This is a genomic window from Turneriella parva DSM 21527 (assembly GCF_000266885.1).
Lineage (GTDB): Bacteria > Spirochaetota > Leptospiria > Turneriellales > Turneriellaceae > Turneriella > Turneriella parva.
In genome coordinates this window covers 2284528-2340666 of sequence record NC_018020.1, presented here as the reverse complement: position 1 = coordinate 2340666, position 56139 = coordinate 2284528, and the positions used below count along the sequence as shown (strand labels likewise).

The window sequence follows — 56139 nt, the reverse complement described above, 5'->3', positions numbered from 1 at the left end:
TGGAATACTGAAGCAATGCCCTGCTGCTTCAGGTAATCGATGAGTTCGGTACGCTCTTCGAGGCTGCGACAAACCAAATAGAACATGTGTGCATTGTGCGGCACATTGGGCATCACCTGCAGTCCCTTCCCGTTGAGGGGTGAGAGCATCTGGTAATATGTATTCCACGCCTGCATGCGCAGCTGTTGAATTTGATCAATGCCTTCGAGCTGCGCAAGCAAAAACGCTGCAGTGAGCTCTGAAGGTAAGAAAGAAGAACCGATGTCTACCCAGCCATACTTATCGACCTCGCCACGAAAGAATGCGCTGCGGTTGGTGCCCTTCTCCCAGTGAATTTCGGCTTTATTGACGAATTCTTCATGGTTGATAACCAATGCACCACCTTCACCGGCGATTATGTTCTTTGTATCATGAAATGACAGAGCGCCCACATGCCCGATGCCTCCAAGATTTTTCTCCCCAAGTTTTGAATCCACCGCCTGCGCGGCGTCTTCGACGACCCAAAGCGAATGTTTTTGCGCGAGCTGCATCAGAGCCTGCATATCGCAGGCCTGCCCGCCATAGTGCACCGGCACGATCACGCGCGTGCGCGGGGTAATGAGGGCTTCGAGTGCCGCAACATCGAGATTCGGGTGGTCAGGCTGGCTGTCGGCAAAAACGAGTTTGGCGCCGCGCAGCGCAAAAGCATTCGCGGTTGAAACGAACGTATACGAGGGCAGAATAACTTCATCGCCGGGCTGCACCTTCACGAGCAACGCAGCGATCTCGAGAGCATCGGTGCACGACGTGGTGAGCAGTGTTTTGCGAAATTGGTATTTGCTCTCGAGCAAAGCCTGGCATTTTTTTGTAAAATCGCCGTTTCCTGAAAATTTGCCCGAAACGAGCACCTCGTCAAGCCGTGCCTTTTCGTTGCCTGTGAGGTAGGGTTTATTAAAGGGTATTTTCATTTCGATTTCTTACGCGATGATTTCTGGTGAATGAGCCGGCGGTATTTGTTGACAGTTCGCCGCTTCACTTCAAAACCCTGGTCTTGAAGTATCTCAGCAATAACCCGGTCGGATTTTTTACGTTCTGAGTCTTGCGCGAGCAATGTCAGAATTGCCGTCTTCAGGTCTTCGGCGCTGCGCTCGCTGCCGTCAGACGACTTGATTTTGCGCATCAGAAAAAGCCTCAGCGGAAAAATACCCCACGAGCAGTGAAAATACTTACGGTTCAGGATGCGGCTGATGGTTGAAACATGGCGATTGGTTTCTTGCGCGAGATCTTTGAGACTCATCGTGCGTATGTAAGCAGAGCCCCTGGTAAAAAACTCGTACTGCTTTACCGCTATAATGCGCGCGACCTGCATAAGCGTGTCAGATCGAAAGGCAAGAGTTTCGACGAGCGATTTTGCGGTGTGGTAAGTGGCCTGCCACTCTGCCTGCCTCGTCGCGGCCGCAGAATCTGCCACCCCGGGAGTTTTTTTGCCGCGCATCTGCTCATAGAGCTTGTGGTTCACGCGAAATCGTGGTAAATACTGATCGGAGACTTTGACGTAAACCTGTTTCTCTTTGACTTCAAAGAATATTTCGGGTAAGGCCCACTCGGCGGCGCTGCCGTCGCTGCGGTTCACCGGGTGGGGGTCGAGCGCGGTCAGCAGCTTAATCTTGGCATCGAGAGTTTCGAGGTCAATTTCGAGAATTTCGCACAGCGAGTTTTTTTCTGCCTGCGAGAACCGCGAAAGGCCTTCACGCGCCTGCCCCAGCATATCGATCAGGTCGAAGAGCAGTTCATCTTTACCATAACGCGCTTCGGCCTGCCAGCGCAGGCTCTGCCAGAGATTTTCGGCCCCGACGCCGCAGGGTTCGAGCTGTTTGAGGTATTCAATGCACGCCCTGAGGTCGCGCGAACTGAAGTTATAGTCGGCAATAATCGTCCGGTGGGGAAAAGTGGTAAAGCCATCATTGTCGATCGTCGAGACGATAATACGCGCCAGATCATAAATTTTGTCGGGCAGGCCCATGTCGACCAGCTGCAGCAGCAGGTTTTCTTGCAAGCCGATGTGCGCACTGGCGATAAAGTCGCGCCCCTCACCTGTTGAAATCGGGGGCGCTTCACCCGACGAAATTTCTTCAACAAACGGATTCTCGGCAATAACGCGCAGAATTTCTTCTCGCAACTCATGCTGCGGCAATGACAGCAGCTGTACCGCATGCGTCAGCGTACCGTGTAATTTTTGCCTGACAGTCGTTTTGAGCGCTGTGTGCTGTCTGAGTTGGGCCTTCGGCATGTTCTAAACGCTGCGGCGGCGTGCGCTTTGCTTCACCATAGAATCAAATCTTAAAGTCGTCGCCCAGATATATCTCACGGGCCTTTTTGTCTTTGATCAATATGTCTGCAGTCCCTTCGATCAAAACCTGCCCCTGAAAGATAATGTACGCACGATCGGTAAGCTTGAGCGTTTCGCGCACGTTGTGGTCTGTGATGAGAATACCGAGCCCGCGATCTTGCAATTGCCAGACGACGCGCTGTATTTCTTTAACGGCGATAGGGTCGACGCCTGCGAACGGCTCATCGAGCAGCAGAAACTTAGGGTCTGAAGCGAGCGCGCGCGCAATTTCAGCACGCCTTCTCTCCCCGCCCGATAGGGTTATGCCATTTTGTTGCTGCACATGCTCAATTTCGAGCTCTTTCAGCAGCTTGTCGGTACGCTGGCGTATTTCTTCTTTATCAAAGCCCCTGAGTTCGAGAATCGCCTCTATATTCTTGCGCACCGACAGTGTGCGAAAAATGGACGCCTCTTGTGCAAGGTACCCAATGCCCCGGCGCGCACGCATATACATGGGCATGTTCGTGAGGTCTTCGCCGCCAAGAAAGACCTCGCCGCCCGACTGGCGCACGAGCCCAATTGTCATATAGAATGACGTTGTTTTACCCGCTCCATTCGGGCCGAGAATGCCAACGACCTCGCCCTGTTTAACATTGTAAGAAACACCGCGCACCACGGTGCGTTTGCCGTACTGTTTCACGAGATTGCGCGCCTCGAGCGTCAGCGCGTCAGGCGCAATAACTGGCGCTGGCTTATTAAAGATATTTTTTTCTGGCGCCGCGCGGGGCATTGTTTACTCCGCAACGGTCGGTTGCGGCGGCAACCGAATTAAGATAGCGCAGGGGCTGCGAGTAAAGAATTCAGAGCCGATTTTGCGTCTATTTCGAGAGCAGCCGTGACAACAAACCCGAAGCGTAGTGAAAACCCACGAGCGGCAGTGCAAGCAGCGGACTCAGCTGAGGGTCAGGCGCTTTGCCCTCGGCGATGCGCGCCAGCTGTAACGAATAGTAACCCAGCTCAACCATGCCCAGGCGGTCAATCGCTGCGATGCCCGTCTTCACGGGACCGATATCGCTCTTTGCCTGCGGGTCGCTGAGAAGCCTCTTGGCGAGATGCGGCTCCATCGCGAGTGGGCGGGCAATACCAACCACATCGACCGAACCCGATTCGATCGCGGCGTTCATCGCCGCTGCGCTGCGAAAACCGCCGGTCAACATGATGGGAGTTTTTACCGCGAGGCGTATTTTTGCCGCGAACGGCAAAAAATACGCCTCGCGGGATGCGGTCGAATTTTGTAAGCCGGTCGACGACAAAGAGGGCATCGTGCCCGTCGCCGACCCACGTGCCTCGTGCACGCCGGTCATGGCGGCACTCTCATAGGTACCACCTGAAATTTCAATGAGATCAACGCCCTCCGCTTCGAGCGCTTTAGCGACCTTTACTGCGTCGTCTTCGTCAAAACCACCGCGCTGAAAATCTGCGGAGTTAATTTTGATACCGATCGGAAACTCTCGCCCGACGGCGGCGCGCATTGCCCGAAATATTTCGAGCACGAACCGCATGCGGTTCTCGATGTTGCCACCCCAGCGGTCGCTGCGCTGGTTCGCAAGCGGCGACAAAAACTGGCTGACGAGATAACCATGCGCGCCGTGAATCTGCACGCCGTCGAAATGCGCATCTTTGCACAGCCTGGCAGTGTTGCCGAATTTTCTGATAATTTCAAGAATCTCCGCTTCTTCGAGAGCATGCGGCGTGCGAAACGCGAGGCTGCCGATTTTGAGCTTCACGGCAGACGGTGCGACAGTAACTTTCGAAATCGCTGCCGGCGCCTGGCGGCCCGGGTGGTTGATCTGCGCCCAGATTTGAGAGCCATAGCGCTTCGCGCGGCTTGTCCATTCGCGAAAGTGGTCAATATCTGCATCGTCTTCAAGCACGACGTTGCCCGGTTCGCCGAGCTCACGGCTGTCGACCATCACGTTGCCCGTAATGATGAGGCCGAGCCCACCCTGCCCCCAGACATCGTAAAGGAGCCAGAGCTTTTCATGCGGCTTACCATCGAGCGCAATATTTTCGCTCATGGCAGATTTCGCGAGGCGGTTGGCAATCACCGCACCGCAGGGTAACTGTAACTTGTTTTCGATCGCCATCAATAGCAACTCGCGTCGATGTTCTGTACGTAATCCATGTAGAATTTTGCCGAGGCTTTGTCGCCCGCGAAGCCCGAAGGTTCGAGCGCGCCCGCGTTCTGCTGGTACCTCTTCAGGTATTGCGAAGCGAGCGGTCGGTACGACCAATGCCAGCGCTCTTCTTGATAGCCGTGCGCAAACTTGCCAGCGTGCCGTGAATTGGGGTCACCGTTGTAAGGTTGGCAGAAACCGAATTTGGGTCCGTTCGCAACGAGCCAGTTATAGAATTCAAGACCTCTGCCGCTCTTGAACGAACTGTTGTGCAGCGCGGGCGCGGTCATTTTCGCTTCATGAAAATCGATGTCGGTGCCCCAATGGTGGCGCGAGGTGCCCGGCATCGACGAAAAATTTAGAATGGTAAGCGCGCGCTCTTCATCGCTTTTCACTGCAGTCGCAAGATTCTTGCCACCCACGAGACGCTTGCCGGTGAATTTTTCTTCCCAGATTGCCTTTTGCGTTGTGAAGTTTCGGGTCGCCGAAACGACGGTCAGGTTAAAGCCACTTTTTTTTGCTGCTTCGGCGAGTTTCGCGAGCGCAGCCAGCGTTTCTGCGTGCAGATATTGCTTGCGACCTGGGCTTAACGCCGCGGGCACGGGTACAAACTCGCGCCTCTTTTCGGGCGAGAACTTTCCGTTGATCACCCGCAGATCAGCCTGAGCAAAAAGAGATGTGAGGATATATAAAGAACCTAAAACCAGAGACTGCCGTACGAATCTTGCGCGCATATTGAAACTGCCTGCCAGGCGCGTTTGGGGTCGGTATCCTGCTTAGGCTTTCGCAGCCAGCGCTTCTTCTTCGGTTTCAAACATGTCGAAGAGAGTGGTCAGTTCAATCACGTCGAAAATACGCTTCACCGCCGGGCGCACGCAGCAAATTTTCAGTGAACCTTTGAGGTCTTTGAGCTTTCTCAAGAGCGCGATCATGACACGAAAGCCCGAAGATGACATATATTCGACATCTGCCATGTTCAGCACGAGGTGCTTGATACTCTTGGCTTCGATTGTCTTCAGCAGGTATTCTTCAACCTCGCCAGAAACCGCAACATCGAGCCTGCCATGCAGGTAGGCAATAGCTGTCGCGACGGCTACGTCTTTTATCTGCACAGTATCCATGACCGCCAAGATCGAAAGGAAAGTCGGTCTTTCAAGAGATTTTTGTGGCGGCCAGCGGGCCCAAAAGATGTAGAATTGGCCTGCATATTTTTGCTATCCCCCCGCTATAGAATTATATTTACCGGGTAATGTCTGTTGGCGCGCGGCGTGACGAAGATACCGATGTTCTAACCAGGGCAAAAAAGCCGCGGTTATACAAGGTTATTCTGCTCAATGATAACTACACAACGATGGAATTCGTCGTGTATGTATTGCAGAAGTATTTTCAGAAGAACGAGCACGAGGCCAAACGCATCATGCTCGACGTGCATAATAACGGCAGCGGGGTCGCGGGCACTTACCCGCGCGAAGTTGCCGAAACAAAGGTAAAGCAGGTCATGGCGCACGCAGAGCAAGAGGGTTTTCCTCTGGCGTGCAAGTCAGAACCTGAATAGTTGCTGAAAGGAGAATCGCGTGGCTAATGTCGTTGAAAGAATACACCAGCGGGCTTTTGATCTGGCGCGCGATTTTAAGAACTCGATCATCACGTTCGAACACGTCTTGCTGGCAATCACCGATACCGATGAAGGTCTCGAGATCTTACGCGACCTGAGGTGCAATGTCGAAGAGCTGCGCCGCGACCTGACACAACACATTCAGACATTCGACCAAGATCTCGACGCAGAAACTGAAATTGCCGAATCGGCGGCCCTGACAAATTTTCGTGAGATGCTGCTCGTGCGCATGATTCTGAACAGCAGCCGCGAACTTTCGATCGCCGACATTTTCGACGGCATTTTCAGGCAACGCGATTCTCATGCCGCCTATTTTCTCGAAAAGCAAGGCATCAACCGCGCCCGGGTGCTGCGCTACATCACGCACGGTCTGACTCCGGCACCCGCCGAACCTGCGGGCGAAACGGTCAGCGGCGAAGGCGGCGACGAAGGGCAGGCGCAGGCAGCCGAAAGCCCCGACAAAGTTCTCAAAGCTTTTACCGTCAACATGACCGAAGAGGCGCGTGCGGGCAAATATGACAATCTGATTGGCCGCGCCGAAGAGCTCAGCCGCACGATGGAAATTTTATGCCGCCGCAACAAGAATAACGCGCTGCACGTCGGCGAACCGGGCGTAGGCAAGACGGCGATTATGCGCGGCCTGGCGCAGAAGCTCGTCGCCGGCGAAGTACCACCGCGCCTTAAGGGTTATGAGATCTATTCGATCGATGTCAGCTCGCTTGTGGCCGGCACACGCTACCGCGGCGACTTTGAAGAGCGCATGCAGGCAATCATTGCAGCACTGGCGGCTAAGAAGAAGGTAATTTTGTACATCGACGAAATTCACCAGATCGTCGGTGCGGGGGCCACGCGCGGTGACAGTATGGATGCTGCAAACATGCTGAAGCCAGTGCTGACGCGCGGCGATATGCGCTGCGTGGGGGCAACAACCTACGAAGAGTACCGCCGTTATTTCGAGAAAGACCGCGCGCTCTCGCGCCGCTTTCAAAAAGTGGATATAGCAGAGCCGTCGCGTGACGACGCGTACCAGATTCTTCTCGGGCTGAGAAAACTTTACGAAGACTATCACGAGGTCGCGTACAGCGACGAAATTTTGCGCAAAGCCGTCGACCTCTCGGCAGAGCATATCAACGAGCGCTACCTGCCCGATAAAGCCATCGACGTCGTCGACGAAGCGGGCGCTTCGCTGCACATTCACAAGCCAAAGCAGCGCGAGGTACTCGAAGCCGATCTGCGTGCGATTGTATCGCGTCTCGCCAATGTGAACCTTGAATCTTACAATACAAGCGAAGGTGCCGGCCTAAAGTCAATCGCAGAGAACCTTAAGGCGCGAATTTACGGGCAAGACGCCGCGGTCGAAAAAATCGCCCGGGCAATCAAGCGCCACCGCGCGGGCCTTGGCAACAAACAGAAGCCAATCGGCAGCTTCTTGTTTACCGGCCCTACCGGCACTGGCAAGACAGAACTCACGCGCGCAATCGCTGGAGAGCTCGGCGTCGAGCTTATTCGCTTTGACATGAGCGAATATATGGAAAAACACAGCATCTCGCGCCTCTTGGGTTCACCCCCCGGTTATGTCGGTTTTGACCAGGGTGCACAACTCACAGATGCCATTCGTAAACACCCGCGTTCGGTGCTGCTGCTCGACGAGATCGAAAAGGCCCACCCCGACATCTTCAGCACACTATTGCAGGTCATGGATTATGCCACCGTCACCGATGCGACCGGCAAAAAGGCCGATTTCAGGCACGTGCTTCTGGTCATGACTTCGAATGCGGGCTCTGGTGAACTGAGTAGTGCCCGCATTGGCTTTGAAGATAAGGCCAAAGGTGCTGCACATGTCAAGTCGGCGCTGAAAACATTCTTTTCGCCAGAATTTCTGAACCGGCTCGACGATGTCGTCGTGTTCGACCGCCTTTCAGACGGCGTGCTCGATAAGATCGTCGATAAAAACCTTGCGGAGCTCAACCGCCAGCTCGAAGAAAAACAGATCAGCGTGGCGCTGACTGCCAGCGCGCGCAGACATTTAGCTGCCAAAGGTTACGACCCGGTCATGGGTGCGCGCCCTATGGCGAGGCTGTTTCAAGATACGCTGCGCGACATTATTACAGACGCGATTATCGATGAGCGCGTGGCTGCCGGCGACACAGTGACGATCACCCTCGAGGGCGAGACGCTGCAAGTGGCGTCGATTACGGGTCAGACCAAAAGCAAAACCGCGAACAAGATAAAACCGCTGCCTGCGAAAAAGGCCGCGCCGGGCAAGATGAAGTAAGCGCGGCACGATGTCGAGACTCATTATTTTTAAGCTTGTAGCGGCGGTCATTACGCTCACGTTGCTGCTTTTCCAAATTGTAATCTGGAAAAAGCTCTCGCCTTATGTGAGCCGCCTGCGCTTTCGCAAATACATCCGCATTGCGTACTTTGCGATGGTCGCTGCGGGCCAAAGTATCATGTGGTTTGCGGTGCTGAGCCCCGGTCGCGGCATCGATTACACATTGCCGCAGTGGTACCTGCCGATACATAGTATTTTACTCGGCATCAATTATGCGCATTTCGCCTGGCTGTTACCCTTGGTTTTTTTGTGGGTACTCGGTATGCTATGGCAGCGACTGCGCCGCCCGCCGACCGATAATACCATCACAGGTCAAGGAGTATCGCGGGCAGACTTTATACAAAAAGCTGCCACAGTCTTAGGCGTCGGCGTCAACCTGCTGCCTGCTGCGACAAGTGCAGCGGCGATCAGCGGCATGTTTCTGGGGTCGCGCGAAATCTGGGTTAAAGAGGTGCCGATCAGAATTGAAGGTCTGCACGACGACCTCAAGGGCATCAGAATTCTGCAGATATCAGATATTCATATCGGGCAGCTGATCGGTGAGAAATATCTCAACTTCGCGCTCGGCCTGATGCAGGCTGCGAGGCCCGATTATGTCGTCGTCACCGGCGATATCATCGACAACAATAACGCGTTTCTGCCAACCGCCTCGACTTTTTTTGCGCTGATCGATGCCATGCTGCCCGAGCGCCGCGGCTACGTGGCGGGTGGCCGCGTTTTCGGTGCAATGGGCAACCACGATTACATCGACGATGGCGTGAAAGCTGCAGCCGCGTTTAATTCAGCCGGCCTTGGAATGCTGCAGAACGACGTGCAGATTATTGGTCGGGGTAAAGGTAAACTACAATTGGCGGGTCTCGACTACCCACCGCTCGGCGGGGGCCGCAGTGAGATTATGCAGCGGTACTTCAGGCATACGCAGGGCCAGCTGCGCGCCGGGCTGCCCACGATTCTGCTGAACCATAACCCGGCAGATTTTGAATTTCTCAAAACACAAAAGGTCGACCTCGTGCTGTCAGGCCACACACACGGCGGTCAGATTAATTTCTCCCAGAAACAAAACTCTTACCTCAATGGCGCGCATTGGATATACAAGTATTATGTCGATCATTACAGCGAGTATGGTTCGCAGCTTTACGTCAACCGCGGCCTGGGCCACTGGTTTCCTCTGCGGGTTTCGTGCCCACCTGAAATTTCTGTATTCGTGTTAAGCTAGCAGCCTACGGGGCCAGACGGTTAATTTTTCAGCAACGTGCTAGAGCGATGAAATTACCGAATATAGAATGATCGCGAGAATTGCGGCTCCAAGAACGCCGAGCCCGATAACCATGAGCTGCTTTTTTTCGGCAGGCAATGAAGACGAAAGCGGGGCTTTTGACTGCACTGCTGACGCGGCCGGCTTTTTGACCGGTTCTGGGGTTCGCACCAGCACGCTCTGCTCTTCGATAATACGGCCGTAGACGCCGTCTTTCAGCCGACCGACGAGCTCTACGCCCACGCCTGGGTAGGTCACGCTGGTGATGACAAATGGCGCCGATTTCACAAAGCCACTCTCGGTGCGAAGGCCTGCCCCGTCGATGAACGCATTCGCCCGGTCGTCTTGCGGCAGCACACGAATCAGAATCGTGTCGCCTGGCCGTAATTCTTTCACGTCTTTGCCGGTAATGGGGTCAAGGTCGAGCTTAACCGGCAGGTAGGTACCATTCTCACCCTCAGTGCTTTTTGCCTCTGACCCGGCATTGTCATCGCCGTCGTTCAGTGAAGCCTTCTCGGCATGCGACTCAAGAAAAAACTCTTCGTCTTTGATCACGCGCCGGTAAAAGCCGGCGAGCACGAAATTGAGCGTCTCTTGTTTGCCGCTGTGCATTGCCTTGAGCAAGTCGCCAAAGAATTGTTTGTCGAGCGCGAGCTGTTTCAGCTTCGCCTGAAATTCATTCGTGATCGACTGCGAATATTTGTTTTCGTATTTTAGCTTATTGATCAGAGCTTCGTATTTTTTCCATGAATCAGTCGGATTCAGGGCATTAAACAAATCTGACCCGACCGTGATCACGACGGCCGCCACATCGATATAACCGCCCTTCTGGTTTATGATAAAGAAGAATTGGCCGTAGTAACGCATGTTGGGCGCACGAAAGCGACCCTTGAGCGCAACCATAGCTTCTGACATTAATTCGGCCATACCCCCGTGTACGGTGCGTACCGCTTACGTCAAGCTTTTCAGGCGCGTTTTCGTGGTAGATCCTCAAAAAAAAACACCTCAAAATCGGCCTTGGGTTGTCGTGATATACTTCAGCGCTTCGTCTTATGCGCAGAGTCTGCATGCTGAATAGTCATTTACAGCATGTGTGATCGTCTCGTTTCAGCGCATGATTCAAGATCGCGATTATGTCTTCACTTCAGAGTCAGTCTCTGAAGGCCACCCTGACAAGGTGTGCGACCAGATTTCAGATGCCGTGCTCGATGCATACCTGGCACTCGATAACACCACCCGTGTAGCCTGCGAAACGCTCACCACTACCGACCACGTAACCGTAGCCGGTGAAATTTCAACTTCACCCAAGGGCCACATTACCAAAGAAAAAATTGAGCTTATCGCGCGCGATGTCATGAAAGACATTGGCTATGTTCACGACGATATCGGCTTCGACTACCGCACTGCCAAAGTCCATATTCTGCTGCACGAGCAGTCACAAGACATCGCGCAGGGCGTCACCGGCGATGGCCTGCATAAAGAAGAAGGCGCAGGCGATCAGGGCATGATGTTTGGCTTTGCTATCAACGAGACTGATGCCTTGATGCCGATGCCGATCTATTACTCGCACAAGATTCTCGAAGAGCTGACACGCCTGCGCAAGACCAATGCGTTGCCATTTCTTCGCCCCGATGCGAAATCTCAGGTGACGGTTAAGTACGAAAAAGGGAAACCAGCGGGCATTCAGACCGTGGTTGTTTCAACGCAGCACACACCCGACGTCGAACACGCAAAACTCACCGAGCAGGTCATCGAGATGTGTGTCAAAAAAGTTTTGCCTGCCGAACTTTTGAAAGGCACAAACTATTTCATCAACCCTACCGGGCGCTTTGTCGTCGGGGGCCCACACGGCGACTGCGGTCTCACCGGCCGCAAGATCATCGTCGACACCTACGGTGGTTACGGGAGGCACGGCGGTGGCGCCTTCAGCGGCAAAGATCCGTCGAAGGTCGACCGCAGCGCGGCGTATATGATGCGCTACGTTGCCAAGAACGTTGTGGCTTCAGGTATTGCCAGCCAATGTGAAATTCAGGTAGCCTACGCCATCGGGGTTGCCAAACCCGTTTCACTGCTTGTGAACACTTTCGGCACCGGCAAAGTTGCCGATGAGAAGATTGAACAAATCATTCAGGCAAACTTTGATCTGACACCGCGTGGCATTCGCGAGACACTGAACCTGCGCAAGATACAATACCGCCCAACGGCTGCGTATGGCCACTTCGGCCGCACAGGCCAGAACTCATTCACATGGGAGAACACCGACAAGGCGGGCGTTTTTAAATAAAACGTCCTGGGTCAGCCCTTCGACCGGCCTGCACGGGGTCTGTTGAGGGGCCGGCACTCAGCTTGTCGAAGTGTTGACGACCTGACTCAAATTCGCTCATTGCCACAAGTCACGACATCAGGAAAGGTTTAAGAAATGCCCAATATCGCATCTGCCAAGAAGAGAACTCGCCAGAACGAGAAACGCCGTCTGAAAAATCAGGCTGAAAAATCGGCGATTCGTACTCAAGAGAAAAAGCTGCGCGCTCTCGTCGCAGAAAAGAAACTTGAAGAGGCACAGAAGGCACAGGTGCAACTGAGCTCACTCGTAGACAAGGCAGCGAAAAGAAATCTCGTTCACAAGAACGCGGCATCGCGCAAAAAAGCCCGCACTGCACAACTGGTAAAAAAAGCCAGCGCACCAGCGGCAACGTAAGATTTATGACGGCCAGAGGCCGTCTTTTAAAAAAGGGCGATTAGCTCAGTTGGTTAGAGCACCTGCCTTACAAGCAGGGGGTCGTAAGTTCGAATCTTACATCGCCCACAGTTCCATTCTCTTGAATTTCGGGCAATTAGCACCGAAGACGGAGCAGCGGCGTTTCGCAGAAACGCCTTTGCACAGTTGGTTAGAGCACCGGCCTTACGGTTCGACGAGCTCACCGCAAGCAAGCAGGGCTGCCCGAGGGGCAGGCGCAGCAAAGCTGCGCGGTCGTAAGTTCGAATCTTACATCGCCCACAGTTCCATTCTCTTGAATTTCGGGCAATTAGCACCGAAGACGGAGCAGCGGCGTTTCGCAGAAACGCCTTTGCACAGTTGGTTAGAGCACCGGCCTTACGGTTCGACGAGCTCACCGCAAGCAAGCAGGGCTGCCCGAGGGGCAGGCGCAGCAAAGCTGCGCGGTCGAAAGTTCGACGACCAAGCGGTTGCACAGCAACCGCGCAGGTCTCGGTCTTCCGTAATCTTACATCGCCCACAGTTCCATTCTCTTGAATTTCGGGCGATTAGCACCGAAGACGGAGCAGCGGCGTTTCGCAGAAACGCCTTTGCACAGTTGGTTAGAGCACCGGCCTTACGGTTCGACGAGCTCACCGCAAGCAAGCAGGGCTGCCCGAAGGGCAGGCGCAGCAAGGCTGCGCGGTCGTAAGTTCGTTCGCCGGCGCTTGCCCCGCAAGCGACGGGCGCCGTCTTCGGCAATCTTGTCGGGGCCACGGATGGGCCGACACAGCCGAGCGCACGATGCGCGTCAGGCTGTGCCGCCCACAGGTAAAAATGGCTTAAATTGCGCCCCGCGCAATTTAAGCCATTTTTTTATTCCGATTGCATTTTCCCCTGCGTTTGTAAACCTGCGTCGCGATGAAGGTGATTTTTTTATTTGTGCCGTTGGCTTTTTCGGGCCTTCTTGCCGCCGAGCCAGATTCCAGCGCAGTTGAAAGGCTGCGGCGGCAATATGGCTGCTCTTCGCTGCGGGCGGCGACGCTCGTCGCTGAGCGTTCACCAGGCAGACCTGCACTCTATGCTTGCTACCGTGGCCGCGAGTTGGCCCACCAAAAACTCTCGTACATCGAAATCTCAGATGAGTCGGCGCGTGAATTCATGACGCTCGAAAGTTTCGCCGCGCGGTTTGCCCCGTTCAATGACGGGGCTGCAGCGACAGCACTCGCAATGGCATTCACGAACGCCGAACCAGCGCTCGGCGCAGTCGATGGCGCCCTTTTCAGCCGCGTTGCCCCACCCGGCAATACGCCGGCCGTTGCCCCGAGTGGCGCGGGCCATCGCGTGCGGCTTTATGAATACGCACCCCAGCAGGGGCACTGCGAAGTGCCGGGTTATTATGAAATCGTCGTGCAGACATGGCCCGACGGATTAAAACGACAGATAAGAAAGGTGAAGGTTTATGAGCGCAGCGACAAACAACAGATTTGTGTGGATTAACAACGTGCAGCGAATTATTTCCCTGCGGAATATATCCCGCATCATTTTGCTGCTATGCTTGAGCCTCGCGAATCTCTCAGCACAACCGGCACCCGGTAAGCCTCAGCCTTCGTGTGGCATGCCGATCTTTAACAGCGCGCGCGAACGCGCTTTCTATTACAAACGCACCGGCTGGAAACCCGGACAAACCATCAAGGTCTACTTCGTCAATGGCACCGAGCTCGAACGCGGCGTCACAGAACACTATGCCCGCGAATGGGAAAGGTATGGTAACTTTAAATTCGAGTTTCATCAAGAGAAAAAGACAGTTAAAGAGCACACAATTCTCATTAAATACGAAGCGCAAAAGCCGGGTGTTGCCGGTTGGTCAACGGTCGGCTGGGGCACTGAGAGTACCGATTCGCACAGCATGAGCTTTGCGGTCGGTACGCGTTCAGAAGGCACTATTCTGCACGAGTTCGGCCATGCGCTGGGGCTGAGCCACGAACAGATGAGCCCCGGCGGCGCGATCGACTGGATTCCCGCAGAGGCGTACAAATACTTTCGCGAGCAGTTCAAATGGGATACAGCGAAAGTCGATGCTGAAATTCTGGGCAAGACTTCAGATGCGAACATGAATTGGACTGAGTTCGACCACGAGTCAACAATGGGCTATTACCTGCCCGGCAAATTATTCAAGAGCGGTAAGCCGCTGGGTGTAAGCTTTCATCTTTCAGAGCTGGACAAAAAAGGCATCGCGCAGATGTACCCGGGAAGGCAGGCCCCCGCCGACAGACTGCCGACTGACCTCTACTTCGCCGACTCGGGTCGTTTCATCGATATATCGGCGCAAGAGGCGACTGTCAAAGTATTTCTCGACGACCAGCTCGTGAAAGAAGTAGTCGCACCGAAAAATGGCTATGCTGGCAAAATTGATATCGACCCTTATCTGCGCAACAAGCGCACAAAGCTGAGCATTTCAATACAACCTTCAGGTCAAAAGTTTCAGGGGTTTGTGACGGTACAAGAAACCGGCAAGTATCTTTTCAGCCTCGGCTGCACGCATGAATACCCCTGTGCGCGGGGTAATCAGACCGTGACGCGCTCGGTCTATCTGACACACTTTCGCGACCGCAACCGCGGCCAAGACAGCTTTGGCAGCGTCGTCACCAACACTCCGCCGGTACCTGCACCGACTGACGACTATAACGACCTTAAGGGTAATATTACGATCAACGACCAGTTGAATGCGAAACTCTTAAACGCAATTCTCGGGCGCAAAGTTGGCGAAGCACGCACGTGGCTGGCAAAAGGCGCGAACCCGAATGCCGCCTACCAGGGGTGGACAGCCCTGATGCTCGCGGCTTACCTCGGCGAAAACGATATTACGAAGATGCTGATTGTTCGGGGTGCCGCACTCGATACCAGGATAGCCGACTACTGGACAGCGTACTTGATCGCGCTGAAGCTCAATCGCCTCGACACGGCCGAACTTCTGCAAAAAGCGGGCGCAACAACTCGCGGGGCGACCATGAACATGCGCAGTCTGCCTTCGCTCTAGCCTTTCATGCCGCTGTAAAGCCCGCGGTCGCCAGCGCTGCAGCCACGGTCGCGCAGAGAATCAGGGAGAGAATGAGACCGAAACGATTTCGATGTCTCACCAGCAGAATGCCGACTTTAGACATAGAGGCGGCGGCTATCGCCACGAGCACGGCAGTGCGCGCGCTTGCTATATCCACAGTGCCGCGCGAAAGATCGAGCGCGATGGCAAGACTCACCCCTTGCAACTCGAATAGACCCGACAAAAACGCAACGAGCCAGAGGCCTGTATTCTGCAGCGTGCGGTGGGCGAGGTTAACGAGGGCGACGAGAGAAAAGACGAGCAAGCCGAGCTTCAGCACGCTCATGACACTCAGCGGCTTACCGGGTTCAGATTCAGGCGAAACGTCTGACCGTCGGGTAAAAAGCAGCGCGGCTATAGCGAGGTTCAGCCCGATCAACACCGCCAGCGGCACCGCGATCGCGGTGAGAAGATTTATCGACCCCATCGCCAGAACGGCTGCAAGTTCAGTGAGTGAAGCGGCATTGGCGAAAAGCGCCGAGGCCATGACGGCGCGTTCTGAATTCTTGTTCGCCTGCATGACATCTCTGAGACCCAGAAACACCGCAGTGCTCGAAACGATGCCGCCCAGAAAACCCGAAAGCGCGAGGCCTGCGCGTGCGCCAAAGATGCGCCGCGTCGCATAGCCGACGAACTGTAGAATTCCGATCAGCGACAGCAACGTCACGAGCTGTCGGGGGTTCATGACTCCAAAGGGGTCGACGGCATGGTTGGGCAAAAAAGGCACAACGCCGAACATGGCAATCAGCAGAATCGCTGCCGCCTGCAACTCGCTGCGCTGCAGCTTTTCGCGCGCAAACTTATGCAGAGTGTCGCGCGAAATTAGCAGCGCCAGCGTCGAAAGCCCCGTTGCCAGCCCGATCGCGGTATCGCGATAAAAGATGTAGCCCGTGCAATAGACGACAATCGCGGCGACCTCGGTCGTGAGCCCTGTGTCTCTGGCAGCCCCACTGCCGCCAGACGAGCGCCAATAGCTAAGGGCAATCAGCACGAAGAGCGCCGCAGCCACCGCACCCGTCAGCCAGTCGATCGCCAAGAATGCGCAGACAGTGCCCGCTAGAGCGAGCAGCGCAAAGGTTCTGACGCCGAGCGGGTCATGCGAGTTGCGGTGGTGGTGCTCACGTTCGATGCCAATCGCCAGACCGGTCATGAGAGAGAGCGCGAATGGGTGCACCTGATCAAGCATTGGGCAGCCTGGCTGCGACCGGCGCAATGTAAACCGAGTTCAAATGCGCGAAGCGCTTGCCGCTTTTTGTGTGCGGCGAACTTCGGTCAATGATCACGATTCTCGGTACGGGCCTTCTAGGTTCGGCTTTTGCGCGCGCATCGCTCAGGCGCGGTGAACAATTGGGCGTCTGGAACCGCACACTCGACCGCGCTGCACAGCTCGGCAAAGAAGGCGCAAAGGTGTTTATCGACGCAGGCGACGCAGTGCGCGGCGCCGAGCGTATTCACATGGTGCTCTCTGATGACGTAGCTGTCGAATCTGTGATCAAGACGATTCTGCCCGCTCTCGGCAAAGGCGCGCTGCTCGTCGACCACACGACAACATCCGTTGCAGGCGCGGTTGCCCGAACAGAGAAGCTCGCAGCGATCGGCGTCTTTTACCAGCATGCGCCGGTCTTCATGTCACCGCAAAATGCCCTCGATGCGGCCGGCGTCATGCTGCTGTCGGGCGACAAGAATCGTTTCGCAGCGCTTTCGCCGGTGCTCACACCGATGACGGGCAAACTGGCATGGCTTGGCCCCGAGCCTGGCCGCGCAGCAGCCATGAAACTTGCAGGCAATCTGATGCTGATGGCGGTGACGGCGGGTCTTGCCGATGTGGCGCGATTCTTGAAAAGTGAGGATTTCTCACCTGCTGATTTTTTGCAACTGCTTGAGCACTTCGACCCTGGTGCCAGCGTGAAGCCGCGCGCTGGTCGCATGTTCAGCGGCAGTTTCGAGAATCCGTCATGGGAGCTGAAGATGGCGCGCAAAGATGCAAGGCTCATTGCCGATGCGAGCACCTCTGCCACCGAAGCCCTGCGCTTCTTGCCCGCCATCGCCGCAGAAATGGACCGTTATATTGAAAAGGGATTCGGCGACAAAGACTGGACAGTCATGGGCCATGACCTGGCCGATCTATAACTTCTCGCCGCGTTGCAGCCAGTCGTCGAGGCGGGCCGTCTTGAACGTGTAGTCGTAGAATTCACCTGTACCAGACCATTCGCGCACACCGATGCGAGCGCCGATGCGCGCTTCGTCGAAAACTTTGGGGCCGACCAAAAATTCCTGATGATTGATCGCGATGAAGGCGGCATCGCCCTCGATGCTTTGCCGCTTCGCAGTGACAATGCCGTAAATGAGCAAGAACTCCGCGCCGCGCCTGATTTTGTTACTGCGACGCAGCGTGCGCAAGAACCAGAATACACCGATAAAGAACAAAATGCTCAGCACTGCCGCGACGGTATTTCTCTGCGGTGGCGATTTCCAGAAAATGCTCAGCATGACAGCCGATGACAGTGCAAATGCCAGAGCGATGATGCCAAATATGATGAATTTGGCTGTACGATCATTTCGCAGTGCCTCTCTCTCTGTCTCGTTGGCGGCAACGCTGTAATATTCGGGGCTCTTCATATAGATGGGTGTTGGCAGAAACTCAGCGCAGCATGCGCGGCAACGTACCCCTGCGAGACGCACGCCTGAATCAGAAACCCTCCCGTGGGGGCATGCCAGTCGAGCATTTCGCCCGCCACGAAAACTCCGGGCATCTTTTTCAGCATGAAGTTTTCGTCGACTTCGATGAGCGCAATGCCTCCCCTTGAAGAGATTGCTTCAGTGAGCGGCCGCGCCTCTTTCAACAACAACGGAAATTTTTTGATTGCGGCGGCGATGGACTCAGTCGAAGCCAATACCCCAGCGGGCGCGTGGTGAAACAGCAATGCGCTGCGCACGGCATCGAGTTTTAAAACCTTCACCGCGCGCCTGAGAGGTGCGAGATTTTCTGCAGCCGAGCCGAGGCGCGCTGCGATCGCGGCCGCCGTCAGGTCGCTCTTCAGGTCGAGAAACCCAATGCCAGTCTCGCCCACCGCGTAGACCGGTGTGCCCTCGATACCGTAGTCGGTGATCATGAGGTCACCTTTTCGGCTGCCTTTTCTCGTCTGCAGCTCGATATTCTTGAGCGGCTGCCTGCCAACCTCGCTGAGAAACTCAGGTTTCCAATCGACTGAAAATCCACAATTTGCGGATGCAAAGGGTACTTGTTGAATACCCGCCGCGGCAAGCATCTTCTGCCAATCAGCCGATGCTCCCTGCGGCAACCAACTCGCACCCCCGAGAGCAAAGACGACTGCAGAAACCCTTAACTCTTCACCCGAAGCCAGCTGCACAACGTATGTGGAATCTATTTCACGGCGCAGAGCGACAACTTCGCATTCGGTCTTGAACTGTACCTGCCGCCGCTGGAGCAAGGCCAGCCAGCGCTTCACCAGATTGGTGGCTTTCAGCTCTTCAACGAAATAGCGATCGCTCGTACCCTTAAAGGTCTTCAACCCGAGGTTCGCGAGAAATTCTAACCAATCGCGCACTGAGAATTTCCCGAAGAGCTTATGCCAGTCAATTTCTGGTCCCTCGAAAGAGCGCAGAAAATCGGGCAACGGCAAGGCGCTCGAAATGTTGAGCCCCGAGCCCCCGGCAATCAGTAGTTTTCGCCCCATGGCTTTTTGCTTTTCGCACAGCACAACCGCCGCCCCGCCTTCGGCCAGCACGGTTGCTGCCATGAGGCCTGCCGGGCCCGAACCGACCACAAGCGCGGTCGGCTGCGCCGTCACCGGTTCTCCTCTGTATGGTTGAATAGCAGCCAGATGATCAAGACCGGCAGCGCCGCCAAAAAAAGCGGGGGCAGCAGTTCGAGACGGCTGAGAATCGCCCCCCGCCAAGAGATGTACGCATGCGTCGCCCACAGGGCAGACTGCGACCAAACCAGCGCGAGCACTGCGACGAGGCCAGGCCGCACGTTAAAACCGGTCAAAAGCCCAAACCCCACAACCGACCCACCGGCTGCGAGCAGATGGGCAGTTGTTCGCGCGATGGTGAGACCTTCGCCCATAAGATTGTTCTGCGCATAGGCGGCCCACACAGGTGAGCCGAGGCCGAGCACGAGGTAGAAGATCCAGGCGTTACCTTGAGGGGCGCTTTTGGGAAAACCTGGCATCGCCACCGGCGACGATTAACGGTGTATAATCAAAGCGGCAAGCAAATGGCAGGGTGGCAGGCGTGAACTCGCGCGTGCACCTTTACGTGAGTCACCATCTGCTTTACGGGCACTGTCGAAGACCAAAGTCAGCGCATGGCAAAACTCGTCTTGATTCGCCACGGCCAGTCGCTGTGGAACCTGCACAACCTCTTCACCGGATGGGTCGACGTGCCACTCTCAGCACAGGGCGTTCAAGAGGCGATTGCCGCAGGCAAGCGACTCTCACACGAAAAATTCGATATCATTTATACATCCACCCTGATACGCGCCATCACGACTGCGATGATTGTCATGTCTGAAAACCTGGAGGGCAAAGTGCCGATTCTGCAAAAAGAAAACGCAGAAAAACCCGGCGACTGGTTCAAGATCTATTCACCCGCTTCTGAGGCGAACAGCATTCCCGTCTATTCAGCGTGGCAGCTCAACGAGCGCATGTACGGTGAACTGCAGGGAATGAATAAAGAAGAAACAGCGAAGAAGTTTGGCGATGCGCAGGTGAAAATCTGGAGGCGCAGCTACGACGTTCCGCCACCGCAGGGTGAGTCGCTGAAAGACACTGCTGCGCGCTCGATACCCTGGTTTGAAAAAAACATCGAGCCGAAGCTGAAAGAAGGCAAGAATATTCTCGTCGCCGCGCATGGCAATAGTTTGCGCTCAATCATCATGCACCTTGAAAAGCTGACCGAAGCTCAGGTGCTCGAACTCGAACTCAAAACCGGTGAGCCGGTGGTGTTCAACGCCGAGCGCGGCACGATCGTGCGGAGCGCCGGCTAACCCCAGCATGCGCAGCGAACTCGCGCTGCTCGTTCTACAATACCTCTACGACCGCGCCGGCCGGCAAATCGACATCGGCGAACTCGAGGTACAGCTCGGCAAAGATATACATGTGCTGCGCCCGGCGATTGAAGATCTAAAAACCAACGGCTTCATCAACGAAGACGAGTACCGACTCGAAATTCTGCCGACGGGCAAACATTTCGCGCAAAGCCGATGGGTTTGAAATTTCTTGGTCTCGACCCGGGTTACGCGCGTATGGGCTACGGTCTCATCGAGGTCGAAGGTAATCGCGCCGGCTTCTGCGACGCAGGTGTTGTCGAAACAAGCCCGAAACAGGCAGAAGGCCATCGGCTCGCCCTCTTGCAGGATTTCATGCGTACTCTCTTCGCGAAACACGAGATTGAGCATGCAGGCCTCGAACAGGTTTTTTTGCGCCGTGATCTGACAACAGGCATTCGCCTTTCTGAAGCCCGCGGCGTGATTGTGATGAACCTCTACCTGGCGAAGATACCCTACTCTGAAATTTCTCCCACGTCGATGAAAAAATCGATCACTGGTTCGGGCACCGCGCAGAAAAAGACGCTGCAGCTGATGACTGCGAAGCTGCTGAACCTGCCCGCGCAGATGAAAATAGACGACGCGGCCGATGGGCTGGGGCTCGCATTCTGTGCCTGGCTCAGATGGCAGGCATTGCAGCTGAAACTCAAAACCCAGCGGCCTTAAGCCACTTGCTGCAACGATGCAGTTGACCCGCCACCGCCACCTCAGCATTCAGCTATATGGATCAGGCGCAGCTTGAAAATCTTGAAAAGAAACTGGGTTCGCTCGAAACCGAAGTCTTCAAACTTCGTTCTGAGCTTGAGCGGGCAAAGCGTGGCGCTGGCGCTCCGGTGCAGGCAATCGCGCAGCCCGCCGCAAAGGCTGTAGCAACGGCTGAGCAAACCAGGCCAGCAGCAGCGCCCCTCAGTACCCCAAAGGCGACACCAAGCGCTGCTGCACCAGCAGAGGGCGACAGCTTCTCATGGGAATGGCTGATCGGCGGTAATATCATCGGTAAAATCGGCATCGTCACCCTCATTGTTTCGACCGCGCTATTTATGGTCTATGCGCTCGACCAGGGCTGGCTCAGCGAATGGGTGCGGTTGCTGATGCTGCAGGCGGCGTTCGGTGCACTCGGTTTCTTGAGTTACCGGCTCTATAAGAAAGAATACCGCTACATACCCGAGATACTGGCGATTACTGCGCTCGCTGCCAACACGATAGCGATCTATTCTGCGCATTTCATATACCACTTTCTCAGCCGCAGCGAAACCATGGCGATGATGTTTTTTCTCATGGCGCTCTCGCTTGCCTTCGCCAGACGCATACGGTCGACGGCGCTCGCCGTAATACTCTTTGCCGGCTTCTTCGCGTTGCCCGTCATTCATTCAACCGGCGTCAATGAGCCTGTTGCTTACTGCACCTATCTTTTCGCGGTCAATGCGCTCTTCTTCTTGCTGCAACAGTTTCGCCAGTCGCCCCAGGCGATGTGGGTCATTCTTGCCGGCAATGCCCTGAGTATTTTTGGCTGGGTCGGCACCTACAATCAATACGCGCTGACCGCGGTCGTCTTTTGCGCACTGACTCTGGCGATGCTGCTCTATACTGCACACACCGCCGAATGGGCAGAGAAAATCAGAGATTTTTTTCACCCGGCTTCGGTTATCAGCCTAAACGTCGTCTATGCGGCGATGATCTCGTCGGTGCTTTCGGCCAATAAAGATTTTACCCGCGAAATTTATGCGATTGCTGTGTTGTGCCAGGCGGCGCTGAATCTCGTCGTGCTGCAGTTTGCCGCCGCCAGGCGCTACCATCTGTCGGCCGCGAGCCTCATTGTGCTGCTGCTCCTGGCCACCGGCATTGCGACGTTGATCGACGGCCCCGCGCAAAGGCTGAGCATCGCGGTATTACTCACAGCTGCGCTCTACTTCAGCGGCCGCGCCAATGATTCGCTGCTTTACTTCGGCGCAATCATCGCCAACGGCATTAACCTGATATCTCTTTTTTCATCTCTCTCTCACTCAAGAGACGCATGGTTCTTGCTGAACTTTCAGGCGGTCGGGTTCTTTTTCTACGCCGCAGCGAGTATTTGGCTTCGCGCAAAATCTATCTGGCCGCTGCAATTCAACTTCGGCCCGGTTCTGACCGGCGTTGCCCTGCTGACCTCTTTCGTCGGCATCATCTCAGAATTGCAGCGTATCGTAACAGGCAAAGACGCGCGACTGCTCATGGTCACGCTTGTTTTTGCTGCGTATGCCCTCGTGCTGCTTTTTACAGGTTTCAAGTACAGAAAGGTCTGGTTTCGCCAGGCGGGCCTTTTCTTCATGGGTTTGGCGATTGCAAAATTCTATCTGGTCGATATCTGGCAATGGGATAAATCGATTCGCATTCTTGCCGGTATCATCATGGGAGGGGGACTCGTGCTGGTTAGTTTCTACTATGAAAAATTCCGCAGCAAGTTCAAAGAACTTGGACTCGTGCTGCTCATCGGTGGCGCCGTGCTTTCTGGCGGCAGTGTCGAGGCGGCTGAAAAATTCAAGCCCAACCGCTTCAAATTCGTGAAAGACCTGCAGCTTGCCTCAGACAGCGTGGGCGAAAACCGCTACGGCCGGGTTCTCGTCGATGCGGAGCTCTACCGCACTGCGGGTGAAAACGATCTGAGGCTGGTCTACGACGGCAAATTGATCCCTTACGCGCGGCAGACATACAAGACGGGCGAAGACCGAAAGGTCGAGAAAGAAATTCCCGTGTCGTCGCTGCTGACCTCGGTCGACGGCGAGAACAACTCCATTTTCGTTTTCGAAAACAAAGACCGGGTTCGGGCCAACAACCTGAAGCTCAGCTTCAAAGAAGCAGATTTCAGCCGCGAAGTGCAGATCTACCACCGCCCCGGCAAGTTCGACACGAAGAACCTCGTGAAAACGCAGACGATCACCAAGAAAGCCGGCAAACCGGAGCAGCATACGATCGATTTCGAACAGCTTTCTGGTGAAATTCAGGTGCACATACGCAACGACGACGATGAACCTTTGACGCTGGCGCAGTTTATCACAGTGTCAGACAAAGAATACCTGGCGTTTCGAATTCCTGAAAAGTTTTCAAGCGAAAAAAAGACGCTGCAGCTTTATTACGGCGCCGAATATGCGCAAAAGCCACGTTACGACATCAATGATGCAGTTGCTGGCGGTACCGAATATGCAGAATTTAGTCTGGCAACTGGTAAACCCAACCCGGCCTTTAAACTGACGTTGTTCGACCCCCCTTATTCGATCTGGCTTTTCAGGGTGGTTTTCTGGCTGCTGTTGTTATTGATCGCCTGGCAAATGTACGCCGTCTACCGCCGAGAGAAGCTGCAGGCCGGGAGTCACTAGCGGCCTGCTGAGAAGAAACCTGCTTAATCTTCTACCGCTTCTTCTTCGCCTGAAGCAGCTGGCCTTTCGAGGCGTTGGGTCAGCGCTTCTGGGCGCATCGCCGAAAGAAAAATAAACTCGCTGTCGGTCAAGACCATCGAGCGCAGCTTGCGGCCCATGGTGCAGTCGATAAGGTTGTTATTTTCGCGCCCTTGATCACGCAATCTCTTGGCAACTGCAGTCTCGGGGGTGATGATCGCGACGATCTTATCGATCGCAACGCTGTTCGAAAAGCCGACGTGCAATAACTTCACGGTTCGACTCCGCTCAGAAGGCAGAGACTCGCCATCGCTCGTCGCACCGCAGGTATTTTCTTAAACTTGTTCATTTAGATTACTCCAAATTGCGTACTTGTTCGCGCAGGCGTTCGATTTCAGTCTTCATGATGACGGTGAGCGAATTGATCTCGGCGTCTTGTGCCTTGGCCCCGATGGTGTTTGCCTCGCGCTGCAGCTCTTGCAAGAAGAACTCAAGCTCCCGCCCGGCGCTTTCTTGTTTCTTAAAAATTTCAAGCATGCGCGTAATGTGCATACCGATGCGGCTGATCTCTTCGCTCACGTCGTGGTGCACAGAACGTAAAATATCCTCTTTACGCTCGTTCCAGATCAGATTGGCAACATGCACCTTATCGCGAACCGATCGTGAATGTTCGGCCGAACCTCGCCCCCGCCCGGTATTCGGTGTAAGCCCGGCGTCACCCGGCGGAGTTCCGAAAAAATCGGTGTAGATGCGGTGCCTGACGGCGATCAGCTTCTTGCGATGCGACTGCGAATGCAGAACGGCGATTCGCCGCTGCACGCGTGCGAGGTAACGCAGGTGCGTCAGACAAGCGCGGGTCGTGCGCCGACCCTCGGCGATGCGCGCGCGCTGCATTTTTATCAGCGCGCGTAGCAGATGAAAGTCAAATTTTGTCTGGTAGCTTCGCCAGTTCTTGACACGCCGCTCGATAAAACCCGGCAGATGCAGATATTCCCGTGCATCGAGCGTGACTTTTTTCTTACCGAGCTTCGAGGCAAGAAATTTCTCGTATTGGGCCAGAATGTCTGTATTGAAAGTATAGTCCGCCGGCAGAGGTGCCGCGCTCATCAGCGAAACTTCAACTCGCCCCCGGCCGATGCGGGCGCGAATAATATCTTCAGCGTGTGCTCTGAACCACGCGAGCTCTTCGGGAAACTTTAACTCGATATCGAGAAACCGGCTGTTGAGGCTTCGTGCCGCGCAAACAATTTGTACACCTTCGGCGCTAAAATGGCTCTCGCCATAACCTGTCATGCTCTGCATGATAGTTTAGCCTTCGGTGCCTGGGCGCAGCGGCTGGCGAAAATGTCGAACCACACCGCGCAAAACACTTCAGGCTTTGATATCCACGCCTTTTTCCGAATCGATAACCTGACCAGATTCGTTTGAGGCGTGAGCTGCGCGTTTTTCCTGCGGCGCGAGACCGTTTTGCCCCCTGATCGTCAGGTACAGCAGAGCTTTGAGGTCCTCCGATGAGATGACGGTGGGCTGCGCGGCTTCACGATTGTTGATTTCTTGTATGCCTTGCATAGACTCCCTCTCATTCTGAATGTCGTCACGCAGACCTCAAGCCTTAAGTTTTTTTTCTCACTTTTTTTTTGCGGCTGCCGAAATATGTCTCATGAGGATCTATAGACTCACAGCTGTTGCCGCCCTGTTTTCGGCCCTTGGCGCCCTTTCTGCGGGGCCTGAAATCTACGATCCGCTTGAGGCCTTTAAACGGGCCAACAGCCTCAGCGAGCGCCCCACGACCGAGACAGTCGTCGCAGGCCGGGTCACAGAAAAGGCACGGTTTGCTTACCAGAACGGCCTGCTCGTGCGTACCGACTATTTGACTGCAAAAAATGAGCCTGCCGGCCACACAGTCTTCGAATATGAAAACTCGGTGCTGAAAACCGAACGGCTGTACGATGCAGCGGGCAATCTGACAGAAGAAATTCAATACAAATACCGCTCGGGTAGACTCGAAAAATCCCTCGTTCACGATATTCGCGGCAATGCCAAAATCGAATGGCAATACACCTATGACAAATCGGGGGCGCTCGTTGCCGGCAAACGCCTGCTTGCGGGTAAACTGACCGAATCTTTCAAACTGACGATGACACCCGGCTCATCGACGCAGAATATCTATAATGCCAAGGGCGAACTCACGTCAAAAGTCGAATCGGTCTACGAAAACGGTTTGCTGCAAAGCCGCATGAAAACCGGTCTTGTGGGCGCACGCTTTGCACAATACCGCTATAACGCCAAAAAGCAACTCATTGAAATCATTTACCATGACACGGTGCGCGGTGAGAAAGTGTTGGTCAAAAAGCACCAGTTTGACTATTCGCTGAATACCGAGCCTGCCAAGACAGCCCTCAAGAATTAAGAATATCCGTTTCCGGGTCAGGCCGAATGCAACAGCCGGGCCTTGAGTCCCTCTTTGAGCAAAATTTCGTTATCCATAATCTCAAACTCGATTTTCAGATAATAGAACTGCCTTAAGCCTGCAAGACGGGGCATGTGCTTGCGCAGGCGCACATAGTCTTTTTCGGTCGTCACGACCAGATCGTATGGGCGCACCCTGGTCAGAACCATTTCGATATCCCGGTCAGAGAAGTCATGGTGATCGCGAAAACTGATCTGCTCGACATTTTCAGCACCGGCACGGCGCAGCATCTCTTCAAAAGCACGGCTGTTCGCGATCGCCGAAAGTGCCCAAACGGTTTCGTGTTTTAATATGTCAGTCGCCACGGTCTTAGGCATAACCTGTGGAGTATAGTCGTGCGGTATCTGCACGAGCCCCTTCACCGCGTGCCGGCTGGTAAAAATATGCGAGAGGCCAGAAAGCCCAAGCACCTTTTCTTTGAGATCGTCGAGATCAGAACTGCTAACGAGATCTGTTTTGGTCAGCACAATCGCATGCGCACGTGCCAGGTTGGCGACGGGTTCGCGCAAGATGCCCTGTGGCAAGAGCCGGCCGCTGCCGAACGGATTCGTCGCGTCTATCAACACGACATCGGCATCGCGGCCAATGCGGTAATGCTGAAAACCATCGTCGAGCAGAAAGAAATTGGTGCCGAATTCTTTAACCAGCCGCTGCGCATTCTTGAGCCGGTTGCGGCCCACGGCCACCTTGACACCCGGCAGATTGACCGCCATCAGGTAGGGTTCATCGCCCGATTCGTCGCTCGTCAGATGCAGCCGGTAGCCGTCAGAGAGCAGATTCGTCTGGTGCGCCAGCTTGCCGCCATAACCGCGACTCAGCACCGCCTGGTTCGGAAACTCAGCGCGCAATAACTTGCTGAAATAAATTGTTGCAGGCGTTTTTCCGGTGCCACCCGTCGTGATGTTGCCGACCGAAAGAACCCTCGCGCCCTGAATGCGCATGCTCTTGGTGAGGCGCTTATTTAAGCGATCGCCGAATGAATAAAGCTTTTCGAGGGGATTCATGAATGTTCTGATACTTCTCGTGTATTCTGCGAGACGGCGTCGAGCGGTTTGCTTGCCTAAGGCCCACTGTTTTTTTCTGATAGTGCTCGCAACTTGCCTCTTTGCCGCCGATGCACCCCATTCGTTCTGGTATGGTCAGACGGCCGATGACGTCACCGTCTTTAGGCTGGTGACCGATTTTCAACTCAAAACCATACAACCCGACAGAAATTATCTGCACCAGGTTAGCGCCCGCATAACGGCGGTACATCCGACGAATGAAAAAGACGGCAATGCCAAAGAAGCCTTTCTCACCGATTGGCAGCTTGTGCAAAAAACCGAGCAGCTCGCGGGCAAACCGGCGACTGCGTTCGGCGCGCAATCGACCGAATACCGCTGGAACGTCGAACGCCCGGGCAAAGATGTTCTATACCTTAAGCCGCGCCGCGAACTATTTCTGCCCGACCGCAACCGGGTCTTTTCATTCTATGCCCGTGGGGCGCAGCACGCGCACCAGATCTTCGCTTTGTTTCGCGGCCCCAATGGCCTGCAGCAAGAAATCTTCATCTGCTCGCTCGACTTCACCGGCTGGAAAAGATTCGAAGTCGTGATACCACCCTATTTGCGCGCCAGAAACCCGCTCAAACAAAACCGCTTCGAGCTCTACTTTAAGGGATTAAAAATACAAAGCCATTTCAGAGACCAACCGGGAATGTCGGTCTTCAATCTCGCGCAAATGGTGATTATGGCAGACACCTCTGACAAAAAAATACCGGGCGCAGACATGCCCATGGATTTCTGACTAGCAGGTTACTCTTTCAGCAACCTGCTAATCAAGATTTATATCTGTCAGTAGTTTCTGCGCGTCGGTTTCGAGCTCAATCTGCTCGATTTCGATATAGTCGGGCTTAAAGACATGCACCAGCGACTGCAACACCAGGTTTGAATCGAGGTACCAGACAATGCGCTTGGGTTCGAATGCGCAGTTGACTATTTTGATCTTGCCGAGTACATCGACTTCGGGCGGTATTTGCATCAGAATAAAATTGAGGTCAAAGCCGAAAAAGCGCTTCTTCTTGTTGACCATGAAGAATGGCGAATCGCCGCGTGTCAAATGGTACAGAATCGTGTCTTGTAACTCGCTCGAAAAGCGGGTGCTGATCTTGATTATATCTGGCCTGCGTGTGCCAAAGAAGCGCGCTTTGGCAAGCCGCATCTTCACCGTGTGCGCAGTCACCTCTTCTTTCTGCAGCTGAAAATCGAAATAGATCTCGCCGGTCTTGAGCCCGACGATGCGCTCATTACCTTCGTGAATTATGCCGCGCAGATGCAGAGCCCGGTGCGCACATAAGAAGCGCAGGCTTTTCAGCCTGTCATGCTGCGACACGACATGCTCAGCAAGCAGCTGGTTCAAAACACGCTGGCGGGTGACGGCTTTGTACATCAGCTGTTGAAATACCGGTCACCGGCGTCGCCGAGGCCCGGCAAAATATACCCTTTATTGTTGAGCTTGTTGTCAATTGCCGCGGCGTAGATCTGCACATCGCTGTGCGCCTTCTCTACATGCCGCAAACCCTCTGGGGCGGCGAGCACGCTGATCGCACGAATCATTGCCGGCTTGTGTTCTTTGAGCTTACCCAGCGTAAAATCGAGTGAGCCGCCGGTTGCCAACATCGGGTCGAGCACCCAAACCTCGGCATCTTTCAGTGCCGGTGTCTTGTAATAATAGAATCTGGGCCTCAGGCTTACGTGATCGCGTTCGACGCCAACATGCCCAACCGAGGCCTCGGGTATCAGTTGCCTGAAGCCTTCGAGCAGCCCGAGGCCTGCGCGCAGAATCGGCACGAGCACTATCGGGCGTTTGAGCTTCGTGCCGGCAGCTTTCATCAGGGGCGTCAGCACCGTCGTCTTCTGCACGGCAAGCTCGGCCGAAATCAACGCGCACATGATTGTGCTGATTTCATTCATCGTGCGCGCAAACAGCGTGTAGGGCGTCTTCTTATCTCTCAGCAGCGTAATTTTCGTCTGCAACAGGGCGTGCTTTGTGTAATCGATTGTTTTCATGCTACCACCGGGTTATAACAGGCATAGGTGTCGAGTGCGGTAACGCCTGTACGCTGTGACGGAAACTCTCTGCTGCAGTCATCGACGATATTTTCGCAGCGCGGGGCAAACGGGCAGCCCGGGGGCTGGTTGACAGGCGAAGGTATTTCACCCGGCAGGGCGTAAAAGTCGCGGCTGCGAAAATCGGTATCGAGTTTACTTTTTGCCAGAGCGCGCGTATAGGGGTGCCGGCTCTTCTCGAATATGTATTCTGCCGAAGCCGCCTCGACGATGCGCCCCAGGTACATGACCGCGACACGATCTGAAAACCAGCGCACCACCGAAAGGTCGTGCGTGATAAAGAGTGCCGCAAAACGGTATTCTCTTCGCAAATCGGTCAGCAGATTCAGAATCTGCGCCTGAATCGAAACGTCGAGTGCGCTGATGGGTTCATCAAGAATCAGATAACGCGGTTTCAAGACAAGCGCGCGGGCAATCGCGATGCGCTGCCGCTGCCCGCCGCTGAATTCATGAATCTTTTTCGGCATCTGCTCTGCAGTCAGACCCGTTGCCGCGAGAATTTCGGCGACCCGGTCTCGGCGCGCCGCGCGCGACATTCGCAGCAGTTTTTTGCGAATAACAATCGGTTCTGAGACGATCTGCTCAACCGTCATCCACGGGTTCATCGACGAGGCGGGGTCTTGAAACACAATGCCGAGGTTGCGGCGCAGCTCTTGCCAATCGTTAACATTCATCGTGCGGCTGTCTTTGCCGTCAAAGATGAAATGGCCCGCATCGGGACGGTAAAGCCCCATCAGCACGCGTGCGAGTGTGCTCTTACCGCTGCCTGATTCGCCGACCAGGCCCAGTACTTCGTTTTCTTTGATCTCGAGCGAAACGTTTTGCAACGCCTTAACGGTCATGCGCTCGCGCGAAAAGAAACCTTTTTTGACCGAAAAGTTTTTTGAAATTTCCTGTACGGATATCATAACGCTATCGGGTCAAATTAGAATACCGCTTCGTGCCTGCCACCATCACTCTATGGGTGTGAAGTCGAGCCTGATCATCGCCGTCAGGCCAACAACCAGTGCGCGCTGTGTCGCAACGTATTTCATCGTATTGCAAACCGTGTCGGCCGCCTGGCCAATGTCGTTGCTGCACATTTCGGGCGTCGTGCTGCCCGCGGCGGGCCTAACGTTGCGCAGCGAATCCGATTCGCTCCACCACCACTGCGCGCGCGCGATATTCAAACCAATCGCCACCTCTTCGCTAACATGGTAGAAGAAGCCGAAATAGCCCCAGCTTTCAACCAGCGAGCGCGTGCCGAAGTTGAGCGCAAAATGCGCTTCGTACTGCAAAAAGAATGTCATGAAGGGTTTATCCCCATTGAGCCAAAAATATTGCAGGCCGGGCCTTAGCACATATTTGGTTTCGGCAACGTTCGCCGAATGCCGGCCCCAGTTGTCGCGCTCTTCATAACGCGAGTCGCTGTACCAGGTGTAATGGATACGGTTCTTCAGTTCAAACACCCAGTTTTCACCGGGCAAAAATTCGAGTTTCTGCCGCCAGGTGATGTCACCGATAGCGGCGTGTTCTGGGCGGCTGTTGGTGTTGAGCCAAAACCAATCCCATGCCGCGGCGTTCACCCAACCTGCCGAAACCCAATCGTTTCGATGCCTTTCGCCCTGAGCATAGCGATAAAAACCGCCGATCATCAGATGAGGATTCAGGTTGAAATAGGTACCGAGCGTCGCATGCCAGGGCTGCTGCTGATAATTCTTCTGCGCCCCGGGTGTGGTATTATTACCACCGCCCACGCGCGACGGCCCCTGAGCCGCGTTTTCAAACCGGTAATTTGTTTCAAGAAGCGGCAGCCAGTTATCGTAGCGCGCCTGCGCGCGCAGAGTGCCCGAATAAAAAGTTGTCTCGCGCGCCGCCTGAGGTACCGGGCTTGCCCATGAAAATATTGTCGTCGGGGCCAGCCACACGAGCAGCGCAGGTAAAAATACGAGGCGCCCTCTTGACATGCGCTTAACGTCAGTGAAGCAATCTGCCGCGACAAGCAATAATTATCGCAGCGCAGGGGTGCAGAAATAGAGAACCATGCGCCTCAGAAACGGCGCGTCAGCCCGAAGTATATCGGCACAAATTTCAGTACGCCCTGCGGATCAAAAGTGAAATTAATGCCCACCCCTGTGTAGAGTGACGTGCGATCGCTGAGCGCATAGTGCAGCTCTGTAGCAGGCATAACTCCCCATTGTAAAACCGAACCCGAAGCAGCTGAAGACAAAACAAAAAAGACGTTCGGCCCCGTCGAAAGCGAGACGAAGACACTGAAACCTTTACCGAGAGTGATCGGATAATACACACCAGGATACAGATTGGTGAAAACCATCGCATCATAGACATTGGTTTTTGACGGCGAATAGGCAGCCGTCAACTTCAGCTGCGGATAAAAATAACGAAAGAACGGCTTGTCATAACGAACAAAAGCCGCCGCACCGAGCGAAACGCGAAAAAAATCGAGGTTTGTGTCTTGAATGCCGGCGACCAGATCGGCGCCCCACCAGAATGAGCTCTCGGCAGATACGGCGTTGCCCGACCTGCTTGCCTCGGCGACCGACGCGCTGCGGCCCGGTATTGCATGAATAAGCGAATAACGCTGCTCACCGCCCTTTTTCTCGACCGCGACATAAAAGGCAGCACCTGCGGGCGGGGTGAGATCGGCAGCGGCAGACTGGGCCGAGGCAGACGATACGGCATCGGCTTTCAGGGCTGCGTGGTGATCGGCACGCAGCTTGTCAGCGATCACCAGCTTCTCTTTGAGCAGCGCCAGATTCTCTTCGGCTTCCAGGTGCTCTTCAGACGGTTTGGGTCTTGTTGCGCGAAAAGGTGAAAGGCGCGAATAAGTGCCTGTCTTGAATTTCGTCACCGCAGCGACCTGAAAGAAATATTCGCCCGGGTCGAGGTCGAGCAGAACATAATTTTCATCGATCTGGCGGGTATCGAGAAGCTTTTTGGATGCGTCGAAAACCTTGACACTGTACGCGGCGGCACCCTCAACAGGCGACCACTCAAGCCGGGTCTGCTTCTTTTTCGGGGCACGCGCATCGAGCGCCGCGAGCTCTGTCTCGGCGCGTTTGATGTCGTCTCTTAGCCGGTCGCGTTCGGCACCGAGTTCTGCAATGCGCCTGACGTGCGCATCGGCCTCAACTTTCTTCTCGGGGGATATAAAATAGAACTCGAATTCGCCGCCACCGGTAAGCGGCGCGGCATTGAGTCGTTCTGCATAGATGTCGCCGAGCGCCGGCAGCGCGAGCAAAAAGAGAAACCCAAATATCTGAATAGAATGAGCGGCGCGCATCGGGGTACAATAGCGAACACCGTAGGCCGCGAGGTGCGTCAAGTAATACTGCGTTTACCTGTGCCTAAAAACAACTTTACAAAGCGCCGGTACACGTGTCAAATCGCTCGTGCGATACCCCGCAATATATCTGCTGGCGCTTCTCACTTTTTCGTGTACGATTGGCACGTACAACCTGCAAGACGACGCCTATTACCAGAATAACCAGGCGGGCTCGCGCAACCATGGCGTTTCGCATGGCATACCCACCGGCAATGTGGCTACGGGCAGCGTCGTGCTGACAGCGGCGACCGCGGCGCCCGAAATCGTGCGCGACGCACTCAAACGCAGCGAAAGCGCGCGTAGCCGTAAACAGCTTTGTGCAGATTTGCTGCGCAGGGCTCAGGCCCCCGATTCAGCCGCCTACGACTGGCAGTCGTGGTATAACCGCTGCGGCAGTTGAAAGCGATTTTTTTAGCTGGTTAGATTCACCGCCGCAGGCGCGGGAAACCCCGGCCTGCGACGATGACATGTGATCACAAATTTTCAGCCGCAGACTTTAACATTCGCAGCTGTCGAGCAGCTACCTGTGCCTGTAATCTTGCAGCCCATTTTTTCGCAGCGCTTGCGTGCATCAAACGTGTCTTTGCCGCCTAGTCTGCACTGCTGGCAGCTTGAGCCCGAAGCGCAGTTGACGCACTTGTTGGCGTAAATGGTCGTGCCTACAGCTGGCACGAGCAACATGCAAATGAGTATGAGTTTTTTCATGGTTTCTCCTGATATTTTTTCGAAAGACAAAATACCATATGCTTCCATGCCGATAGAATTCCAACTGATATTTTGTCGTTAACAATGTTCGCTTACTTTACTGTAAATGTACTCATGATCTGCATGAGTTCATCGATAGACTGCTGGTTAAGGCCGGCATCGTAACCGACAGATAGCTGAAAGATCTTCTTTTTTTTCGGGTCAACAAACACTGCCATTTCTTCGATGCGTGCACCGCTATCGTCGGTGATTTCATACCGCGCACGGCAGCCGTCTTTCAGACCTACAGCCTTCTGTACACGGGCGGGCGGTCGACGCGCTTCTTCAGGGTACGCGTTTGTGCGCTTACCCTCATAGAGGGCTTCGATGCCTGTTAATTGTTCGCAGGCTGTGATCGGTGAATACATCGGCGAAACCGAGATCGACAGCGTGCCACCTGACTCGCCCTGCAGGTACAGGTTTTCTTCGCTCATTGTTGGCGTGATCTTACCAGAATGTTTGATCGAGTAACCGCCTTTCTTGTTTTTCGTCACCTTGAGCTTTTGCGCTTCGAGGCCGGCAGTCACTATCAGTAACGCACCGATCAACCAAAGGCTTCTTCGTGCTTTGTCCATTTTCTTTCTCCCTTTTTTGTGATTTATTGTTCTACACAGTAAAGCCGCTGCGAAGTACCGCAAGTATCGGGAGCAAAATTGATCGCTTGCGCATCATTCTTATCCACCTGGCCCCTGTCGCCACTGCTAGCGGTAACTGTCCACCCTGAGCACGTGCTGCCGGTCATCCAATCACCGGCAAGGCCAGTCCATACAAATGTCGTCGCGAGGTCTGAGATAATACCAGACAGAGGAAACACGAAAATGCCTGCGGGATTTGTATTGCCTATCACAAGGCCGTTGGGTCGAACATAATTCGTATTCGGCTTCAAGGCCCAATCGATGTTCTCGGCCGACCCTCCGGTGCAGTACGGCGTAGAGCATGCCAGACGACCGCCACCCGCAATCAAAGCTTTCCAGCTACCGTTGCCTGCACCCATCGGGTTTGCCGTATCTGCCAGACAAATGGTATCCGCACCGGCGGCGCCTCCGAGGATTCCGTTATTGACCGTATTGGTGACGAAGATACGCAGATTGCGCGGCCCAAAGCCGCCAGAAATCTGACCCGGATTCTGGAGTTGATCGAGCAGGTTATTGTTGCTGCACCCGGCGATGAAAAATATTGCCAGCGTGAATGCCGTCGCGCGAAAGATACCGAGAATACGCATAAATGCCTACCGCGAAAGAATGCCACGCGTGTCAATGGAAACTCAAACGTGCCAACCCAGTGAGTCGCGGTTAATTTCTGGCCGTCATTCTTTCGTGTTCATGGGCCGATAATCAAGAAAGAGGAACCAGAGCGTGCCCCGAGAGGTCATTCAACAGTACGTATGAGATCCCCCCTTGTTTTTCTTCTGTTTGTGGCGGGCTTGAGCGCTGATAGCGTCAGACTCGAATTTTCTGAAAGCGTGCAGCGGCTTGTGGTGCAGAACCGCGACTTCGTGGCGGCAAAGCAGAATATTGAGACGGCGAGGCTCAATTACCGCGCCGCGTATGCCAATTTTTTCCCGCAGGTGACTGCGGGCATGAACTACACGCAGGGCAACTCGGCGACGACAGCACAGCTGGCCGGGCAAAGTTCGACTTATGAACTCTATTCGGCGTCGCTGGGAGTAAGCCAGAATATTTTCTCGGGGCTCGCCGACTATTACAGCATCAAACGCGCACGCGCCAACGCAGAACTCTCTGAGGCGACATTCGCGCTGACCGCTGCGCGCACGCTCTACGAGCTGAAGGCTGCCTGGGCATTGCAGAATCTCGCGAGCAGGCAGCACACGCTGGCGCTTGAAACACAAAGGCGGCGCCGCGACAACCTGCGCATGATTGAGCTGAGGTTCAACAGCGGCAGCGAGAACAAGGGTTCGGTTCTGCTCGCAACCTCGTATCGTGCTCAGGCGGATAGAGACGTCAACCAATCGCTGCGGCAGCGCGCGCAGTCGGCAACCGAACTCAAACGCGTGCTCAACCTTGCACAAGACACTGAACTCGAAATCAGTGGCAGCCCTGAAGTGAAAGAGCCGCCGCAAGAGGTTCAGCTCGGCGAGCTCGCAAAAAAAACTCCTGAGTATCGGCAGGCAGTCGCTCAAGAGCTGAGCGCCGAAGCGACTGCCGACCAGTCGATTTCGCCTTTTTTCCCGACGCTGAATGCTTCGGGTTCGATGTTCAGGCAGGGGGCAACTTTTTTTCCGCAAGGCGACCGCTGGTCGGTCACCGTCGGCGTATCTTACCCGATCTTCAGCGGTGGCAAAGACTACTATGCTATGAAGGCGAATAACAGCGCGCTCGAAGCCGCCAGGCGTAACCGCGAGAGCGTCGAGACGCTGCGTGTCTCGCGCCTGCAACAGGCGCTGCAGACCTATCGAGCCGCAATTGAAAACGCAAAGGTGAGCCAGGCGCTGCTCGAAGCCAGCACCGTGCGCGCACAGATCGCCCGGGTGAAATATAACAACGGCCTCTTGTCATTTGACCAGTGGGACATCATTGAAAACGAGCTTATTAACCGGCAGAAAGACGTTCTGCAGACACGGTACGACACTGAGATTGCTCAGGCCGCGTGGGAACAGCAAACCGGAGAGGTTCCATGACGAAACATTTACACTGCGTCGCGCACGCAGAACGCGTAAGAGAATGAAGAAGTTTGTAGTCGCCGGTATTGCTGCGTTCGCTATTGCCGCGACGTTATATTTCATTTTCGGCCGCACAAAGAAGAGCGAAGTACAATACACAGAAGTTCAGGTGCAGCGCACTGACCTGCGGCTCACTGTCACGAGCACGGGCACGGTGACACCCGAGGGCCGCATCGAAATGAAACCACCCGTACCCGGCCGCATTGACAGCGTGGGTGTGAGAGAGGGGCAGAAGGTGCGGCGCGGGCAGATCATCGCGTGGATGAGCTCAACCGAACGCGCGGCGCTGCTCGATTCTGCGCGCGCCGTGAGCAATGAAGAATACAAACGTTTTCAGGAATATTATAAGGCCACGCCCATTGTGGCGCCGGTGTCGGGCACGATCATCTTGCGCAGCGTCGAACCGGGCCAGACTGTCGCCTCTGCCGATGTGCTGCTCGTGATTTCTGACAGGCTTCAGGTTGTCGCGAAGGTCGATGAAACTGATATTGCGCGCGTGAAGCCGGGAATCGCAGTAGAAGTTGTACTCGACGCCTACCCGCAAGAGACGATCGCAGCAAAGGTCAGCAACATTGCGTTCGAAGCGAAAACGGTAAATAACGTCACAGCGTACGATGTCGAGATATTGCCCACGAAACAACCCGACTACATGCGCAGCGGCATGACGGCCAATGTGACCTTCGTGCTCAAGCAGCGCGAAGACGTGCTCACGGTACCTGTCGCTGCGATACAATTCAAGAAAGAATCACCTTTTGTTCTGGTGCGCGACAAGCAGGGCAAAGCTGCCGAAACAGCTGTCGAGATCGGCGAATCAGACGGCAGCAATACCGAAATCATATCAGGGCTCGACGAACAATCGAAAGTGCTGATCGCAAAAATTCAGATGCCTGGCGCGGGCAAGGGGTCGAATCCTTTTATGCCGGCGCGCGGCGGCAGATCGGGCGGCGGTGGTTCGGGCAAGAGCCGCGCGCACTAAGCAGTAATGATCGAAATCCACAATTTGTGCAAGAGCTATTCGCACGGTGGCGGCACCGTGCACGCTCTCAGCAATGTTTCGCTCGAAATTGCGCCCGACGAGTTCGTCGCAATCATGGGGCGCTCGGGTTCGGGCAAATCAACACTATTGCAGATTCTGGGGCTGCTCGATGTGCCCACGAGCGGCAGCTATAGACTCTTCGGCAAAGAAGTCGCCCACCTCGCCGAAGACGAACTTGCAATCTTGCGCCGGCAAACGCTCGGGTTTATCTTTCAGCAATTTCACCTGCTGCCTCGCCTCAAGGCAATCGACAACGTCGGCATGCCGCTGCTGTATTCGGGCCGCACGGGTCTTGCGCACAGCCCCGAACGGCTCATGCAAGACGTGGGGCTCGCAGACCGCGCGCAGCATAGACCTTCAGAAATGTCGGGCGGGCAGCAACAGCGTGTCGCCATTGCCCGTTCGCTCGTGAACGCTCCGCGTATTCTTCTGGCCGACGAGCCGACCGGCAATCTCGACACCGCTTCGCAGCACGACATTCTCGAGCTTTTAACGCAGATGCACCAGCAGGGGCTCGGCGTGATCGTGGTCACGCACGACGAAGAGGTGGCCGAGCGCACACACCGCATTATACGTATGCAAGATGGAGAAATTATTTCGGATAAGCGGCAGGCGCGGCGAGGTGCAGTCCCTGTTAGCCCCCGAATTAATTCGGGGGCTAACAGGGGCGATGAACAGGCATCACCCTCACGCGGCCGGTACGCGCTTGAACTCTTCAAAGAGGGATACCGCGCCGTGCTCGCAAACAAGCTGCGCAGCGCACTCTCGATGCTCGGCATTACCATCGGCGTCGCGTCGGTGATCGCCATGCTCGCGCTGGGTCGGGGCGCGCAAGAATCCATCGAATCGCAGCTCAAGAGTCTCGGCGCGAACGTCATTGTGCTGAGGCCCAACGTCGCGCGCGTCGGCGGCGTTGCTCAAGAGACTGGCAGCCCCGCCCGCATCGCTTTTGAAGACATCGCCTGGGTGCGCGAGCGAATACCGGGAGTGCGGGCAGTTGCGGGCAACGTCACCGGCCGGGGGCAGGTATCGTATGCCAACCGCAACTGGAACACGCAGATACAGGGGGTAACAACCGACTATGCCACGATTCGCAGTGCAACCCCTTTTATCGGCCGCATGTTCACGGCAAAAGAGGCGCAGCAGCGCGCGCGCGTTGCGCTCGCGGGCCTGACTGTCGTGCGTGAGCTTTTTGGCTCTGAAAATCCCGTGGGGCAGTTTATCAAGATCAACAAAGTGAATTTTCAGATTATTGGGGTCATGCCTGAAAAAGGCGGCACCGGCTACCGCGATCAGGACGACGTCATTGTGATACCGCTGCAGACCGCGATGTACCGGCTGTTAGGCAAGCAGTTCGTCGATTCGCTCGACATCGAAAGCGACGGTGTAGTCAACCTCGACGATCTCGGCAGCGCGGTACAGCGCGGTATGTCGACGCGGCACCGTGTTCCCGTGTCGTTGCAAGAAGACGGCTACCAGATTATGAACCTGGCAGACATTCGCTCGGCTGTTTCGGCGACCTCAGAGACGATGTCGGCTCTGCTCGCTGCGATTGCGGCAGTGTCGCTGCTCGTCGGTGGCATCGGCATCATGAACATTATGCTCGTCTCGGTCACCGAACGCACCCGAGAGATCGGCCTCAGAAAAGCCGTCGGCGCGCGCAGTAAAGATATTCTGTTTCAGTTTTTGGTCGAGACGCTCGCGGTGAGCGTATCGGGAGGAATTCTGGGCCTCATGTTAGGCGTCGCGATTTCAGTCGGCATGTCTACCCTCGCCGGCTGGTCGACTTCTATCAGTGGATTTTCTGTATTGTTATCGGTAGTCTTTTCGGTCTTCGTGGGTCTGGTGTTTGGCATTTACCCTGCGCGTAAGGCGGCGCTGCTGAACCCGATTCAGGCATTGCGTCATGAATGACGCAATTTAGGTAAGCGCCGTGGGCTTACCTAAATTGCGTTTTTAATCAAATCGGCAAAACTCTCTGATTTCAAGCTCGCCCCACCCACCAACGCGCCATCGATGTCGGGCTTGGCCATGAGCGCGCCAATATTATCCGGCTTCACCGAGCCGCCGTAGAGAATGCGAACTTTCGGGGCGATGTCTTTATTCAGTTCGGCGATGCGCTTGCGTATCGTCTCGTGCATGCTCTGCGCATCTTCGGGCGTTGCGTTTTTGCCGGTGCCAATTGCCCAGACCGGCTCGTACGCGATGGCAATTTTCTGCCATTGGTCTGGCGTCAGGTGTGAGAGCGCAGCATTCAGCTGGTCGAGTACAACCTTCTCGGCCTTGCCCGATTCGCGTTCAGCCAGCGTTTCACCGACGCACAGCATTGCAACAAGGCCTTGCTCAAGCACCCGGTCGATCTTCTGCTTCAAGAAGACGTCGGTTTCTTTCAGAACATGCCGCCTTTCTGAGTGGCCAATCAATACGTACGCTGCGCCGGCATCGCGCGCCTGCGAAGCAGATATCTCGCCCGTGAAAGCTCCGTCTTTTTCTGCGGAACAATTCTGTACGCCGACCGATACGTTCGAGCCGGCGAGAGCCTGCTTTGCCGTCGTGAACTGTAAAAACGTCGGGTAGACGAGCACGTCGCGGTCGCTGTATGAAGCCGCCGATGTTTTGACCGCTTTGGCAAGCGCTTCGGCTTCGGCCAGAGTCAGGTTCATTTTCCAGTTGCCGGCAATGAGGGGTTTACGCATAGATTTAATTCGTTTACGTGCTACACACGTAAACGAAAAAAATCAAGATGCGCAGCTACGAAGAGGCCCTCAAAATCGCTGAAAGCTGGGGCAAGCCACCTTTCGACAATGACACAATCACCAGCGTCAAGGCACTGCTTTCGCTGCCCGAAGCGGAGCGCGAAAAGGCAATTGTCGACCAATTCGGCTACGATCTGAGCTTCGGTACTGCGGGCATGCGCGCCATCATGGATACCGGCACGGCCCGCATCAATGCCTACACCATCGCACGCGTCAGCCATGCGGTAGCCCAGGTTCTTCAAGGGCCTGCCCTGAGCAGCCCCCGAGAGGGGGCGAGCCGAAGGGTCGTTATCGGCTACGACGGGCGCCGGCATTCGGACAAATTTGCACGCATCGCGCAGCGCGTTTACCTCGCCGCGGGCATCGACGTGCTCGCCTTCGACCGTATTATACCTACACCACTCGTTCCCTTCGCGGTCAGAAGACTGAATGCCGCCTGCGGCGTCATGATCACCTCGAGCCACAATGCAGCGGCTTACAACGGCTACAAAGTCTACGCCGCGAACGGCGCGCAGATTCTCTCACCCTTCGACACCGACGTCATGGCGGTAATGAATACGCTTGGCTATGAGATGCCTGCCCCGACCGAAAGCCCTGGCTCGCTCAAGGTGCTTGATGAGCAGATTATGCGCGAATATGTCGAGTGGGTGATTTCTGAAGTCGATTTCGCAAAAGACCGATCGCAGAAGATCGTCTTCACCCCACTGCACGGCGCTGCCGGCGCGCTAATGAATGCGGTTTTCTATAAATCAGGATTCAAAAACTTTCTGCCGGTGCCGCAGCAATACGAACCACATCCGCTTTTTCCCACGGTGAAGGCGCCGAACCCGGAAAACAAAGACAGCCTCAACATGGCTCTCGAAAAAGCAGAAGCAGATGGTGCAGATCTGATTCTCGCGACCGACGGCGACGGTGATCGCATCGGCGTCGCATACCGCAGAGATAATAAATTCATCTCACTCACCGGCAACCAGATCGGCACGGTGCTGCTCTACTACCTGCTGGCAAAACTGCGTGAACAAGGAAAAATTAAGCCCAATCTGTTTGCATTGTGTAGTCTCGTGAGCACTCCTCTCACGCGCACGATATGCCAAAAGTTCGGCATTACCTTCTATGAGACTCTGACGGGTTTTAAGAACATGGGCAACAAGGCCGATCAGGTTTTGCAGGCCGCCCCCGGCGCGCGCATGGTGCTCGCGTTTGAAGAGGCATTCGGCGTTACGATCGGCGACTCGCGCGACAAAGACGGCATTGTCAGCAACCTGCTCGCCGCGCACATCGCAGCGGACAAAGGCTTTTACCACTGGCTGTCGGCAATGTACACCGAATGCGGTTATGCAGCCGAAGATGCGGTTGAAAAAGAATTTCCCGGCGCCGCGGGCATCGAAGCGATGAACTCGCTGATTGAAGCATTAAGGCAAAGCCCCCCGAAAGAATTTCTCGGCCACCCAGTTACCTCACTGCGCGACTTTAAGAGGCAGATCGAAATCCGCAATGGTCAAGAAATTGCCATGGGCGAGATTCCGCGACAGAACCTGCTCTACTTCACCAACGCGAATGGCGACTGGATTGCGATTCGGCCGTCGGGCACTGAGCCCAAGGTGAAGGCGTATGTCGGCGTGCGTGAGCAGGCGGCATATTCGGCGACAACCGAAGAGCATGCGCATAAGCGGCTGGCCGAGCTTTGCAAAGTTGCGGCGGCGATGCTGGCGCGGTAGCACCTCGTGTGCCTGATCGTCTTCTCTTTTCAGCCTGGCTCAGAAACACCGCTCGTTGTCGCTGCAAACCGCGACGAATTCTACCGCCGCAAGGCCCTGCCGCTGCATTGGTGGCCAGGGGGCAAAATTCTGGCTGGCCGTGATCTAGGCTATGGCGGTATTTTGTTCAGCGCCTGGCTGCGCATCACAGGCAAACCGCGGCAAGAATATGGCACCTGGCTCGGCGTCAGCCGCAGTGGGCGCTTCGCGGCGATTACAAATTACCGTGAACCGGGTGAAATGCGCCAGGGGCTCAAGTCCCGCGGGCTGCTCGTGAGCCATTTTCTTCAGGGGGATCTCTCACCCCATGATTATGCCTCTGAACTCGAAAAATCCGCCGATGATTACAACGGCTATAACCTGATTTTAGGCAGTAGCCGTGAGCTCTATTATTTCACTAACCGCAACGGCAAATTGGCCTTAAAGCTTCAGCCGGGCCTCTATGGCCTTTCGAACGCAACTCTCGATACGCCGTGGTTTAAGGTGACCCGCACGAAAGCCGGATTTAGTGCGCTGCCAACCCAACCCGATGCCGCGCAGATGTTCGCCCTCATGGCCGACGAGACAAAGGCAGCAGACGGCGAGGTTCAGCAGACGGGTCTCGACTTCAAACTCGAAAAGGCGCTTTCGCCGGCATTCATTCGGCTGCCCGGTTATGGCACACGCGTCACCAGTATCGTTACATTTGGCAGCTCGGGCGAAGTCTCATTTAAAGAAAGAACCTTCCTGAAGGGCAAGTTCGCCCGTGACCGCGGCATTGCATTTGCTATAGAGACTTGATGGCAAAGCCATCACGACGCTACTTCAAAAACTTCAGCGCATCAGCGACGCTCTGCTCGGGAATCTCTTCATGCGGCACATGGCCTGCATTGTCATAAATTACAACCTGCCCGAGAAATAGTTTCTTGCGAAAGTTCGCCGCCTGCTCGACGGGAATCCAGGTGTCGTGCTGACCCCACATAATCAGCGTCGGTACGCTGATCTTGTCGAGGCCCGAGCCGTCGTCGGGTGTCATCTGCCGCGAACGCTCGACGAATGCATTGCGGTTGCCGGCGCGCAGCGCGAGCGAGTGGTAACGATCAACGAGCGCGTCGGTCACTTTCGCATCATCGTAATATACCTGCTTGAGGCTCTTCTTCACGAGAAAACGCGGGCTGAGATATTTCGCGAGGCTGCCGATGACCGGCATGCGAGCCAAACGAATCGGCAGAGGTATCGAACCGATGCGCGGCAGACCTGCGCTGTCGATAAGTACCAGTTTATTGACGTTGTCGGGGTGCGCCACCGCGTAGCGCCACGCGATCTGGCCGCCGAGCGAATTGCCAACGAGGTTCAGCTGGCGCATCTTCATCGCAGCAAAAAACTGCTCGAGAAATTTCACATAGTTCGGTATTGTATAGTCGTTATCGGGCGAAGGCCCCGTAAGCCCAAAAGCCGGCAGGTCGAGCGTCACGACGCGAAAATCTTTCTTCAGCGTTTTTACCCATTCGCGCCAGGTGTGCAGGCTCGCTGCGGTGCCGTGGATCAGCACAACATTCTCGCCCTTGCCTTCATCAGTGTAGTGCACGCGCATGCCATTGAGATCGAGAAACTTAGACTCGGGCAAGGCCCATGTGCGTTCTATATCCGCAACGGGAATATCGAAATGAATCTGCGACCCAATAAGAAGCAGAAGGGTCGCCACAACAACAATGAGGATTTTCTTCTTCAATGTAACACCTCGGCTGGGCAAGAGTTTAACACTTAAAGCCCCGGAAATGATTCAACATATTTGATGGTAATATTCGGAAACGAATCGACGAACTGCACCTTGAGGTCGGGAAACGAATCAACAACCTGCCACAGGCCGCAGCGATCGGGAAATGACTGCACCTGCTTCACCTTCAGATCGGCAAACGAAGAAACGATTTTCACTTTCACATCAGGGAAAGATTCAACAATCTTAATGCGGCCATAGAGTCTCTTGCCTTTGTACGTGCAGTCGCTGCCAACAGCTTTGGCAAAAACCGCAGATGAGATAAATAAAATTGCAAATGACAGAATTAACTTACTCATGTTCAAAAAAATCAAAAGCAGAGCGGGCGGCAAATGCCACCCCGCCCCTTGGTGAACTCAGCCCGCAGTGCGAGACTGAATGTCTTTCAGAAACTTCACCGCTGCAGCAGCGATGCCGTTTTCTGGTTCTTTGCCGTCTGGTGTCAGCTTGTCGATGATCTGCGGCAGCAGGTTAGAGAGCGCCTGAGGAATCTCAGATGCCTTCATTTTCGCCTGAGCTGCCAGCTCTTCGATACGCTGAACGCCGAGCGCTTCTTTGATCTTCTCAGGGTTGATCGGCTGGTTTTCACCGGTGCCAATCCACGAAGAAACGGTGTCTTTCAGACCCTTTTCTTTCAGAGACGCCACGATACCGTCGAGCTGCGCTTTGCGCTCGTCAGATACCAGTGATGCGACTAATCCCTCAAGTTTCTCTTTGCCTACATTGATCTGGCTGCTTGCCTGATCGATGTATTTCTGTATGTCTTCTTGTATACTCATAGTCGGCCAACCTACAGCACGGATTGCTGAAGCACAGCAAATTTTAAAGTAATCAGACTATGGTCTGATTACTTTAGTATTTCACCGCCGAAACGGTGAATGATGCGTTCGAGTTCTCGCTCCACCTCGCTGCGAAAGAAACCATGCGTAAAAGCCACTTTTTCATTGGTCTTTTTTGCGGTGAAGGTTTCGCCCTCATGGCTGATGGTGTACGTGAATTCGGTGACACCCATTTTTTCGAAGGCGATGCGGGCTTCGGGCAGCGCCAGGGTCATTTTGGCAAATTTACCGAGTTCGCCTTTATGCAGTGCGCGTTCGATTTTGCGCATAAATTTTTCAGGCGTATCGCCGGTAACAGTAAAACCCTTCATGGCCGTTTATATCGGTAGCATTCACCTCATGTCAACTTGTAAAAAACAGTATGTGGTTTACGCCGCAGGGGCATCAAAGATGCACTCTTCGTCGTCCCGTTATGTTACGCAATCTGCCCCTGACTGCGCGCCTGAGCCTCATCTTCTTCGCTTTCACGATGGTGAATATTGTTCTGTTCTGGCTGGCGACCGGCTCGAACCAGATGCGGTTGCTTGCCGAAAATGCCTCGCTCAAGATGCACAGAACGATTTTGAATTTCGGGCAAGATCTGCAGACGATGGTAAAATCGACGCCGCTCAAACAACGGGCCGAATTCTACCGCACACCAGCTGCTTCTGGCCTGATGACAGAGATTTTGCAAACCGGCAAAGACCGCTCGGGCGCGACGTTAACAGAATACGACGTTGTGTCTTCGACCAACCAGATTTACCTTTCGTGGCCGAAAGCCGCAGAACGCGCAGAGCTCTCAGCGGCCGAGATGCAGAATGTTATCAAAACTCTGCGGCTGAGAGAATTTAACAACGAACCATTCTACAGTTTTCCCGATGTTCTGAACTACAGGCTCACAGTCTATATACCTTTTGTCAGCGACCGGGGTCAAGATCTGCTCGTGCGCGCGGTCTTTACGCTTGAGTCTATGCGCAGTGAACTCGGTCGTCTGATGCGCGTGGGGATTTCAATCGTTCTGATCCTTTTGCTGATTCAGGTTGCCCTCGGCGTACTGCTTTACCGTCTCATCGTACGCCCCATAAAAGATCTTGAGGCTGCGTCAAAAACTACAGGCAAGGGTGAATATTACCAGATCGAAGGTTATGGCACGCGCACCGACGAGATCGGCACTCTCATTGGCACTTTCAATAAAATGTCGACTGACATTCGCGATCAGAAAGAAACGATCCGCAAGAATTTCGATGAAATTCGCATCAGAGACGAGCAGATGCAGCACGAGCTGATGATCGCACAGCATATTCAGAAGAGTATATTTCCCCATGCTGACAGCCCGCACACAACGGCTATCGAATTCAGGCCGCTGTTTGCCGTCTCAGGTGATTTCTATGACGTCTATCGTTTTGCCGATGGCAGTGCTGGTTACCTCGTGTGCGATGCCTCAGGGCATGGCGTACCTGCAGCGCTGCTGACGATGATGGCCAAATCAGCGTTCGCCAACTTTGTTCATTTGCACGCCGACCCAGCAAAGGTAATGCACCAGGTAAATGAAAGCCTTGCCGCGTCGCTTGAAATGACCGGGCAATACCTGACGGCATTTTACGCAAGGGTGTACGGTGATCGCATCGAGTATTGCAATGCGACCCATCCTGAACCGGTGCTCTTGATGAAGGGCGGTGAAGAGCCGCGCCGACTGAAATCGAATGGCTTTTATATTGGTATGCTGGCAGAACCACCATTTGCATTCGAGTCGGTCACGCTCGCGACCGAAAGAGGCTCAAAGCTTTTCATTTTCACCGATGGCATTACCGAAGCGCGCAACCCCGCGGGTGAGCTATATGGTACGCAGCGCGTGGCAGATATAATTCGACGCCAAACCGAATCAGGGGCAGCGGCTGCGCGAGACGCCCTGATTCAAGACCTGGCGGCTTTCTGTGCTACGGCTCCCGCCGAAGACGACCTGACGCTGATTGTGATAGAGGTCTGATTTGCAGCTGATTCTGCGCGCAAGACAATCTGGCCTCGGCGCTGCGGCGGCAATTGCAGGGCTGGGTATCATCTTCGCGACTACCCTGCTGACAACAGTCACCCGGCTCAGAATGTTTGAGCTGCGCGACAACCTGCAGGCGTCGAACGAAAAAGATGACGACTTACGCAATGCTTCACTCTTGTCACGCCTGGCGCTCATCAACCAGCGTGCCTTCAGCACCAACCGTGAAAATGTTACGGCGTACAAACAAGAGGCCGAAAGTGCGCTGATTGCAATTCGCCAGACGCGCAGCGAAAGCATGCAGGCTAGTCTCGTAGATCGGGCCGCATTGCCGATACTCAATATATTCAATTTCGTCGTGGGTTTGCCGCGCTTGAAGCTGGGCAAAACACCCGAAGATGAACGCGTACTCGACCTGGCCTTTCAATTCGAGTCATTTCGGGAATACGGCAAAGCGATTCGCGGTTACGACGTATATCTGAGCGAATTCAGTGTTTCACCCGAACAGCGCGATTTTGCAATGCTGCACCGCGGTTTCTGCCATTCAATGATTGGCCACAATGACGAAGCGCTGGCAGACTTTCAGAAAGTTGCGGCGAACCCGATGTCGCGCAATGCCCCCATTGCGGCGAAATTGGTTGTTTTTCTTGCTGAGCTTAGCCGCAAGATTAAAGAGATTGAAGCGGTACAAGACCCCGCGCGACGGGGTGAACTCTACTATGAGGCAGCCGCTTATATGAAAGCGCTTGAAAACTTTGCACTGGTCGACAAAAGCCGCCAGAGTGAAAGATTGCTCTTTCTAAAGGCACGCGCGCTCGAAGAAACCGGCAATACGCAAGAAGCGGTGAAAATCTACCGAAATCTTATACAGACGACGGCGCAGAGCCCCTATGCCCTCAACGCAAACCGGCGTATGTACCTTCTCGGCACTTTTCTGGGCAACGACGAAAGCCTGAAACAAGAATCGAAAAAGAATTCTGAAACAATCGTCAAAGATAAAGAATTTATCAACGTATTCGCAAAACTTGAAAAATCCGCAACGCAGTTGCAGACCGAGGCCAAAAAGATTGAAGCGGCAGAGGCTGACGAATTGACTGCAACACAGAAGTTAATTTTGCCCGAACAGGCACCAGCACCAGTAGCCGTGCCTGAACCAGCAAAACCGGCGGCGCAACCTGAAATCGTGACCCAGCCAGCGCCAAAGCCTGCGCCGCTTAACCTGCGCAGTGAACGTGCTGCACAGCAAGCTGCGGGGCTAGATGCAGTTAAACGCGCAGCCTTGCTCAGAAATCAAGAACAGAAAATTGACAAGCTCACGATGGCAGACGGCAATATCTTTTTTGGCGTGGTATTCAAAGAAACCGATGAGAAAGTGTTTCTCTATTCAGTTCTCGGCAACCTCGAGCTGCTGAAATCAAATATCTCGAAGCGTGAAAAGGTCGCGGCCAATTCGGCATTGAAATGAAGCATCTTTTGCTCGCGATGTTTGCCCTTACTGGTGCCGTGATCGCCGCCGAAGGTGCACACTATGACTTCTATCAGAAAAACGGGCAGAACGTGCTCGGCGCCGAAATTGTCGCAGAATCAGAAACCGAATACACCGTGCGCCTCAGCTACGTGCCCACACCGATCAAAATTCTGAAATCAAGTCTGAAGGGTGAGCCGGTACTTTCAGCGATACAGCCCAAGCCGCCAGAGGCAACCCAACCCTTCCTGCAAAGAGAATTTACTCTGCATGCGTCTGCAGGCTACGCCTTTTTCAACAGTGGCCAGGTAGCGACTATTTTCGGTCAGGGTTATCGCGGGGCCTTCGGGACAGACTGGTTACTGTTTCGCGAGCCGCTCTGGCGCATACAGGCCATCACCGCCACATTCGCCTTGAGTCGCTTTCAGAATTCAACGCGGTACATTCAAATCGCCGATTTGCAGCTTGGGCCAAAATTTATATTCTACCACTGGCCGCTGACCGGCGTTTCCTTTTTTGCGACGCCGACCGTGGGCATCGCGCAGGTCAATCTGAAAGGATACACATTCGATTCCGCTTACACTAACCTGACTGGCGCGCTGGCCCTGCAGGCCGAAAAGCGCCTTGGCCCGGTCGTCGCGGTGCTTCAACTTCACACGAATTCCCTGTTCGATCAATCTCAGGTATTCACAGCGACCACATTAAGCCTCGCCGCCGCATACCCAATTACTGCAGGGGCGATGAAATGACGCATGTTTAAGCCGCGTGAAAAATACGAAGACCTGAAGAACCTGATCGCGCTTGCAGTGATCATTATTCTGATCGGCGGTATCGTCTTTGCGTTTCTCTACCGCAATATTCGTATGGCCATTGTCACGTACGAGATTGAAAGACTGAAAAAAGAACGCAAGGCTGCGTATATTGAGACCGAAGAACTTAGGTTGCAGGTTGCGCGCCATTCTTCAGCTGAGCGCATGGAAAAACTCTTTCAAGAAAAGTATGGCTTCTTGCCCGTAGAAGTCAGCCAAAAAATCAGCACGTACATCTTGCCGCCATTCGATACCAAGCGCGATGAGGATCTCGAACCAAACCAAACCGGCAAATGAAATTCAAGCTGCACGCTCCCTATTCACCGGCCGGTGATCAGCCCACGGCAATCGCCGAACTCGCCGAAGCGCTCGCTCCGCATGACGCAAAAGCAACGCTGATCGGCGTTACTGGCTCGGGCAAAACAATGACGATGGCCGCGGTCGTCGAAAAACTGCAGCGGCCGACGCTCGTCATTACACACAACAAGTCACTCGCCGCGCAGCTCTACCGCGAATTCAGCGAGTTTTTTCCTGAGAATGCGGTAGAGTACTTTATCAGCTATTATGACTATTATCAGCCAGAAGCCTATGTACCGGTCACCGACACCTATATTGAAAAAGAATCATCGATAAACGACGAGATTGACCGGCTGCGCCTGAGGGCCACTGCCTCGCTCATCGAACGCAAAGATGTCATTATCGTTGCATCGGTCAGTTGCATCTACGGCCTCGGGTCGCCTGAAACGTATAAAGATTCTGTGCTCATGATCGACACGGCCGTGAAGACGAGTCGCGATGAAATTATGTCGCGACTCATGCGCATGCAATACACTCGCAACGATACTGAGTTAATGCAGGGGCGCTTTCGCGTGCGTGGCGACGTGATTGATGTTTTTCCGGCATATGCAAATGACCCTTACCGAATCGAATTCTTTGGCAGTGAAATTGAGGCCATCAATAAGTTCGACGTAACGACGGGCAAAAAGCAAGAAAGCCTGCGCCGTATCGCCGTCTACCCGGCCAAACATTTCATCACGTCGCCTGCAACGCTCGAATCAGCGGTCGAAGAAATGAAACGCGAGCTCGACGAACAGCTTGAGAACTTCAAGCGGCTCAATAAGCCATTGGAAGCAGAGCGCCTGCGACAGCGTACCACATACGACATTGAGATGCTGCGCGAAATGGGCTACTGCAGCGGCATCGAGAACTATTCGCGCATTCTGGTGGGGCGCGCGCCCGGGTCACGTCCCGAATGTCTGATCGATTACTTTCCCCCCGATATGCTGGTAATGATCGACGAAAGTCATGTCACGGTACCGCAGATCGGTGCCATGTATGCGGGCGACCGCACGCGCAAACAAACCCTCGTCGATTTTGGCTTTCGCCTTCCTTGTGCGCTCGACAACCGCCCGCTGAAATTCGAAGAATTTGAGATGCTGGCTCAGAATGTGCTCTATGTCTCTGCGACGCCGGCAGATTATGAACTGAAGCGCAGCGACGTGCATGTCGAACAGATTATTCGCCCGACCGGCCTGCTCGACCCCGTGATACAGATTCACGGCAGCGAAGGGCAGATCGACCACCTGATTCTGGAAATCGAAAAACGTACCCGCGTGAATGAACGGGTGCTGGTGACGACCCTGACCAAGAAAATGTCTGAAGAGCTTACCGACTACCTCGTGAAAGCCTCGATTAAAGTACGCTACCTGCATTCTGACATCGACTCACTCGAGCGCCTTGAGATTCTGCGCGACCTGCGAAAGGGCGTATTCGACGTGCTGGTGGGTATTAACCTGCTGCGCGAAGGACTCGATCTGCCAGAAGTGTCGCTCGTAGCGATCTTAGACGCCGATAAAGAAGGCTTTCTGCGTTCTCACCGCTCGCTGATTCAGACGATGGGCAGGGCTGCGCGCAACGTCAACGGCACGGTCATTCTCTATGCAGACAATATGACCGACTCGATGAAGAGCGCCATTGCAGAAACGGAACGTCGGCGCCAGATTCAGTCAGACTACAACAAGCAGCACGGTATAAATCCTCAGACCATAAAGAAAGAAATCAAAGATTTTGTCGAACGTGAAAAAGCTCTCGATGCCGACCACTGGAAACGCGTCGAAGAAAACCTGCACGAATTCTCCCGAAAGAAATTCAAATCGGCCGATGCCTGGAAAAAGGCGATTGAGAAGGCGATGTTCGATGCGGCGAAGCAGCTCAACTTTGAGCGCGCGGCCGAACTCAGAGACATGATAAAAGCCGACGCCGACGCTGCCGTTACCGAATCACCTTAAGACAAGAAGTTCTGCAGCATCTTGTGGCCGCCTTCGGTTGCGAACGATTCGGGGTGAAACTGAATGCCCTCGATTGGCAATGTCTTGTGTCTCAAGCCCATGATCTCGCCATCGGTTGTGGTGCGCGCGGTAATCGTCAGCACAGCGGGTAATGACTTCTCTTCGGCGATGAGGCTGTGGTAGCGCATCACCTCGATGCCCTGCGGCAAATCTTTGAAAACGCCGAGCGCATCGTGGCTGATGGGCGACGTCTTGCCATGCATCGGCTGAACGGCCTTAACCACCTGACCGCCATAGACATGCGCGATGCCCTGCATGCCAAGGCACACACCCAGTATGCGCTGTTTTTTTCCCGGATTCAGAAGTATCTGCGAGCACACGCCGAAATATTTTTCGTCTGCCGGGTTGCCCGGCCCCGGCGAAATGATGATGCGGTCGTAGCTGTCGCTTTTCAGGTCAGAGTAGGATCTCTCGTCGTTACGCACCACGTCGACTTTGAATGGTTTTTCGCTCGCACCCAGAATCTCGCCGACATATTGAAACAGGTTATACGTAAACGAGTCGTAGTTGTCGACAATAAGAACTTTCATGGTTTACCTGGCAACTTCATAGATATTCCGCAAGCGCCTTCTTGGTGGCTGCAAGTTTATTTTGAATCTCGGCGTATTCGTTTTCTGCGGTAGAATCGTAGACGACACCGCCCGAGGCGCGAATAAACGCCTGCCCTTCGACCGCAAAGATCGTGCGAATCGGAATCGCAAAAGTACAGTCTCCGTTAAAGCCAAAATGCCCGACCGCCCCGCCATAAGGGCCGCGCGCCTCGTTTTCAATGCGATTGATAATTTTCATCGATTCGATTTTTGGCGCGCCAGACAGGGTGCCAGCAGGAAACGAAGCAGCGAGGGCAGAGAACATGTCTTCTTTGGGGTCAATGAGGCCCACCACTTCGCTCGAGATATGCTGCACGTGCGAAAACTTCTTGATGTCAAAAATCCGTCTCACCTTAACAGAGCCATAACGCGCGACGCGGCCCAGGTCATTACGGTGCAGATCGACCAGCATGTTGTGCTCGGCGATCTCTTTTGGGTCGGCGAGCAGCGCGCGCACGAGCTGCTGGTCTTCTTCAGGCGTTTTGCCCCTGCGCGTTGTACCCGCCAAAGGAAAAGATTCCATTTCACCCTGGCGTTGGCGATAGAGCAATTCAGGGCTCGCCCCTAACAGCCGATACGTCTTGCTTTCGGGCTTGAATTTCAGATAGAACATATGCGGCGAGGGATTGATCTGCCGCAGCGATTCATAAATGTTCAACCAATCACCTTCGACTTCATAAGTCTCTGATAGCCCAATCTGCACCTGAAAAGTATTGCCTTCTATGATTTCGTGTTTTGCTTCGGCTACCATCGCGGCATGCTGCTCTTGCGTTTTTGTCTGGCCTGTGGCGCGAACACGCGTGGCAATTTTTTGTCTGACAGATTCTGAGGCAACCTTCAGCTTCTCTAGGCGGTTGTCGAGAAAATAGAAATACGTTGTATGCCCTGTCAGTTTGTCGTGCACCAGACCATCGGTAAATAGGCCGAATTGCATACCAGGAAAATCCGCATGCGCCTGCAGAGCCAAAGTCGGCTCAAAATAATTCGCAGCATCGTAGCCGAGATAACCCACGAGCCCACCCGCGTAACTGCGGCTCAGCACGTCGCGTGGCAGAATTTCGCGCAGATAAAGGTAAGGGTTCTCAGTCGTAATGGTTGTCTTTTTGCCATCGACGAACGCACAAAGCTGATTGCCCTGCGCGGTAAAAAAGTAATTTGGTTCAAAGCCGATGACCGAATACCTTGAATCATAACTCTGCTCGCCAAGAGACTCAAGCAGAAAGCAGGTTTCAAAGTTTTGTTCGAGCCGGCAGAACAGGTCAAAGAAATCCAGTTTGGTCTGGAAATCCACATAGTTGGGTTTTGCAGGCAGGCGGGGAATCTGCATTCACGGCAGCCTTTTGGCGTGAGTCAGGCCGAAAATCGATTTCAAATGGCTCTCTGGTTATGCTTCTCAGGCGGCGGTTCGTATGAGGTCTAGTACTTGGTGTAGATTCAGCCCTTTTCTGGGTATGAACTTGGCCTTACCCGACCACGAAAGGCTCGCGCCCTGATTTTCGTGCGTTATACCTGTGTAGCTAATAAAAAACGGCTCACGAAGACGTCGCCCTATGTACCTCGAATGCCATATTCTTCGAATTGGCTCGGGAACCTGACCATGACTACCGAGCAGCGACTCCAAAAACCTCCGGGCATATATTCTTATCGCCAGATCAAGCATACGGGACAGGGATTCCCCCGTGTGCATTGCCCGCTGGGTAGCCGCGGCGTGCAGCACGCGATTGATATATAACGGCCGAATCCGGTAGTGCTTCCCGTCCAGATTGTACCTTCTCAGCGAAGCCGGCTTCTTCCCGGTACCTCGCCAGTGCCGCAGGTAAAGCCGTAGCAGCTCTTCGAACAAACGGGATTCGGAAAAACTTATGCCGTTCCTCTTAAGAAGACGACGCATCGCGTTCAGGCGACGGACTGTGCTCTTTCTCAAAGTCACCGAAGTCATGTAGTGATCAAGGGCTGAAATTCTGTGCATCTAGTGATTAAATACCAGAAATTGCCTTATTTTTCTCATCGCTTAGCGCAGAAGATGCAAAATTTCGAAAAATTCGACGCTTCGATAATCCATCCCGTTCGGAAATTCGTTGAGATTATGATTGCTGCCGTGCTCACGCATGAGCATCTGCCGGCACTCCCGTGAAATTTGAAACTCTTGCAACCGACGGCGCGGCTCGAGCCGGCACGCTGCAGCTTCGCGACGCAAAAATTCTTACTCCAATCTTCATGCCCGTCGGCACTCAGGCCACAGTTAAGGCAATAAGTCAGGATGACCTTGAAGAAATCGGTTACCGATTGATTCTGGGCAACACATATCACCTCTATTTGCGGCCCGGTGCTGAGACGCTGCGCCAGGCTGGGGGGATTCATAAATTCATGTCATGGCCGCACGCTGTGCTCACTGATTCTGGCGGTTACCAGGCTTTTTCACTCAGCAAGAACGTGAAGCTTAAAGACCACGGCGTTATTTTCCGTTCGCACTTAGACGGCAGCGAGCACATCTTTTCGCCCGAAAGCACAATTTCTATCGAGCGCGACATCGGGGCAGACATCATCATGCCCATCGATGACTGCGCGCCTTACCCCGCTGACGATAAACGCCTGAAAGAAAGTCTCGCGCGTACGCATCGCTGGCTTGCCGAGTGTAAAAAATATTGGTTACGCGAACCGAGGCATCAGCATTTGTTTGGCATAGCACAAGGTGGAGTCAATCCTCTGCTGCGCGCCGATAGCGCAAAGGCATGTGCTGATCTTGACTTACCAGGCTACGCCATCGGCGGCCTTTCGGTCGGTGAACCACTCGAATATTATGTTCCTTCGCTCGCTGCTGCGATTGAACATCTGCCCAAAGAAAAACCGCGTTACGTCATGGGGGTAGGCACAATACCTGAACTCTTGAACGGAGTGGCGCTCGGCGTCGACATGTTTGACTGTGTGCTACCTACACGCAATGCCCGCAACGGACAGGTATTCACTTCGGTGGGTAAGGTGAACCTGCGCAATTTAAAGCATGCTCAGTCAGATTCTCCGATCGACCCGGAATGCAGCTGCAAAGTCTGCAAGAAATACTCCTTGGGCTATATTCGCCACCTGCATAAACAAAACGAAATTCTGGGGCTTATGCTCAGCACTTACCATAATTTGTATTTCATGCACGGGTTTATGCGGCAGATGCGCCACGCCATTCAGGCGCAGAACTTTGAGCAATTCAGAACACACTGGTTGCGCTTGTTCGCGCCTGTCTGACCGCGCAGAATCTGCCTTTACGCTAAGAACTCCATGGGCCATGACGGCCCGATATGGCGAACAGGTCTTCGGGTATTGAGAGTAAAAATTCAGAAACGGATGCCCGATTGCGCGCGGCAGGTGAACTCACCGAATCGCTGTTAATTTCAGGTAAGATTACGGGCAGTGCAGCACAAAAAATCTTTGAATCTCTGGGATACACTCCAAATCAAAAGACTCTGACCGAACAGGCGGTGCACCAAGCAGACTTTCTGTCGTGGGCAGCAACGGGTCTGGGTTCATTGATAGCGGCGGTGGGAATGTCTATGAAGGGCGTGTGGGTTCGCCACGAGCCAGAATCGCAGCACGCCTCTGAATCCTCCAAACAAAGCAGCGACCGAAACGACGTGACCCGCCCGCATGTCGGTGGCATCGACTCGCTACTCAGCCTCGAATCGCTGACCGAAACCCTGAAGCCGCTCTTTAACGAATACGTGTGGTGGTTTATCGCCATGGTGCTTGTGATTTCAGGTTCTATCATGGGCATTCGTGAAGCATGGCTACGGTTCGAAGGTATTTTGCGACCGTTCACGATTCTTTTTGCCTTCTTTGTCTACCACGTACTGTTTCTTGGGCTGGGTCTATTTATTCACCGCAAGAGCGCAGGCACGGGCAAGATGTTGATGCTGATCGCCGGTGCATTGATTCCGCTCATGTTTTTCATTTCGGCGAATATAGTGCGCGTTTCGCCCGAGGCCGGCGCCGCAGCTACGGCGATTGCGCTGCTTTTGACTTTTATTACGCTGTTACCGCTCACGCGCCGTGTGCAAGTGCCATACGCATCGGCTTTGCTCTGTGTGCCCATACCTTTTGCGCTGGGTGCGCTGGCGGGCTTAGCGCCCGTGATGCCTATACTATTGCCGACACTCATCGTTGCGATCGGCGCGGCGACGATGTCAGCTGTCGGCCTGATCGACACGAAAAAGGAAATCATGGCACTCGTCTTTGCCGTGCTCGATCTTTCTATTCTTGTCTTTGCGCTGTTCACTCTGCCGATTGCCGTTTCAGACGATCTGTCGGGGGCATTGCGCCTAACTGTACTCGTTATGGCGCTCGGTCAGTTTTCATTACTGCAACGATCTTTCGACCGGCTGCACGGCAGGTTCTTCGCGGCTCTTGAGATTGTCGCCTATGCGATGCTCGCGCTGATCGCATTCGTTGCCGCGGCAGCCTTTGCAGGCCAGGCGGGTTCAACGCTACCCTTCACGTTTCATATGTTGGTAATCGTGCCGGCAATCGCCATCTTTCTACGAGCAGCCAGGTACCACAATGCAGCGATACATGC

At 54.4% G+C, this 56139-nt stretch carries 57 protein-coding genes and 1 tRNA gene (2 of these 58 cut by a window edge); 28 read left to right on the top strand and 30 right to left on the bottom strand.

Annotated features, from left to right (window positions below; genetic code table 11):
* The 6 genes from rffA to TURPA_RS11190 all read right to left on the bottom strand — a co-directional run.
* A protein-coding gene (rffA, locus tag TURPA_RS11215) for a dTDP-4-amino-4,6-dideoxygalactose transaminase (protein WP_014803422.1) crosses the window boundary here: on the bottom strand, nt 1–947 show its 5' portion. The gene continues 175 nt to the left of window position 1, outside the view; only the first 947 of its 1122 coding nucleotides appear in the window; it begins with the start codon at nt 945–947; its stop codon lies beyond the left edge, outside the window.
* Nucleotides 944–2269 (bottom strand): RNA polymerase factor sigma-54, encoded by a 1326-nt coding sequence (locus TURPA_RS11210; protein ID WP_014803421.1) that lies wholly within the window; start codon nt 2267–2269, stop codon nt 944–946. Before TURPA_RS11210 ends, rffA begins: the two co-directional genes overlap by 4 nt.
* Nucleotides 2270–2312: 43 nt before the next feature.
* Nucleotides 2313–3098: an LPS export ABC transporter ATP-binding protein gene (gene lptB, locus TURPA_RS11205; RefSeq protein WP_014803420.1), complete on the bottom strand. Its 786-nt coding sequence runs from the start codon at nt 3096–3098 to the stop codon at nt 2313–2315.
* 88 nt (nt 3099–3186) lie between these two features.
* On the bottom strand, nt 3187–4455 hold the full coding sequence (locus TURPA_RS11200; protein WP_014803419.1) for an NADH:flavin oxidoreductase/NADH oxidase family protein: 1269 nt from the start codon (nt 4453–4455) through the stop codon (nt 3187–3189).
* The gene (locus TURPA_RS11195; protein ID WP_014803418.1) at nt 4455–5219 is read right to left on the bottom strand and encodes a M15 family metallopeptidase; all 765 of its coding nucleotides are present in this window, start codon (nt 5217–5219) and stop codon (nt 4455–4457) included. The genes TURPA_RS11200 and TURPA_RS11195 overlap by 1 nt, the downstream gene beginning before the upstream one ends.
* Nucleotides 5220–5261: 42 nt before the next feature.
* On the bottom strand, nt 5262–5606 hold the full coding sequence (locus tag TURPA_RS11190) for an STAS domain-containing protein (protein ID WP_014803417.1): 345 nt from the start codon (nt 5604–5606) through the stop codon (nt 5262–5264).
* Nucleotides 5607–5734: 128 nt separating this feature from the next.
* Here TURPA_RS11190 and clpS point away from each other — a divergent pair, with 128 nt between their 5' ends.
* Genes clpS through TURPA_RS11175 form a run of 3 tightly spaced genes read left to right on the top strand, consistent with a single transcriptional unit; the run spans nt 5735 to nt 9651 of the window.
* Nucleotides 5735–6040 (top strand): ATP-dependent Clp protease adapter ClpS, encoded by a 306-nt coding sequence (clpS, locus tag TURPA_RS11185; RefSeq protein WP_014803416.1) that lies wholly within the window; start codon nt 5735–5737, stop codon nt 6038–6040.
* A 19-nt stretch (nt 6041–6059) separates the two neighbouring features.
* Nucleotides 6060–8375 (top strand): AAA family ATPase, encoded by a 2316-nt coding sequence (locus tag TURPA_RS11180; protein ID WP_014803415.1) that lies wholly within the window; start codon nt 6060–6062, stop codon nt 8373–8375.
* Nucleotides 8376–8385: 10 nt separating this feature from the next.
* Nucleotides 8386–9651 carry a metallophosphoesterase gene (locus TURPA_RS11175; protein WP_014803414.1) on the top strand — a complete coding sequence of 422 codons (1266 nt, stop codon included), beginning with the start codon at nt 8386–8388 and terminating at the stop codon, nt 9649–9651.
* Between the two features lie 39 nt (nt 9652–9690).
* Here the strand turns inward: TURPA_RS11175 and TURPA_RS11170 are convergent, their stop codons facing one another.
* Nucleotides 9691–10617, bottom strand: a complete 927-nt coding sequence (locus TURPA_RS11170) for a hypothetical protein (protein WP_014803413.1) — start codon at nt 10615–10617, stop codon at nt 9691–9693.
* A 190-nt stretch (nt 10618–10807) separates the two neighbouring features.
* On the opposite strand from TURPA_RS11170, the gene metK reads away from it, so the two are divergent.
* The 5 genes from metK (at nt 10808) to TURPA_RS11140 (ending at nt 15425) form a co-directional block, all read left to right on the top strand.
* Entirely contained in the window at nt 10808–11974 is a 1167-nt protein-coding gene (gene metK, locus TURPA_RS11165) for a methionine adenosyltransferase (protein WP_157210630.1), read from the top strand.
* A 135-nt stretch (nt 11975–12109) separates the two neighbouring features.
* The gene (gene rpsT / locus TURPA_RS11160; RefSeq protein ID WP_014803411.1) at nt 12110–12388 is read left to right on the top strand and encodes a 30S ribosomal protein S20; all 279 of its coding nucleotides are present in this window, start codon (nt 12110–12112) and stop codon (nt 12386–12388) included.
* A gap of 34 nt (nt 12389–12422) precedes the next feature.
* Nucleotides 12423–12496 (top strand) — tRNA-Val (locus TURPA_RS11155).
* An 816-nt stretch (nt 12497–13312) separates the two neighbouring features.
* Nucleotides 13313–13885, top strand: a complete 573-nt coding sequence (locus TURPA_RS11145) for a hypothetical protein (RefSeq protein WP_157210473.1) — start codon at nt 13313–13315, stop codon at nt 13883–13885.
* A gap of 118 nt (nt 13886–14003) precedes the next feature.
* Entirely contained in the window at nt 14004–15425 is a 1422-nt protein-coding gene (locus tag TURPA_RS11140; RefSeq protein WP_169314416.1) for an ankyrin repeat domain-containing protein, read from the top strand.
* A gap of 4 nt (nt 15426–15429) precedes the next feature.
* Here the strand turns inward: TURPA_RS11140 and TURPA_RS11135 are convergent, their stop codons facing one another.
* Nucleotides 15430–16671: an MgtC/SapB family protein gene (locus TURPA_RS11135; protein ID WP_014803408.1), complete on the bottom strand. Its 1242-nt coding sequence runs from the start codon at nt 16669–16671 to the stop codon at nt 15430–15432.
* Between the two features lie 89 nt (nt 16672–16760).
* On the opposite strand from TURPA_RS11135, the gene TURPA_RS11130 reads away from it, so the two are divergent.
* Nucleotides 16761–17615 (top strand): NAD(P)-dependent oxidoreductase, encoded by an 855-nt coding sequence (locus TURPA_RS11130; RefSeq protein ID WP_014803407.1) that lies wholly within the window; start codon nt 16761–16763, stop codon nt 17613–17615.
* Here TURPA_RS11130 and TURPA_RS11125 read toward each other — a convergent pair.
* From TURPA_RS11125 to TURPA_RS23875, 3 genes are read right to left on the bottom strand one after another with little or no spacing between them, the layout of a single operon-like run.
* Nucleotides 17610–18104: an Asp23/Gls24 family envelope stress response protein gene (locus tag TURPA_RS11125; protein WP_014803406.1), complete on the bottom strand. Its 495-nt coding sequence runs from the start codon at nt 18102–18104 to the stop codon at nt 17610–17612. The genes TURPA_RS11130 and TURPA_RS11125 overlap by 6 nt on opposite strands.
* On the bottom strand, nt 18101–19297 hold the full coding sequence (locus tag TURPA_RS11120) for a BaiN/RdsA family NAD(P)/FAD-dependent oxidoreductase (RefSeq protein ID WP_014803405.1): 1197 nt from the start codon (nt 19295–19297) through the stop codon (nt 18101–18103). Before TURPA_RS11120 ends, TURPA_RS11125 begins: the two co-directional genes overlap by 4 nt.
* A complete protein-coding gene (locus TURPA_RS23875) occupies nt 19294–19686 on the bottom strand; it encodes a hypothetical protein (RefSeq protein WP_041948467.1) in 393 nt (130 codons plus the stop codon). Before TURPA_RS23875 ends, TURPA_RS11120 begins: the two co-directional genes overlap by 4 nt.
* A 129-nt stretch (nt 19687–19815) precedes the next feature.
* Between TURPA_RS23875 and TURPA_RS11110 the strand changes: the two genes are divergently transcribed.
* From TURPA_RS11110 to TURPA_RS11095, 4 genes are read left to right on the top strand one after another with little or no spacing between them, the layout of a single operon-like run.
* Entirely contained in the window at nt 19816–20496 is a 681-nt protein-coding gene (locus TURPA_RS11110; protein ID WP_014803403.1) for a 2,3-bisphosphoglycerate-dependent phosphoglycerate mutase, read from the top strand.
* Nucleotides 20497–20503: 7 nt separating this feature from the next.
* Complete coding sequence (locus TURPA_RS11105; protein ID WP_014803402.1) at nt 20504–20722, top strand: hypothetical protein; 219 nt, start codon at nt 20504–20506, stop codon at nt 20720–20722.
* Complete coding sequence (locus TURPA_RS11100; protein ID WP_014803401.1) at nt 20713–21222, top strand: crossover junction endodeoxyribonuclease RuvC; 510 nt, start codon at nt 20713–20715, stop codon at nt 21220–21222. Before TURPA_RS11105 ends, TURPA_RS11100 begins: the two co-directional genes overlap by 10 nt.
* A 56-nt stretch (nt 21223–21278) precedes the next feature.
* Nucleotides 21279–23909, top strand: coding sequence for a DUF2339 domain-containing protein (locus tag TURPA_RS11095; protein WP_014803400.1), 2631 nt, complete (start codon nt 21279–21281; stop codon nt 23907–23909).
* A 23-nt stretch (nt 23910–23932) separates the two neighbouring features.
* Here the strand turns inward: TURPA_RS11095 and TURPA_RS11090 are convergent, their stop codons facing one another.
* From TURPA_RS11090 to TURPA_RS11080, 3 genes are all read right to left on the bottom strand, one after another.
* Nucleotides 23933–24202 carry a DUF370 domain-containing protein gene (locus TURPA_RS11090; protein ID WP_014803399.1) on the bottom strand — a complete coding sequence of 90 codons (270 nt, stop codon included), beginning with the start codon at nt 24200–24202 and terminating at the stop codon, nt 23933–23935.
* A 79-nt stretch (nt 24203–24281) separates the two neighbouring features.
* The gene (locus tag TURPA_RS11085; protein ID WP_014803398.1) at nt 24282–25229 is read right to left on the bottom strand and encodes a YicC family protein; all 948 of its coding nucleotides are present in this window, start codon (nt 25227–25229) and stop codon (nt 24282–24284) included.
* A gap of 69 nt (nt 25230–25298) precedes the next feature.
* Nucleotides 25299–25496, bottom strand: a complete 198-nt coding sequence (locus TURPA_RS11080) for a hypothetical protein (protein ID WP_014803397.1) — start codon at nt 25494–25496, stop codon at nt 25299–25301.
* A 91-nt stretch (nt 25497–25587) separates the two neighbouring features.
* On the opposite strand from TURPA_RS11080, the gene TURPA_RS11075 reads away from it, so the two are divergent.
* A complete protein-coding gene (locus TURPA_RS11075) occupies nt 25588–26337 on the top strand; it encodes a hypothetical protein (RefSeq protein ID WP_014803396.1) in 750 nt (249 codons plus the stop codon).
* A gap of 17 nt (nt 26338–26354) precedes the next feature.
* Here the strand turns inward: TURPA_RS11075 and lpxK are convergent, their stop codons facing one another.
* Nucleotides 26355–27401 (bottom strand): tetraacyldisaccharide 4'-kinase, encoded by a 1047-nt coding sequence (lpxK, locus tag TURPA_RS11070; protein ID WP_014803395.1) that lies wholly within the window; start codon nt 27399–27401, stop codon nt 26355–26357.
* A gap of 82 nt (nt 27402–27483) precedes the next feature.
* On the opposite strand from lpxK, the gene TURPA_RS11065 reads away from it, so the two are divergent.
* Entirely contained in the window at nt 27484–28182 is a 699-nt protein-coding gene (locus tag TURPA_RS11065) for a flagellar filament outer layer protein FlaA (RefSeq protein WP_014803394.1), read from the top strand.
* A gap of 27 nt (nt 28183–28209) precedes the next feature.
* Here TURPA_RS11065 and TURPA_RS11060 read toward each other — a convergent pair whose 3' ends face one another.
* From TURPA_RS11060 to TURPA_RS11040, 5 genes are all read right to left on the bottom strand, one after another.
* Nucleotides 28210–28824, bottom strand: a complete 615-nt coding sequence (locus TURPA_RS11060) for a hypothetical protein (protein ID WP_014803393.1) — start codon at nt 28822–28824, stop codon at nt 28210–28212.
* Nucleotides 28824–29444, bottom strand: a complete 621-nt coding sequence (upp, locus tag TURPA_RS11055; RefSeq protein ID WP_014803392.1) for a uracil phosphoribosyltransferase — start codon at nt 29442–29444, stop codon at nt 28824–28826. The genes TURPA_RS11060 and upp overlap by 1 nt, the downstream gene beginning before the upstream one ends.
* Entirely contained in the window at nt 29441–30412 is a 972-nt protein-coding gene (locus tag TURPA_RS11050; protein ID WP_014803391.1) for an oligopeptide/dipeptide ABC transporter ATP-binding protein, read from the bottom strand. Before TURPA_RS11050 ends, upp begins: the two co-directional genes overlap by 4 nt.
* A 45-nt stretch (nt 30413–30457) precedes the next feature.
* The gene (locus TURPA_RS11045; protein WP_014803390.1) at nt 30458–31450 is read right to left on the bottom strand and encodes a hypothetical protein; all 993 of its coding nucleotides are present in this window, start codon (nt 31448–31450) and stop codon (nt 30458–30460) included.
* An 83-nt stretch (nt 31451–31533) separates the two neighbouring features.
* Nucleotides 31534–32829 carry a fibronectin type III domain-containing protein gene (locus TURPA_RS11040; RefSeq protein ID WP_041948465.1) on the bottom strand — a complete coding sequence of 432 codons (1296 nt, stop codon included), beginning with the start codon at nt 32827–32829 and terminating at the stop codon, nt 31534–31536.
* Between the two features lie 67 nt (nt 32830–32896).
* On the opposite strand from TURPA_RS11040, the gene TURPA_RS11035 reads away from it, so the two are divergent.
* Nucleotides 32897–33229 (top strand): hypothetical protein, encoded by a 333-nt coding sequence (locus TURPA_RS11035; RefSeq protein ID WP_014803388.1) that lies wholly within the window; start codon nt 32897–32899, stop codon nt 33227–33229.
* 83 nt (nt 33230–33312) lie between these two features.
* Here TURPA_RS11035 and TURPA_RS11030 read toward each other — a convergent pair whose 3' ends face one another.
* The 3 genes from TURPA_RS11030 to TURPA_RS21820 all read right to left on the bottom strand — a co-directional run bounded on the left by TURPA_RS11030 (nt 33313) and on the right by TURPA_RS21820 (nt 34795).
* Nucleotides 33313–33534, bottom strand: a complete 222-nt coding sequence (locus TURPA_RS11030; RefSeq protein WP_014803387.1) for a hypothetical protein — start codon at nt 33532–33534, stop codon at nt 33313–33315.
* 92 nt (nt 33535–33626) lie between these two features.
* Entirely contained in the window at nt 33627–34148 is a 522-nt protein-coding gene (locus tag TURPA_RS11025) for a hypothetical protein (protein WP_014803386.1), read from the bottom strand.
* 23 nt (nt 34149–34171) lie between these two features.
* The gene (locus TURPA_RS21820; RefSeq protein WP_014803385.1) at nt 34172–34795 is read right to left on the bottom strand and encodes a DUF1554 domain-containing protein; all 624 of its coding nucleotides are present in this window, start codon (nt 34793–34795) and stop codon (nt 34172–34174) included.
* Between the two features lie 162 nt (nt 34796–34957).
* Between TURPA_RS21820 and TURPA_RS11015 the strand changes: the two genes are divergently transcribed.
* Genes TURPA_RS11015 through TURPA_RS11005 form a run of 3 tightly spaced genes read left to right on the top strand, consistent with a single transcriptional unit; the run spans nt 34958 to nt 39203 of the window.
* On the top strand, nt 34958–36211 hold the full coding sequence (locus tag TURPA_RS11015) for a TolC family protein (RefSeq protein ID WP_014803384.1): 1254 nt from the start codon (nt 34958–34960) through the stop codon (nt 36209–36211).
* A gap of 43 nt (nt 36212–36254) precedes the next feature.
* Nucleotides 36255–37229, top strand: a complete 975-nt coding sequence (locus TURPA_RS11010) for an efflux RND transporter periplasmic adaptor subunit (protein ID WP_014803383.1) — start codon at nt 36255–36257, stop codon at nt 37227–37229.
* A gap of 6 nt (nt 37230–37235) precedes the next feature.
* Entirely contained in the window at nt 37236–39203 is a 1968-nt protein-coding gene (locus tag TURPA_RS11005; protein WP_014803382.1) for a MacB family efflux pump subunit, read from the top strand.
* A gap of 29 nt (nt 39204–39232) precedes the next feature.
* On the opposite strand, the gene tpiA is transcribed toward TURPA_RS11005, so the two are convergent.
* Nucleotides 39233–39985: a triose-phosphate isomerase gene (tpiA, locus tag TURPA_RS11000; protein ID WP_014803381.1), complete on the bottom strand. Its 753-nt coding sequence runs from the start codon at nt 39983–39985 to the stop codon at nt 39233–39235.
* A 47-nt stretch (nt 39986–40032) separates the two neighbouring features.
* Between tpiA and TURPA_RS10995 the strand changes: the two genes are divergently transcribed.
* Nucleotides 40033–41763 (top strand): phospho-sugar mutase, encoded by a 1731-nt coding sequence (locus tag TURPA_RS10995; protein ID WP_014803380.1) that lies wholly within the window; start codon nt 40033–40035, stop codon nt 41761–41763.
* Nucleotides 41764–41769: 6 nt separating this feature from the next.
* Complete coding sequence (locus TURPA_RS10990; RefSeq protein WP_014803379.1) at nt 41770–42582, top strand: NRDE family protein; 813 nt, start codon at nt 41770–41772, stop codon at nt 42580–42582.
* 19 nt (nt 42583–42601) lie between these two features.
* On the opposite strand, the gene TURPA_RS10985 is transcribed toward TURPA_RS10990, so the two are convergent.
* The 4 genes from TURPA_RS10985 to TURPA_RS10970 form a co-directional block, all read right to left on the bottom strand.
* On the bottom strand, nt 42602–43513 hold the full coding sequence (locus TURPA_RS10985; protein WP_014803378.1) for an alpha/beta fold hydrolase: 912 nt from the start codon (nt 43511–43513) through the stop codon (nt 42602–42604).
* 32 nt (nt 43514–43545) lie between these two features.
* Entirely contained in the window at nt 43546–43857 is a 312-nt protein-coding gene (locus TURPA_RS10980) for a 7(1) septoil knot domain-containing protein (protein WP_014803377.1), read from the bottom strand.
* A 57-nt stretch (nt 43858–43914) separates the two neighbouring features.
* The gene (locus TURPA_RS21815; RefSeq protein WP_014803376.1) at nt 43915–44337 is read right to left on the bottom strand and encodes a YidB family protein; all 423 of its coding nucleotides are present in this window, start codon (nt 44335–44337) and stop codon (nt 43915–43917) included.
* 68 nt (nt 44338–44405) lie between these two features.
* The gene (locus tag TURPA_RS10970) at nt 44406–44708 is read right to left on the bottom strand and encodes a hypothetical protein (RefSeq protein ID WP_014803375.1); all 303 of its coding nucleotides are present in this window, start codon (nt 44706–44708) and stop codon (nt 44406–44408) included.
* Nucleotides 44709–44809: 101 nt separating this feature from the next.
* Here TURPA_RS10970 and TURPA_RS10965 point away from each other — a divergent pair, with 101 nt between their 5' ends.
* From TURPA_RS10965 to uvrB, 5 genes are read left to right on the top strand one after another with little or no spacing between them, the layout of a single operon-like run.
* Complete coding sequence (locus TURPA_RS10965) at nt 44810–46363, top strand: PP2C family protein-serine/threonine phosphatase (protein ID WP_014803374.1); 1554 nt, start codon at nt 44810–44812, stop codon at nt 46361–46363.
* A 1-nt stretch (nt 46364) separates the two neighbouring features.
* Nucleotides 46365–47831 (top strand): tetratricopeptide repeat protein, encoded by a 1467-nt coding sequence (locus TURPA_RS10960; protein WP_014803373.1) that lies wholly within the window; start codon nt 46365–46367, stop codon nt 47829–47831.
* The gene (locus TURPA_RS10955; protein WP_014803372.1) at nt 47828–48580 is read left to right on the top strand and encodes a hypothetical protein; all 753 of its coding nucleotides are present in this window, start codon (nt 47828–47830) and stop codon (nt 48578–48580) included. The genes TURPA_RS10960 and TURPA_RS10955 overlap by 4 nt, the downstream gene beginning before the upstream one ends.
* A gap of 3 nt (nt 48581–48583) precedes the next feature.
* Nucleotides 48584–48937: an FtsB/FtsL family cell division protein gene (locus TURPA_RS10950; RefSeq protein ID WP_014803371.1), complete on the top strand. Its 354-nt coding sequence runs from the start codon at nt 48584–48586 to the stop codon at nt 48935–48937.
* Nucleotides 48934–50928, top strand: coding sequence for an excinuclease ABC subunit UvrB (gene uvrB, locus TURPA_RS10945; RefSeq protein ID WP_014803370.1), 1995 nt, complete (start codon nt 48934–48936; stop codon nt 50926–50928). Before TURPA_RS10950 ends, uvrB begins: the two co-directional genes overlap by 4 nt.
* On the opposite strand, the gene TURPA_RS10940 is transcribed toward uvrB, so the two are convergent.
* Together TURPA_RS10940 and TURPA_RS10935 are read right to left on the bottom strand one after the other, a co-directional pair.
* Nucleotides 50925–51518, bottom strand: a complete 594-nt coding sequence (locus tag TURPA_RS10940; protein WP_014803369.1) for an anthranilate synthase component II — start codon at nt 51516–51518, stop codon at nt 50925–50927. The two genes, uvrB and TURPA_RS10940, sit on opposite strands and share 4 nt — an antisense overlap.
* 16 nt (nt 51519–51534) lie before the next feature.
* Nucleotides 51535–52905 (bottom strand): anthranilate synthase component I family protein, encoded by a 1371-nt coding sequence (locus TURPA_RS10935; RefSeq protein WP_014803368.1) that lies wholly within the window; start codon nt 52903–52905, stop codon nt 51535–51537.
* 803 nt (nt 52906–53708) lie between these two features.
* Here TURPA_RS10935 and tgt point away from each other — a divergent pair.
* The gene (tgt, locus tag TURPA_RS10925; protein WP_014803365.1) at nt 53709–54815 is read left to right on the top strand and encodes a tRNA guanosine(34) transglycosylase Tgt; all 1107 of its coding nucleotides are present in this window, start codon (nt 53709–53711) and stop codon (nt 54813–54815) included.
* 53 nt (nt 54816–54868) lie between these two features.
* Nucleotides 54869–56139: the 5' end (the start) of a hypothetical protein gene (locus TURPA_RS10920; RefSeq protein ID WP_014803364.1), read on the top strand. 3484 nt of this gene lie beyond the right edge of the window; 1271 of the gene's 4755 nt are visible here — the first part of the coding sequence; the start codon lies at nt 54869–54871; the stop codon falls past the right edge of the window.

Excerpts from the sequence above, each read along its gene's own strand:
- TURPA_RS10950 (WP_014803371.1), top strand. The coding sequence starts at position 48,584 with ATGTTTAAGCCGCGTGAAAAATACGAAGACCTGAAGAACCTGATCGCG.
- TURPA_RS10980 (WP_014803377.1), bottom strand. The coding sequence starts at position 43,857 with ATGAGTAAGTTAATTCTGTCATTTGCAATTTTATTTATCTCATCTGCG.
- TURPA_RS11190 (WP_014803417.1), bottom strand. The coding sequence starts at position 5,606 with ATGGATACTGTGCAGATAAAAGACGTAGCCGTCGCGACAGCTATTGCC.
- TURPA_RS10955 (WP_014803372.1), top strand. The coding sequence starts at position 47,828 with ATGAAGCATCTTTTGCTCGCGATGTTTGCCCTTACTGGTGCCGTGATC.
- TURPA_RS11135 (WP_014803408.1), bottom strand. The coding sequence starts at position 16,671 with ATGCTTGATCAGGTGCACCCATTCGCGCTCTCTCTCATGACCGGTCTG.
- TURPA_RS11080 (WP_014803397.1), bottom strand. The coding sequence starts at position 25,496 with ATGCAAGGCATACAAGAAATCAACAATCGTGAAGCCGCGCAGCCCACC.
- lpxK (WP_014803395.1), bottom strand. The coding sequence starts at position 27,401 with ATGAATCCCCTCGAAAAGCTTTATTCATTCGGCGATCGCTTAAATAAG.
- TURPA_RS10970 (WP_014803375.1), bottom strand. The coding sequence starts at position 44,708 with ATGAAGGGTTTTACTGTTACCGGCGATACGCCTGAAAAATTTATGCGC.
- TURPA_RS10935 (WP_014803368.1), bottom strand. The coding sequence starts at position 52,905 with ATGCAGATTCCCCGCCTGCCTGCAAAACCCAACTATGTGGATTTCCAG.
- TURPA_RS10965 (WP_014803374.1), top strand. The coding sequence starts at position 44,810 with ATGTTACGCAATCTGCCCCTGACTGCGCGCCTGAGCCTCATCTTCTTC.
- TURPA_RS21815 (WP_014803376.1), bottom strand. The coding sequence starts at position 44,337 with ATGAGTATACAAGAAGACATACAGAAATACATCGATCAGGCAAGCAGC.
- TURPA_RS11100 (WP_014803401.1), top strand. The coding sequence starts at position 20,713 with ATGGGTTTGAAATTTCTTGGTCTCGACCCGGGTTACGCGCGTATGGGC.
- upp (WP_014803392.1), bottom strand. The coding sequence starts at position 29,444 with ATGAAAACAATCGATTACACAAAGCACGCCCTGTTGCAGACGAAAATT.
- TURPA_RS11130 (WP_014803407.1), top strand. The coding sequence starts at position 16,761 with ATGATCACGATTCTCGGTACGGGCCTTCTAGGTTCGGCTTTTGCGCGC.
- TURPA_RS11175 (WP_014803414.1), top strand. The coding sequence starts at position 8,386 with ATGTCGAGACTCATTATTTTTAAGCTTGTAGCGGCGGTCATTACGCTC.
- TURPA_RS11015 (WP_014803384.1), top strand. The coding sequence starts at position 34,958 with ATGAGATCCCCCCTTGTTTTTCTTCTGTTTGTGGCGGGCTTGAGCGCT.
- TURPA_RS11125 (WP_014803406.1), bottom strand. The coding sequence starts at position 18,104 with ATGAAGAGCCCCGAATATTACAGCGTTGCCGCCAACGAGACAGAGAGA.
- TURPA_RS11105 (WP_014803402.1), top strand. The coding sequence starts at position 20,504 with ATGCGCAGCGAACTCGCGCTGCTCGTTCTACAATACCTCTACGACCGC.
- TURPA_RS11200 (WP_014803419.1), bottom strand. The coding sequence starts at position 4,455 with ATGGCGATCGAAAACAAGTTACAGTTACCCTGCGGTGCGGTGATTGCC.
- TURPA_RS11195 (WP_014803418.1), bottom strand. The coding sequence starts at position 5,219 with ATGCGCGCAAGATTCGTACGGCAGTCTCTGGTTTTAGGTTCTTTATAT.
- lptB (WP_014803420.1), bottom strand. The coding sequence starts at position 3,098 with ATGCCCCGCGCGGCGCCAGAAAAAAATATCTTTAATAAGCCAGCGCCA.
- TURPA_RS11140 (WP_169314416.1), top strand. The coding sequence starts at position 14,004 with ATGCCGATCTTTAACAGCGCGCGCGAACGCGCTTTCTATTACAAACGC.
- TURPA_RS11095 (WP_014803400.1), top strand. The coding sequence starts at position 21,279 with ATGGATCAGGCGCAGCTTGAAAATCTTGAAAAGAAACTGGGTTCGCTC.
- clpS (WP_014803416.1), top strand. The coding sequence starts at position 5,735 with ATGTCTGTTGGCGCGCGGCGTGACGAAGATACCGATGTTCTAACCAGG.
- TURPA_RS11170 (WP_014803413.1), bottom strand. The coding sequence starts at position 10,617 with ATGGCCGAATTAATGTCAGAAGCTATGGTTGCGCTCAAGGGTCGCTTT.
- TURPA_RS11210 (WP_014803421.1), bottom strand. The coding sequence starts at position 2,269 with ATGCCGAAGGCCCAACTCAGACAGCACACAGCGCTCAAAACGACTGTC.
- TURPA_RS11110 (WP_014803403.1), top strand. The coding sequence starts at position 19,816 with ATGGCAAAACTCGTCTTGATTCGCCACGGCCAGTCGCTGTGGAACCTG.
- TURPA_RS10995 (WP_014803380.1), top strand. The coding sequence starts at position 40,033 with ATGCGCAGCTACGAAGAGGCCCTCAAAATCGCTGAAAGCTGGGGCAAG.
- TURPA_RS10940 (WP_014803369.1), bottom strand. The coding sequence starts at position 51,518 with ATGAAAGTTCTTATTGTCGACAACTACGACTCGTTTACGTATAACCTG.
- rpsT (WP_014803411.1), top strand. The coding sequence starts at position 12,110 with ATGCCCAATATCGCATCTGCCAAGAAGAGAACTCGCCAGAACGAGAAA.
- TURPA_RS11025 (WP_014803386.1), bottom strand. The coding sequence starts at position 34,148 with ATGGACAAAGCACGAAGAAGCCTTTGGTTGATCGGTGCGTTACTGATA.
- TURPA_RS11030 (WP_014803387.1), bottom strand. The coding sequence starts at position 33,534 with ATGAAAAAACTCATACTCATTTGCATGTTGCTCGTGCCAGCTGTAGGC.
- TURPA_RS11075 (WP_014803396.1), top strand. The coding sequence starts at position 25,588 with ATGAGGATCTATAGACTCACAGCTGTTGCCGCCCTGTTTTCGGCCCTT.
- TURPA_RS11060 (WP_014803393.1), bottom strand. The coding sequence starts at position 28,824 with ATGTACAAAGCCGTCACCCGCCAGCGTGTTTTGAACCAGCTGCTTGCT.
- TURPA_RS11010 (WP_014803383.1), top strand. The coding sequence starts at position 36,255 with ATGAAGAAGTTTGTAGTCGCCGGTATTGCTGCGTTCGCTATTGCCGCG.
- TURPA_RS11005 (WP_014803382.1), top strand. The coding sequence starts at position 37,236 with ATGATCGAAATCCACAATTTGTGCAAGAGCTATTCGCACGGTGGCGGC.
- tpiA (WP_014803381.1), bottom strand. The coding sequence starts at position 39,985 with ATGCGTAAACCCCTCATTGCCGGCAACTGGAAAATGAACCTGACTCTG.
- TURPA_RS11045 (WP_014803390.1), bottom strand. The coding sequence starts at position 31,450 with ATGTCAAGAGGGCGCCTCGTATTTTTACCTGCGCTGCTCGTGTGGCTG.
- TURPA_RS11085 (WP_014803398.1), bottom strand. The coding sequence starts at position 25,229 with ATGCAGAGCATGACAGGTTATGGCGAGAGCCATTTTAGCGCCGAAGGT.
- TURPA_RS21820 (WP_014803385.1), bottom strand. The coding sequence starts at position 34,795 with ATGCGTATTCTCGGTATCTTTCGCGCGACGGCATTCACGCTGGCAATA.
- TURPA_RS11050 (WP_014803391.1), bottom strand. The coding sequence starts at position 30,412 with ATGATATCCGTACAGGAAATTTCAAAAAACTTTTCGGTCAAAAAAGGT.
- uvrB (WP_014803370.1), top strand. The coding sequence starts at position 48,934 with ATGAAATTCAAGCTGCACGCTCCCTATTCACCGGCCGGTGATCAGCCC.